At 32.5% G+C, this 55,671-nt stretch carries 65 protein-coding genes, 2 tRNA genes and 2 rRNA genes (1 of these 69 only partly in view); 39 read left to right on the forward strand and 30 right to left on the reverse strand.

Translation table 11 applies throughout. The annotated features are described in order from the left end of the window. Positions 1-112: ribosomal RNA gene (locus ACFSC2_RS01755) — 23S ribosomal RNA — on the forward strand; the annotation flags it as partial. Between the two features lie 130 nt (positions 113-242). Continuing rightward, positions 243-352 (forward strand): 5S ribosomal RNA (gene rrf / locus ACFSC2_RS01760). A gap of 112 nt (positions 353-464) precedes the next feature. Here rrf and ACFSC2_RS01765 read toward each other — a convergent pair. Continuing rightward, positions 465-896 carry a hypothetical protein gene (locus ACFSC2_RS01765; RefSeq protein WP_379815913.1) on the reverse strand — a complete coding sequence of 144 codons (432 nt, stop codon included), beginning with the start codon at positions 894-896 and terminating at the stop codon, positions 465-467. A 225-nt stretch (positions 897-1,121) separates the two neighbouring features. Between ACFSC2_RS01765 and ACFSC2_RS01770 the strand changes: the two genes are divergently transcribed. The 3 genes from ACFSC2_RS01770 to ACFSC2_RS01780 all read left to right on the forward strand — a co-directional run bounded on the left by ACFSC2_RS01770 (position 1,122) and on the right by ACFSC2_RS01780 (position 3,217). Further along, the gene (locus ACFSC2_RS01770) at positions 1,122-1,685 is read left to right on the forward strand and encodes a Crp/Fnr family transcriptional regulator (protein WP_379815914.1); all 564 of its coding nucleotides are present in this window, start codon (positions 1,122-1,124) and stop codon (positions 1,683-1,685) included. 64 nt (positions 1,686-1,749) lie between these two features. Then, positions 1,750-2,532 (forward strand): acyl-ACP--UDP-N-acetylglucosamine O-acyltransferase, encoded by a 783-nt coding sequence (gene lpxA / locus ACFSC2_RS01775; RefSeq protein ID WP_379815915.1) that lies wholly within the window; start codon positions 1,750-1,752, stop codon positions 2,530-2,532. A 91-nt stretch (positions 2,533-2,623) separates the two neighbouring features. Further along, positions 2,624-3,217, forward strand: coding sequence for a YdeI/OmpD-associated family protein (locus ACFSC2_RS01780; protein ID WP_379815916.1), 594 nt, complete (start codon positions 2,624-2,626; stop codon positions 3,215-3,217). A gap of 68 nt (positions 3,218-3,285) precedes the next feature. Here ACFSC2_RS01780 and ACFSC2_RS01785 read toward each other — a convergent pair whose 3' ends face one another. Beyond that, positions 3,286-4,176, reverse strand: a complete 891-nt coding sequence (locus ACFSC2_RS01785) for a DMT family transporter (RefSeq protein ID WP_379815917.1) — start codon at positions 4,174-4,176, stop codon at positions 3,286-3,288. A 344-nt stretch (positions 4,177-4,520) separates the two neighbouring features. Here ACFSC2_RS01785 and ACFSC2_RS01790 point away from each other — a divergent pair, with 344 nt between their 5' ends. The 9 genes from ACFSC2_RS01790 (at position 4,521) to ACFSC2_RS01830 (ending at position 10,795) form a co-directional block, all read left to right on the forward strand. Next, a complete protein-coding gene (locus ACFSC2_RS01790) occupies positions 4,521-5,639 on the forward strand; it encodes an acyltransferase family protein (protein WP_379815918.1) in 1,119 nt (372 codons plus the stop codon). A gap of 36 nt (positions 5,640-5,675) precedes the next feature. Next, positions 5,676-6,188 carry an alpha-ketoglutarate-dependent dioxygenase AlkB gene (locus ACFSC2_RS01795; protein WP_379815919.1) on the forward strand — a complete coding sequence of 171 codons (513 nt, stop codon included), beginning with the start codon at positions 5,676-5,678 and terminating at the stop codon, positions 6,186-6,188. A gap of 27 nt (positions 6,189-6,215) precedes the next feature. Further along, positions 6,216-6,707 carry a hypothetical protein gene (locus ACFSC2_RS01800; RefSeq protein WP_379815920.1) on the forward strand — a complete coding sequence of 164 codons (492 nt, stop codon included), beginning with the start codon at positions 6,216-6,218 and terminating at the stop codon, positions 6,705-6,707. Between the two features lie 41 nt (positions 6,708-6,748). Continuing rightward, positions 6,749-7,246 (forward strand): hypothetical protein, encoded by a 498-nt coding sequence (locus ACFSC2_RS01805; RefSeq protein WP_379815921.1) that lies wholly within the window; start codon positions 6,749-6,751, stop codon positions 7,244-7,246. A 42-nt stretch (positions 7,247-7,288) separates the two neighbouring features. Continuing rightward, positions 7,289-8,005, forward strand: a complete 717-nt coding sequence (locus ACFSC2_RS01810; protein WP_379815922.1) for a DUF6882 domain-containing protein — start codon at positions 7,289-7,291, stop codon at positions 8,003-8,005. A gap of 90 nt (positions 8,006-8,095) precedes the next feature. Continuing rightward, positions 8,096-8,719 carry a hypothetical protein gene (locus ACFSC2_RS01815; protein ID WP_379815923.1) on the forward strand — a complete coding sequence of 208 codons (624 nt, stop codon included), beginning with the start codon at positions 8,096-8,098 and terminating at the stop codon, positions 8,717-8,719. Continuing rightward, positions 8,692-9,249, forward strand: coding sequence for a hypothetical protein (locus tag ACFSC2_RS01820; RefSeq protein ID WP_379815924.1), 558 nt, complete (start codon positions 8,692-8,694; stop codon positions 9,247-9,249). Before ACFSC2_RS01815 ends, ACFSC2_RS01820 begins: the two co-directional genes overlap by 28 nt. A gap of 54 nt (positions 9,250-9,303) precedes the next feature. Next, the gene (locus ACFSC2_RS01825; protein WP_379815925.1) at positions 9,304-10,296 is read left to right on the forward strand and encodes a DUF6438 domain-containing protein; all 993 of its coding nucleotides are present in this window, start codon (positions 9,304-9,306) and stop codon (positions 10,294-10,296) included. 136 nt (positions 10,297-10,432) lie between these two features. Next, a complete protein-coding gene (locus tag ACFSC2_RS01830; protein WP_379815926.1) occupies positions 10,433-10,795 on the forward strand; it encodes a MerR family transcriptional regulator in 363 nt (120 codons plus the stop codon). A 34-nt stretch (positions 10,796-10,829) separates the two neighbouring features. On the opposite strand, the gene ACFSC2_RS01835 is transcribed toward ACFSC2_RS01830, so the two are convergent. The 3 genes from ACFSC2_RS01835 to ACFSC2_RS01845 all read right to left on the reverse strand — a co-directional run bounded on the left by ACFSC2_RS01835 (position 10,830) and on the right by ACFSC2_RS01845 (position 12,872). Continuing rightward, a complete protein-coding gene (locus tag ACFSC2_RS01835) occupies positions 10,830-11,729 on the reverse strand; it encodes an alpha/beta hydrolase family protein (RefSeq protein ID WP_379815927.1) in 900 nt (299 codons plus the stop codon). Positions 11,730-11,765: 36 nt separating this feature from the next. After that, on the reverse strand, positions 11,766-12,326 hold the full coding sequence (locus ACFSC2_RS01840; protein WP_379815928.1) for a leucine-rich repeat domain-containing protein: 561 nt from the start codon (positions 12,324-12,326) through the stop codon (positions 11,766-11,768). Positions 12,327-12,476: 150 nt separating this feature from the next. Then, a complete protein-coding gene (locus ACFSC2_RS01845) occupies positions 12,477-12,872 on the reverse strand; it encodes a helix-turn-helix domain-containing protein (RefSeq protein WP_379815929.1) in 396 nt (131 codons plus the stop codon). A gap of 293 nt (positions 12,873-13,165) precedes the next feature. On the opposite strand from ACFSC2_RS01845, the gene ACFSC2_RS01850 reads away from it, so the two are divergent. Then, entirely contained in the window at positions 13,166-14,071 is a 906-nt protein-coding gene (locus ACFSC2_RS01850) for a hypothetical protein (RefSeq protein WP_379818556.1), read from the forward strand. Positions 14,072-14,131: 60 nt separating this feature from the next. On the opposite strand, the gene ACFSC2_RS01855 is transcribed toward ACFSC2_RS01850, so the two are convergent. The 3 genes from ACFSC2_RS01855 to ACFSC2_RS01865 form a co-directional block, all read right to left on the reverse strand. Then, positions 14,132-14,209: transfer RNA gene (locus ACFSC2_RS01855), tRNA-Val, on the reverse strand. 155 nt (positions 14,210-14,364) lie between these two features. Beyond that, positions 14,365-14,439, reverse strand: a tRNA-Val gene (locus ACFSC2_RS01860). Between the two features lie 179 nt (positions 14,440-14,618). Next, complete coding sequence (locus ACFSC2_RS01865; RefSeq protein ID WP_379815931.1) at positions 14,619-15,845, reverse strand: bifunctional folylpolyglutamate synthase/dihydrofolate synthase; 1,227 nt, start codon at positions 15,843-15,845, stop codon at positions 14,619-14,621. 131 nt (positions 15,846-15,976) lie between these two features. Here ACFSC2_RS01865 and ACFSC2_RS01870 point away from each other — a divergent pair, with 131 nt between their 5' ends. Both ACFSC2_RS01870 and ACFSC2_RS01875 read left to right on the forward strand, forming a co-directional pair. After that, a complete protein-coding gene (locus ACFSC2_RS01870) occupies positions 15,977-16,669 on the forward strand; it encodes a MotA/TolQ/ExbB proton channel family protein (RefSeq protein WP_379815932.1) in 693 nt (230 codons plus the stop codon). Positions 16,670-16,672: 3 nt separating this feature from the next. Then, positions 16,673-17,068, forward strand: coding sequence for an ExbD/TolR family protein (locus tag ACFSC2_RS01875; RefSeq protein WP_347053012.1), 396 nt, complete (start codon positions 16,673-16,675; stop codon positions 17,066-17,068). 364 nt (positions 17,069-17,432) lie between these two features. On the opposite strand, the gene ACFSC2_RS01880 is transcribed toward ACFSC2_RS01875, so the two are convergent. The 3 genes from ACFSC2_RS01880 to ACFSC2_RS01890 all read right to left on the reverse strand — a co-directional run bounded on the left by ACFSC2_RS01880 (position 17,433) and on the right by ACFSC2_RS01890 (position 20,780). Further along, positions 17,433-18,332: an energy transducer TonB gene (locus ACFSC2_RS01880; RefSeq protein WP_379815934.1), complete on the reverse strand. Its 900-nt coding sequence runs from the start codon at positions 18,330-18,332 to the stop codon at positions 17,433-17,435. A 503-nt stretch (positions 18,333-18,835) separates the two neighbouring features. Then, positions 18,836-20,062, reverse strand: coding sequence for a Glu/Leu/Phe/Val dehydrogenase dimerization domain-containing protein (locus ACFSC2_RS01885; protein ID WP_379815936.1), 1,227 nt, complete (start codon positions 20,060-20,062; stop codon positions 18,836-18,838). A gap of 142 nt (positions 20,063-20,204) precedes the next feature. Continuing rightward, positions 20,205-20,780 (reverse strand): chalcone isomerase family protein, encoded by a 576-nt coding sequence (locus tag ACFSC2_RS01890; RefSeq protein ID WP_379815937.1) that lies wholly within the window; start codon positions 20,778-20,780, stop codon positions 20,205-20,207. A 495-nt stretch (positions 20,781-21,275) separates the two neighbouring features. Here ACFSC2_RS01890 and ACFSC2_RS01895 point away from each other — a divergent pair, with 495 nt between their 5' ends. The 5 genes from ACFSC2_RS01895 to ACFSC2_RS01915 all read left to right on the forward strand — a co-directional run bounded on the left by ACFSC2_RS01895 (position 21,276) and on the right by ACFSC2_RS01915 (position 25,589). Next, entirely contained in the window at positions 21,276-22,418 is a 1,143-nt protein-coding gene (locus ACFSC2_RS01895) for an acyl-CoA dehydrogenase (protein WP_379815938.1), read from the forward strand. Positions 22,419-22,561: 143 nt separating this feature from the next. After that, complete coding sequence (locus ACFSC2_RS01900; protein ID WP_379815939.1) at positions 22,562-23,539, forward strand: M28 family peptidase; 978 nt, start codon at positions 22,562-22,564, stop codon at positions 23,537-23,539. A gap of 35 nt (positions 23,540-23,574) precedes the next feature. Then, positions 23,575-24,252 carry an SDR family NAD(P)-dependent oxidoreductase gene (locus ACFSC2_RS01905; RefSeq protein ID WP_379815940.1) on the forward strand — a complete coding sequence of 226 codons (678 nt, stop codon included), beginning with the start codon at positions 23,575-23,577 and terminating at the stop codon, positions 24,250-24,252. Positions 24,253-24,281: 29 nt separating this feature from the next. Then, entirely contained in the window at positions 24,282-24,878 is a 597-nt protein-coding gene (locus ACFSC2_RS01910) for a SprT-like domain-containing protein (protein WP_379815941.1), read from the forward strand. A gap of 105 nt (positions 24,879-24,983) precedes the next feature. After that, positions 24,984-25,589 carry a hypothetical protein gene (locus ACFSC2_RS01915; protein WP_379815942.1) on the forward strand — a complete coding sequence of 202 codons (606 nt, stop codon included), beginning with the start codon at positions 24,984-24,986 and terminating at the stop codon, positions 25,587-25,589. Positions 25,590-25,656: 67 nt separating this feature from the next. Here ACFSC2_RS01915 and ACFSC2_RS01920 read toward each other — a convergent pair whose 3' ends face one another. From ACFSC2_RS01920 to gcvP, 6 genes are all read right to left on the reverse strand, one after another. Then, on the reverse strand, positions 25,657-26,418 hold the full coding sequence (locus ACFSC2_RS01920; protein WP_379815943.1) for an ABC transporter ATP-binding protein: 762 nt from the start codon (positions 26,416-26,418) through the stop codon (positions 25,657-25,659). Then, positions 26,418-27,164, reverse strand: coding sequence for an MlaE family ABC transporter permease (locus ACFSC2_RS01925; RefSeq protein WP_379815944.1), 747 nt, complete (start codon positions 27,162-27,164; stop codon positions 26,418-26,420). Before ACFSC2_RS01925 ends, ACFSC2_RS01920 begins: the two co-directional genes overlap by 1 nt. A 79-nt stretch (positions 27,165-27,243) precedes the next feature. Next, a complete protein-coding gene (locus ACFSC2_RS01930) occupies positions 27,244-28,092 on the reverse strand; it encodes a glycosyltransferase family 2 protein (protein ID WP_379815945.1) in 849 nt (282 codons plus the stop codon). A gap of 86 nt (positions 28,093-28,178) precedes the next feature. Beyond that, the gene (locus ACFSC2_RS01935; RefSeq protein WP_379816362.1) at positions 28,179-28,706 is read right to left on the reverse strand and encodes a methyltransferase; all 528 of its coding nucleotides are present in this window, start codon (positions 28,704-28,706) and stop codon (positions 28,179-28,181) included. 254 nt (positions 28,707-28,960) lie between these two features. Then, complete coding sequence (locus tag ACFSC2_RS01940) at positions 28,961-30,019, reverse strand: 3-oxoacyl-ACP synthase III family protein (protein ID WP_379815946.1); 1,059 nt, start codon at positions 30,017-30,019, stop codon at positions 28,961-28,963. Positions 30,020-30,313: 294 nt separating this feature from the next. After that, the gene (gene gcvP / locus ACFSC2_RS01945; RefSeq protein ID WP_379815947.1) at positions 30,314-33,163 is read right to left on the reverse strand and encodes an aminomethyl-transferring glycine dehydrogenase; all 2,850 of its coding nucleotides are present in this window, start codon (positions 33,161-33,163) and stop codon (positions 30,314-30,316) included. Between the two features lie 198 nt (positions 33,164-33,361). Between gcvP and ACFSC2_RS01950 the strand changes: the two genes are divergently transcribed. The 5 genes from ACFSC2_RS01950 to ACFSC2_RS01970 all read left to right on the forward strand — a co-directional run bounded on the left by ACFSC2_RS01950 (position 33,362) and on the right by ACFSC2_RS01970 (position 37,108). Continuing rightward, entirely contained in the window at positions 33,362-34,177 is an 816-nt protein-coding gene (locus ACFSC2_RS01950; RefSeq protein WP_379815948.1) for a UbiA prenyltransferase family protein, read from the forward strand. 375 nt (positions 34,178-34,552) lie between these two features. Continuing rightward, positions 34,553-35,125 carry a phage tail protein gene (locus ACFSC2_RS01955; protein WP_379815949.1) on the forward strand — a complete coding sequence of 191 codons (573 nt, stop codon included), beginning with the start codon at positions 34,553-34,555 and terminating at the stop codon, positions 35,123-35,125. Positions 35,126-35,150: 25 nt separating this feature from the next. Beyond that, positions 35,151-35,744 (forward strand): phage tail protein, encoded by a 594-nt coding sequence (locus tag ACFSC2_RS01960; protein WP_379815950.1) that lies wholly within the window; start codon positions 35,151-35,153, stop codon positions 35,742-35,744. 27 nt (positions 35,745-35,771) lie between these two features. Continuing rightward, a complete protein-coding gene (locus ACFSC2_RS01965; RefSeq protein ID WP_379815951.1) occupies positions 35,772-36,359 on the forward strand; it encodes a phage tail protein in 588 nt (195 codons plus the stop codon). Between the two features lie 341 nt (positions 36,360-36,700). Then, entirely contained in the window at positions 36,701-37,108 is a 408-nt protein-coding gene (locus tag ACFSC2_RS01970; RefSeq protein ID WP_379815952.1) for a DUF1842 domain-containing protein, read from the forward strand. A 311-nt stretch (positions 37,109-37,419) separates the two neighbouring features. Here ACFSC2_RS01970 and ACFSC2_RS01975 read toward each other — a convergent pair whose 3' ends face one another. The 11 genes from ACFSC2_RS01975 to ACFSC2_RS02025 form a co-directional block, all read right to left on the reverse strand. Next, positions 37,420-37,887, reverse strand: coding sequence for an SRPBCC family protein (locus ACFSC2_RS01975; protein WP_379815953.1), 468 nt, complete (start codon positions 37,885-37,887; stop codon positions 37,420-37,422). Positions 37,888-38,079: 192 nt separating this feature from the next. Continuing rightward, entirely contained in the window at positions 38,080-38,460 is a 381-nt protein-coding gene (locus ACFSC2_RS01980) for a hypothetical protein (protein WP_379815954.1), read from the reverse strand. A 1-nt stretch (position 38,461) separates the two neighbouring features. After that, complete coding sequence (locus ACFSC2_RS01985; protein ID WP_379815955.1) at positions 38,462-39,367, reverse strand: TIGR01777 family oxidoreductase; 906 nt, start codon at positions 39,365-39,367, stop codon at positions 38,462-38,464. A 62-nt stretch (positions 39,368-39,429) separates the two neighbouring features. After that, positions 39,430-40,245 (reverse strand): thiol-disulfide oxidoreductase DCC family protein, encoded by an 816-nt coding sequence (locus ACFSC2_RS01990; protein ID WP_379815956.1) that lies wholly within the window; start codon positions 40,243-40,245, stop codon positions 39,430-39,432. A gap of 11 nt (positions 40,246-40,256) precedes the next feature. Next, positions 40,257-40,643, reverse strand: a complete 387-nt coding sequence (locus ACFSC2_RS01995) for a hypothetical protein (protein WP_379815957.1) — start codon at positions 40,641-40,643, stop codon at positions 40,257-40,259. A 17-nt stretch (positions 40,644-40,660) separates the two neighbouring features. After that, positions 40,661-41,008, reverse strand: a complete 348-nt coding sequence (locus ACFSC2_RS02000) for a hypothetical protein (protein ID WP_379815958.1) — start codon at positions 41,006-41,008, stop codon at positions 40,661-40,663. Further along, the gene (locus ACFSC2_RS02005) at positions 41,005-41,286 is read right to left on the reverse strand and encodes a hypothetical protein (RefSeq protein WP_379815959.1); all 282 of its coding nucleotides are present in this window, start codon (positions 41,284-41,286) and stop codon (positions 41,005-41,007) included. Before ACFSC2_RS02005 ends, ACFSC2_RS02000 begins: the two co-directional genes overlap by 4 nt. Positions 41,287-41,302: 16 nt before the next feature. Next, the gene (locus ACFSC2_RS02010; RefSeq protein WP_379815960.1) at positions 41,303-42,292 is read right to left on the reverse strand and encodes a YqjF family protein; all 990 of its coding nucleotides are present in this window, start codon (positions 42,290-42,292) and stop codon (positions 41,303-41,305) included. A gap of 83 nt (positions 42,293-42,375) precedes the next feature. Continuing rightward, entirely contained in the window at positions 42,376-42,732 is a 357-nt protein-coding gene (locus ACFSC2_RS02015) for a hypothetical protein (protein ID WP_379815961.1), read from the reverse strand. A 32-nt stretch (positions 42,733-42,764) separates the two neighbouring features. Beyond that, on the reverse strand, positions 42,765-43,109 hold the full coding sequence (locus ACFSC2_RS02020) for a hypothetical protein (RefSeq protein WP_379815962.1): 345 nt from the start codon (positions 43,107-43,109) through the stop codon (positions 42,765-42,767). 68 nt (positions 43,110-43,177) lie between these two features. Beyond that, a complete protein-coding gene (locus ACFSC2_RS02025; protein ID WP_379815963.1) occupies positions 43,178-43,681 on the reverse strand; it encodes a GbsR/MarR family transcriptional regulator in 504 nt (167 codons plus the stop codon). A 312-nt stretch (positions 43,682-43,993) separates the two neighbouring features. Between ACFSC2_RS02025 and ACFSC2_RS02030 the strand changes: the two genes are divergently transcribed. The 12 genes from ACFSC2_RS02030 to ACFSC2_RS02085 all read left to right on the forward strand — a co-directional run bounded on the left by ACFSC2_RS02030 (position 43,994) and on the right by ACFSC2_RS02085 (position 53,662). Further along, the gene (locus tag ACFSC2_RS02030; RefSeq protein ID WP_379815964.1) at positions 43,994-44,653 is read left to right on the forward strand and encodes a hypothetical protein; all 660 of its coding nucleotides are present in this window, start codon (positions 43,994-43,996) and stop codon (positions 44,651-44,653) included. 44 nt (positions 44,654-44,697) lie between these two features. Then, positions 44,698-44,874, forward strand: a complete 177-nt coding sequence (locus tag ACFSC2_RS02035; protein WP_379815965.1) for a DUF1843 domain-containing protein — start codon at positions 44,698-44,700, stop codon at positions 44,872-44,874. A gap of 85 nt (positions 44,875-44,959) precedes the next feature. After that, positions 44,960-45,130, forward strand: coding sequence for a DUF1843 domain-containing protein (locus tag ACFSC2_RS02040; RefSeq protein ID WP_379815966.1), 171 nt, complete (start codon positions 44,960-44,962; stop codon positions 45,128-45,130). 81 nt (positions 45,131-45,211) lie between these two features. Continuing rightward, positions 45,212-46,636 (forward strand): radical SAM protein, encoded by a 1,425-nt coding sequence (locus tag ACFSC2_RS02045; RefSeq protein WP_379815967.1) that lies wholly within the window; start codon positions 45,212-45,214, stop codon positions 46,634-46,636. 1 nt (position 46,637) lies between these two features. Next, positions 46,638-47,210, forward strand: coding sequence for a class I SAM-dependent methyltransferase (locus tag ACFSC2_RS02050; RefSeq protein ID WP_379815968.1), 573 nt, complete (start codon positions 46,638-46,640; stop codon positions 47,208-47,210). Between the two features lie 72 nt (positions 47,211-47,282). Continuing rightward, a complete protein-coding gene (locus tag ACFSC2_RS02055) occupies positions 47,283-48,095 on the forward strand; it encodes a hypothetical protein (protein ID WP_379815969.1) in 813 nt (270 codons plus the stop codon). A 14-nt stretch (positions 48,096-48,109) separates the two neighbouring features. Beyond that, positions 48,110-49,372, forward strand: a complete 1,263-nt coding sequence (locus ACFSC2_RS02060) for a hypothetical protein (protein WP_379815970.1) — start codon at positions 48,110-48,112, stop codon at positions 49,370-49,372. Between the two features lie 7 nt (positions 49,373-49,379). Beyond that, the gene (locus tag ACFSC2_RS02065; protein ID WP_379815971.1) at positions 49,380-50,294 is read left to right on the forward strand and encodes a glycosyltransferase family 2 protein; all 915 of its coding nucleotides are present in this window, start codon (positions 49,380-49,382) and stop codon (positions 50,292-50,294) included. 3 nt (positions 50,295-50,297) lie between these two features. After that, on the forward strand, positions 50,298-51,494 hold the full coding sequence (locus ACFSC2_RS02070) for a phenylacetate--CoA ligase family protein (protein WP_379815972.1): 1,197 nt from the start codon (positions 50,298-50,300) through the stop codon (positions 51,492-51,494). Between the two features lie 136 nt (positions 51,495-51,630). Next, complete coding sequence (locus ACFSC2_RS02075) at positions 51,631-52,893, forward strand: cation:proton antiporter (protein WP_379815973.1); 1,263 nt, start codon at positions 51,631-51,633, stop codon at positions 52,891-52,893. A 172-nt stretch (positions 52,894-53,065) separates the two neighbouring features. Beyond that, on the forward strand, positions 53,066-53,308 hold the full coding sequence (locus ACFSC2_RS02080; RefSeq protein WP_379815974.1) for a type II toxin-antitoxin system HicA family toxin: 243 nt from the start codon (positions 53,066-53,068) through the stop codon (positions 53,306-53,308). Positions 53,309-53,311: 3 nt separating this feature from the next. After that, positions 53,312-53,662, forward strand: a complete 351-nt coding sequence (locus tag ACFSC2_RS02085) for a type II toxin-antitoxin system HicB family antitoxin (RefSeq protein ID WP_379815975.1) — start codon at positions 53,312-53,314, stop codon at positions 53,660-53,662. 31 nt (positions 53,663-53,693) lie between these two features. Here the strand turns inward: ACFSC2_RS02085 and ACFSC2_RS02090 are convergent, their stop codons facing one another. Both ACFSC2_RS02090 and ACFSC2_RS02095 read right to left on the reverse strand, forming a co-directional pair. Beyond that, complete coding sequence (locus ACFSC2_RS02090; RefSeq protein WP_379815976.1) at positions 53,694-54,353, reverse strand: SanA/YdcF family protein; 660 nt, start codon at positions 54,351-54,353, stop codon at positions 53,694-53,696. A 154-nt stretch (positions 54,354-54,507) separates the two neighbouring features. Next, positions 54,508-55,671, reverse strand: the 3' portion of a protein-coding gene (locus tag ACFSC2_RS02095) for a M3 family metallopeptidase (protein ID WP_379815977.1). It continues 864 nt past the right edge of the window; the window shows 1,164 of its 2,028 coding nt (coding positions 865-2,028); its start codon lies off the right edge, out of view — the gene reads right to left on this strand; its stop codon occupies positions 54,508-54,510.

Below are 55,671 nucleotides of genomic sequence, written 5' to 3' on the forward strand. Positions count from 1 at the left end.
CAAGATGAGATTTCTTTTAAGGATCGTGGAAGATGACCACGTTGATAGGCTATAGATGTAAAGGCAGTAATGTCATAGTCGAGTAGTACTAATAATCCGTAAGCTTATGTACACCCTTTTCCTCCCGAGCAGTCGGGAGGAGGAAACTTTCTAAAACAAAACTTACTTTTCTTTATCTCAGTATGTTAAGATATTGTGTAATGTCGACAGGTAGAAACCTGTTGCCCATTGCAAAACGACCTTAAGGTGGTTATTGCGGCGGGGCTCACCTCTTCCCATTTCGAACAGAGAAGTTAAGCCCGCCTGCGCAGATGGTACTGCAGTTTTGTGGGAGAGTATGTCGTCGCCTTTCTTTTGAAAACCCTGTTTCTAACGAAACGGGGTTTTTTGTTTTATATCTTTTTTGGGAAAAATGTTAATCTTTAATAAGAGTTGAGTGCTGAAATGCCTAAAGTCTTTGTAATTTAAAATCTGTATTTGTCGTATAATTCTCCTGTATTAAGAATTTGCTCGCTTATTTTTTCACCGCATAAATTATAAATAATCAGCGTTCCATTTTCTTGGTCAATTTCAGCAGTTGCTTGATGTATTTTGTTTCCAATAATTACTAATCTTTTGAATTTTTTATATAGATATTGATCACCAGCTTCTGTGGATTTCATTACAATCTTAATAATTATTTTTCCATTTTGATCAACCGCTTTATCTATTCGTTTTATTTTTTTATGATTGGTTCGTCTAAAAAAGAAATATTTATATCTTGATTTAGATTCTGTCTTTATGGTGACATTTTTTTCTTCGCAGTAATTTTTTGGCGGATTGTAATTCTTTGCATGACTAATTTGAATGGTTAAAAGTGCTATCGCCAATATCGTTTTTCTATTAGTTAAATTCATTTGATGGATTCTAATTTGTCTGAAAATTATAATTACTTCTTTTTATTGCTCTAATTTTATGCCAGAAATTTTATGATGAGCAAATGTTGTCATTAGTCGATTTTAAGCTTTCTTTATGTTGTTAAGTTAAATTATGTCTTTTCTGTAGAAAAGATTTCTTAAACGTGATTTTTTGACCTTTGGCGGGTGCTACTTTTTAAGTTTACTTTCATTAATATAATTATTATGATCGAATTATTTAAGGCGATGGAAAACATTCAAAAGTTAGATTTTGAAACTAAAGAACTTATTAAACTTTCTTTTATTGAAGAGAGATTTAATAAAGAAGCGACTATTGTTGCTCAAGGAAAAGTATGTGAAAAAATCTATTTTATAAAATCTGGTGTAGTAAGAAGATTTTATATTGAAGATGATAAAGAAATTGTCAGTTGGATTTATACAGAAAATCAATTTTTTACTTCTTTAAGTAGTTATTTTGAACAGAAACCATCTTTTGAAATCTTTACTGCTTGTGAAGAAACGATTGTTTATTCACTTTTTTTTAAAGATGAACTAAAATTATTGAACTATCCAGTTTTTGCTCAATTTCATATAAAATTTCTTCGTATTTATCTATCTAAATTAAATGAATTTCATCACGTTTTTCGATTTATGTCTGCCCAAGAAAAATATGGTTTCTTGTTACGATCTTTTCCTGATATCATTAAGAAAGCAAAGTTGAAACATATCGCTTCGCTTATAGGAGTAAGTCAAGAAACTTTAAGCCGAATTCGGGCCGCAATTATTTGATATTAGGTCAAAAAAATAACTTTTCTTTTTCTTCAGTTTTGCATTTGAATTGAATACGTAAAAAATGCAAAATAATATCATTGCTAAAGAAGCAGTCATTGGAAAAAATGTTTTTATCGGTAATTTTTCCACGATAGAGGAAGATGTAAGTATTGGAAATAATACTTGGATCGGCAACAATGTTTCCATTTTAAAAGGGACAAAGATTGGTGCAAATTGCCAAATTCATTCGAATTGTGTTTTAGGAGGAGTTCCGCAAGATCTTAAATTTGAGGGAGAATATTCTGTTTTAGAAATAGGAAATAATAATATCATCAGGGAATTTGTTACTATTAATCGTGGCACAAAATCAAAAGGGATCACTTCTATAGGAAATTCAAATTTAATCATGGCAAGTGTGCACATTGGTCATGATTGCTTTATTGGGAGTAATTGTATAATTGGTTTTAGCGCCGGAATTGCTGGTGAAGTTCAGATCGGAAATTGGGTTAATATTAGTGGTTTAACGGCGATACATCAGTTTTCTAAAATTGGAGATCATGCAATGATATCCGGTTTAAGCAGAATTGTTAAAGATATTCCTCCTTTTATAACTGTTGCGCACGAACCATTGCGTTATGCTGGATTAAATACTATTGGTTTAAGACGAAGAGGTTTTGATTCTGAAAAGATTTCGGAATTAAAATCTATTTATCAAATTATTTTTGAAAAAGGTAAAAATACAAGTGCGGCTTTAGAAACTATTGAGAGGGATTTTGAAGCAACAATAGAAAGAAATCAAATTCTAGATTTTATTAAATGTTCTGAAAGAGGAATTTTGAAAGGAATGAGAGATTTGCAGCAGTAGTGATTTTGATAGATTAATTTTTTAATTTAGTAGAAAGAATATTTTTATAAAAAAATAATGATGATTTATAAAGAAGTCAAATTTTACTATTATGTCTAAAAATAGCAGTAATTCTAAGGTTGATTTTTATTTTGAAAAAGCTGAGAAATGGAAAGGACAACTTGAACAGCTTCGGGAAATTGCTCTCGATTGCCATTTGACAGAAGAATTAAAATGGGGTTCTCCTTGTTATACGTTTGATGGTGCAAATATTGTCTTAATTCATGCCTTCAAAGATTATTGTGCTTTTTTATTTTTTAAAGGTGCTTTGTTGAAAGATGAGAACAAAATTTTAATTCAGCAATCTGAAAATGTACAAGCTGCACGTCAAGTTCGTTTTACAACACTTCAAGAAATATTAGATAAGAAAGATTCTTTGAAAAAATATATTTATGAAGCTGCTGAAATTGAAAAAGCAGGTTTAAAAATTGAATTGAAGAAAGTTTCAGAATTTGAAATTGCATCAGAATTTCAAACTAAATTAGAAGAGTTACCCGATTTGAAGAAAGCATTTTATGGTTTAACTCCCGGAAGACAAAGAGCTTATTTGCTTCATTTTTCACAGCCGAAACAATCTAAAACCAGGGAGTCTCGAGTTGAAAAAAATATTCCCAATATTTTAATTGGTAAAGGTTTGAACGACTAAAAGGTTTTCTCTAAAGTTTATATAAAAGCTTCTTATTTTTTGAATAAAATAAGAAGCTTTATTAATTATTAGTGAGAACTTTTTAATCGAGTTTTATTTTCTTTTAATGAAATTATAGATTGTAATAATACGGAGGTCATTACTAAACCAAGTCCGATGTAAAACGAAAAGTTTACAGAATGACCTTCATCGAAAAATAGAAAGGCTAAAATTATAGAATATATAGGCTCCAAATTAAAAGTTAAGTTTACTGTAAATGCCGGAACTTTTTTAAGGGTTTCTGCAAACATAACATACAATGCAACCGTACAGCAAGAAGCTAAGATCAATAAATATACTGTGTCTTGAAGATTTGGAATAAAATTCTGGTTTGGAAAATTATAAAAATAAAAAGGCAATAGAATCCCCAGCATTATTGTTCCTCCAAGCATTTGATAATAATTAATCAATTTGCTGTCATAATGTAATACGAGTCTTTCGTTGTAAATGGTGTAAAGTGCTGCAAACGCAGATGATATTACTCCTAGTAGAATTCCAATTTGATATGAAGAATCAAAATGGAAAATCAAACTAATTCCCAGCAAAGTCAATAAGCTCAAAAGTATCTGAGTTATATTGAATTTCTTTCGGTTAATTATAGGTTCAAAAATAGCGGTAAAAAAACTAGTCAGACAATAACATACAACTCCGATTGAAATATTGGAATATTTAATACTAGCATAAAAAAAGACCCAATGAATGGTTATAAGAATTCCAGGTTTTGAAACGGTTTTGATTTCTGAAAAAGACTGGAGTTTTTCTAGGCCATATTTTTTTACTACAAAAAATAAAATAATACTGGAGAAAAAAACTCTGAACCAAACTAAAGGGATTTCATTAAGAGATATAAGTTTTCCGAAAATGCCCGTAAAGCCAGCAAGTAATACTGCAGTGTGCAGTACAAGATATGATTTTTTCATAAGAGGTTGTTTATCCTTTTTGAGGATATATTTTGAATATTAATAATGTTGATTGATGTAAAGACACAAGAAATCTGACTGAGATTATTCAGTCATGTGTCAATACTAAAGTCATAGTATTAATTTTCTGGTGGTGATAGACAACCTGCTACGTGCATACTAAAATTTGATTTTAGCAAACTTATAAAAATGGAAGCGAATGAAAAAGTTAAAAAAGTTATTTAAATGTGAAACTTCAAACACTTTAGTCGTAGAATCGAACAAATCTGATTTTGATTTAAATATTTATTTGTAGAACTTGCATCGATACTAAATCAACTAACTTATTAGAATATTGCAATTTAATGAATACTACTCAAGCACCTGTGACAACCTTTGAAGCAAAAAAGCATTTTGAAATTTTAGATGGATTAAGAGGCGTTGCTGCCTTTGCTGTTGTGGTATTTCATTTTATGGAATGGATTTATACAGATCCGAGTAAAAATTTTATTGGACATGGTTTTTTAGCAGTCGATTTCTTTTTCTGTCTCTCGGGATTTGTAATCGGATATGCTTATGATGATCGTATTGCTAAAATGGGAATTAGAAAATTCTTTGTTTCTAGAATTGTAAGATTGCACCCATTGGTGGTAGCGGGATCGGTTTTAGGTTTATTAGCATTTTTATTTGATCCTTTTGGCGGGCATCTTGAGTTGTATAGCAAAGGTAAAATCTTTCTAACATTTTTGTGTTCCTTATTTCTTATTCCGTTGCCGGTTATCGCCGATCGCGGTTTTAATTTATTTAGTTTTAATGCACCGGCTTGGTCATTATTTTGGGAATATATTGCCAATATAGTTTATGCATTTGTCTTATTTAGAATTGGCCGTCGTTTTCTGTTTTTGTTTACTTTGCTTTCTGCAGCAGCAATTTGTTTTGTAGCTTATAATTCGGGAAATTTATTAGGCGGATGGAGCGGTCCGACTTTTTGGGACGGCTGTGCGAGAATCTCCTATTCTTTTTTGGCGGGATTACTTATTTACCGTTCTAATTGGATTATTAAAAACAAACTTGGCTTTTTTGGTTTGACTATTCTGTTGCTTTTGGCTTTTGTAATGCCATTTTCAGAATGGAATTGGCTATCAGAACCTTTAGTAATTTTGTTCTATTTTCCGTTATTAATTTCCTTAGGAGCGGGAGCACAGTTAACATCAGGTTTAAAAAAGATTTGTGTGTTTTCTGGAAACATCTCATATCCGTTGTACATGACCCATTATGCTTTTTTGTGGATGTTTGGAAATTATTATACGAATCAAAAACCAGACAACACACAGCTTATTTATATTGTTATAACTTCGGTTATATTTTTAGTTGTGTTTGCCTATTTGGTAATGGTCTTTTATGATATTCCGCTTAGAAAATATTTATCCAACAAATGGATTAAAAAGAATGTGAGTCAAAACGAAAATATAGTCAATAATTAATTCTAGAATTAGATAAAAAAAAATAATAGAAAATGTATGAATGGTATAATTCACATAGAGCATTTCATAGGAAATCCAGAACAGTTATTTGATCTTTTGGTTTCTAATGTAAAATGGGACGAAAGAATGACCGCACGTAAAACGGCAAGTTTTGGTAAAGCATATAATTATTCGCAAATTGAATATCCGGATCAAGAATTTTTGCCTGAACTTCAAAATATAATTCAAAAGTTAAAACCTATAATCGGATTTGAAGCAAATAATTGTTTGATTAATTATTACTTGGACGGAAAATCGAAAATGGGCTATCATTCTGATCAAACTGATATTTTGGAGAAAAATACTGGAATTGCAATTGTTTCTGTCGGAGAAACCAGAACGCTCAAGTTTAGAAATATTCAAAACCCAGAAGAATTTGTTTCTTATGAACTAACGTCTGGAAGTTTGATTTATATGACACAGGAAATTCAGGATTTTTGGCAGCATGCAATTCCGAAATCGAATACAGAAAAAGGTAGGATAAGTTTGACTTTTAGGCAAATCTTATAGTTTAAATTTTTATAATCGTTTAAAATTTTGAGATACTATATTGCTATTATTTTTTTAAACCTTATTGCTGTTCTGGTTTTTATAACCGCTTTTTTGACGACTTTTAATAATATTAGATTTTACAATCAAAGTGATATTAGAATTGGAAAAGTTTCAAAAGTCAATCTTGAAACGGTTTTTTCGAATGGGAGAAATTTGAACGCTTATGAATTTGAAATCAATAATGATAAAAAGAAACTATTTCTAACGGCTTACGAAACTTTAGATTACAATATCCAAACGGGTGACAGTATTGTTTTTAAAAATTTGTATATCAATGAAACAAATGCAAAAGTGCTGTCTGTTAATGGAAAAAAAGTGGATAGCTATTACGGTGTTTTTGATTTACTAATGTTGATATCTCTGGTCGTAATTATACTTTCTTATTACTATTATTTCAAATTTAAAAAGAGAAATAAGTATAAGAATAAAAAGAAAGAATACGATTTGCTATACAGTCGAAAGAATAAGAAAAAATAAAATTTACGAGTACTTAAATTTAATCAATATAACGTCGCCTAATGAAATATTATATTTTAGTTTTTTATTTTTTTATTTGTTCGTTTTTATCTTTTGGGCAAGAAAATAAAGATGAAGTGCAAAAGAAATTAAATGAAATTGATCTTTACAGAAAAGAGATTGATGCTAACAAGGAAAATTATGTAGAAGTTTATGATACGAAACCTATAAAAAATGTTGAACTCGAGGAGCGGAGATGGGAAGCTTATGTTTTAAAAGAAAACGCTGAAAAAAAGCTTCTTTTGAGAATAAAGTATACAGAATATGCGCCGAAAGAAATTGTTAATCTTAATTTTTATTATAAAAACGGAGAACTTGTTTTTGGAGAATATTATCGAAAGCTAAAGCAAAAGAATAAAAAAGCTACAATTTATAAAGCTGTATTTTATTTTGAAAACGCAATTTTAATTCATCAAAAAAACAACATAAATCTAAAGTTGGATTTGAAAACATTTTTGGATGAAGAAAAAAGCATAAAACGAATGTTTGTGTTAGAGTAGAGCTAATTAAAATTTAACAACATAAAAATTTTGAAATAAAATATGAGATTATTTGATAAAATATTCGGTCAAGGTGAAAAAGCAAAATCACAAGAAAACGGAAATCAATTTAAATCTGAAAAAGAACTTATCGAAAGATATGGCGGAATTGTATTAGATAAACAGCTTCATTTTGGAGATATTATCGGCGATAACAATTGGAATATTAATATTTCTAACGCAGAAATTAGTTTCGGCGATGAGTTTGTTTTTCCTATTCAAGTTTTAGGTACTATTTCGCATTCTTCTCAAACTTGGCTTTGGGCGTGGGCAAATACACAATCGGGACTTCCGGAAAGTATCATTCAGGATGCTTTAGCATTAAAAAAGTACGGAGAAGAAAATCAGATTGATCTTTTAAAAAATGATACTTTCGGTTTTACAGCCGAAGAACTTCATTTAATGGGACTTGTTGCTTCAGGAATTCAAAATTCGAGTGCTTATTATATCTGTGATTACGGACAAGGCGCAATGTTGGTTACCATAAAAAGTGATCAAATCGAAAAAACAAGGACCGATAATCATTTAAGGGTAATGACTGTTTTTCCGCAGCTTATTTCACAGTTTGAAGTAAATCATAAATTAGCTTTAATGCATTATTTGAAAGACAAAGGATATGATGTTTCTGAAAATGGTTCGCAGTTAATTGGAACTAAAAACCAAGATACTGTTACAGCGGAATTTGATGAATTGTCTAGGCTTACAAGACTAAACGGTTAATTAAAATATACGTTTCAATTCTATTGTGAAAAAAAATGATTGGATTGAATGGGATAATTAGAAGAGAAAATAGTTAAGCTAAATATATGAATGCATTTAAAAGATAATCGAAACGTAAAGAAAATAGAACGAAAGAAGTTTAAAAATAAAGAGAAAAAATTACAACGAATACATTACAGTCTTTTAATCATGGCAATGATTAGTTTCGTTGTAAACTATATGTTTTTAAGAAATAGTACGATTGGACACGATATACGATATGTCATTTACATTTTTTGTGTACCTGTAATTATTGGAGTACTATTTTTTGGAATTTATAGAAGAGAATTTCTAATCAAAACATATTTAAGCTTTAATAAGACATTTGAGAAACTCTATGTAATCGGATTTTTTTTATTGCAAGGCGTTTTAATTTCCTATTTGAGTTTTGGACAAATTGCTTGGATAACATGGAGTTATCTAAATAAAAAAGAATCAGAAAAGAATAAAATTGAAATAATAAACTGTAACATAACGGGATTTTATCTGAAAAAAAATCCAGATATTTCTTTTAAATTCAATAACCGAACGGAAGTTTTGAGTGTTACAACTGAAATGAACCGTGAAAATTATAATCGTAATCGGAAAGATTATAAAGTAGAGATTACTGTTCAAAAAGGAATTTGGAATTATTATGTGGTTAAAAAATGGGAGCTGAAAAAGAAGAATTTATGAAAATTGGAAGACTACATGTTTTCATTTTTTTATTGAGTTTAATTTTAATTTCATTTAAAACTTATAAAGAAGTAGATGACAATAACATAAATACGTCTGGAATTTATATTTCTAGAGACACACTTTTTAGTCTTGATAAAAACTATAAAAATGAAATTACAGTAGAATTGCTGAAACTAAATGAGAATAAAACAGTGCAGCTTTCATTTATGAAGTATAGTTACAAAGAAGGCGAGGATAAAATGACTAACGAAAACATAACTATCTGGCTTGGTAACGAAAGTTTATATAATTATAAAGTATTAAATGATAAAACAATCGAAATAAGCTGTTATCATAAAATGCCGAAAAGAAAGTGGAATGATTTTGCGACGCCAAGCAGTGTAAAAATTAAAGCAAAATTTGAAGTTGTTGGAGATAAACTAATTCTGTTAAAAAGCTCAGGCGGCAATTTTAAGAAATTGTATACATTGAACAAAAACATCATCAATAATCATAAAAATATCAAAATAGGGAGTGCCTGTAACTAAATTAAAAAAATAAAGAGGTGAAAGTACTCTGATTCTTTAATAAAATCCAAAATAATGAAAGTCGTAAAATTATTTTTAATTGTATTAATTTTTACATCGTGTAAAAAAGAAATTGAATTTGTTCAAGCTCCCATTGTTCAATCGGAGGTAGATAAATTAAAAACAAAATCAGAAATAGAAAAATTCATTCAAAAAAGCGATACGAATTACAAAAAATATGAATTAAAAATTTTGCAAGATTTTGATAGACATTATGGATATGACAGTATAAATAAGATTTTGGCAAATAAACTTAATGTTAAAACATACTTTACAAAAACTGATTTTGATAATAATGGTTATTCTGATTTTCTAGCTATTGGAGATAATCATACATGTTATGGAGAAGCAGAAAAGTCTTGTAGTTTTTCACCGATTGTGTTAATGAATTTCGGAAAAAATAAAACTAAAATTTTTGATATCGCTTTGGAGTGGGGAAAATTAATAGTGCCAAAAGTGGAGTATATAGATTCTCAGCCTTTTTTGGTTATTTATAATCAAAATTTAGTTGATTGGAAGACAAAAAAATATTCAGTATCAAAATCAATTTTGACTTTCAAATTTGGCAATTTTATAGAATATAATAAAATGCCTAAGGCAAATAAAATAACCAAAATTGAGTTTAGTACTTCTTTTTGTTTTGGACCTTGTCCAGTTTATAAACTAACAATAAATAGAGATTCGTTGTCAATATTTGATGCTCAAAATTATAATTTTAGTGATAAAGAAGCTGATAATGGTAAAGAAGAAGGTGTTTTCTCGACAAAGATCAATAAAGTTGAATTTGACAAATTAGAAGAATTTATAAATTACTGTGATTTTGAAAACTTGAAAGAAGAATATCATGTGATGCATACTGATGATCAAACAGGCAATTTAAAAATAACATTTAATAACGGTCAGGTAAAAACTATAAGTGACTATGGTATGGTTGGAACTTATGGTTTAAAAAATCTTTATGAAAAACTAGCAGCATTAAGATTCAGTCAAAAATGGAAAAGAACATAAGATTTTCGATTAACTTTTCTGTGCCTCATTTCTAGTCTTTTAAAAAAATTAATGCAAAAATAATTTCTATATTTGCAACAACCAAGTATAGACTATGCTCTATGCTTTATTGTTTTTGTGTAAAAAAAGTAAAATCATGCTGATAAACGAATTATCAAAGAAAACAGGACTGTCAATTCATACTATCAGATACTATGAAAATTTAGGAATGATCGAAGGATTGTCTAATGAAAAGGTAAAATCGAACAACTATAAAGATTACAATGATAATGTTGTTGAACGTCTGGAAATTATTATAGAAGCAAAAGAAGTAGGTTTTACTTTAGCCGAAATAAAAAAAATATTGACAGCCTGGTTCGAAAGCGTCGATTCGAAACCGGAAACATTAGAACTTTTTCAATCCAAAATAAAAGAGATTGATGATAAAATGAAGTATTTCAAACAGACAAAGAAGCTTCTTGAAAAAGTTTGTGAAAAACTGCAGAATGATGAGAGTTAGTTATTTTTAGAAATAAGAAAGTGCTTTCTTCTAATTATCTGGATGCTTTAAGTTTCTTGTTTTTATAAACCTGCTGTTTTATCCATTGAACTGAAATATCGAAAGGCATTGCGTCATTAGAAGAAGAAGTATTGTGTCCTAATTTAGGAAACAAAGTGTATTCAAAAGGTTTGCCTTGAGCTTTTAACGTATTTAATTGTTCAATGCATAATTTTACCGGTATCTGTATGTCTTTTTCTCCAAAAAGCCAAAGTCCAGGAATGGAGAGCGTATTCAGGGAAGTTTTAGGATCGGTTGCGGTAAATTGATACCTATCTGGATCATTTTTAGTATGTTCACGGGCATCCGAATCGGTATGATTTTCCCAAAAATTATTGTTTCCGTTGGTGTAAAACTGAAAACGAAGCTGCTCTAAAGTTGTAATAGTTGGACAGCTAAATAAAACCATGAAATCTATTTGCGGGTTTTTGTTTGCTGCGATCGGCATTATCCATCCTGCTTGGCTAAAGCCAACTAATCCGATTGGTAGTTTTTTATTTTTCAAATGGCTTTGAAATGTCTTTACCGCTGCATTTGCATCTTCAGATAATAAATTAAGATTATCAGTGTCAATATTATTTGTTCCAACAGTTGGGCCTACATACACACCTCCAGATTCTCCGACTCCTCGTTTATCATAAGTCAATACAGCAATGCCTTCTTTGGCAAGACGTTTTGCGAACTCCATTTCTCTTTTTACAGGATCAGATCCATGAACAATTACAACCGCTGCAAATGTCTTTTTAGGTATTAAAATTGAACCTGCAAGAGTAATTCCTTGACTTTCAAATTTTACGTCCTGAATAGTAAAGTCAAGAGATTGAGAAAATACCATTTCTGGTACAACAATTAATAATAAACAAATAAATAAGTTGGAGAAAAAGTTATTGTTCATTTCAGCTATTTTCGATTCTTTGCATGATGCTCAAATTTAAGGATATATTTTGGTCTTTGGCATCTTCATTTTTAGATATTCTAAATCTTCCTTATTGTATATTCCAGTACCGCTAAAATTAATTTCTTTCAAATGGTTGGGAAATAAATTAGGACTTAAGTCTGTGAGTTTTGTATCAGAAAATCCCAAAATTTGTAAATTTTGCATTTGATTGAGTGTTTTTGGAATTTTAGATAAAGGACAATTTTCAATTCGAAGCGTTTTTAATTTTTCTAATTGAGAGATTGAATCAGGGATTGTCTCAATATCATTTCCTCTAACCATTAGGTGTTGCAAAGATTTTAATTGAGAAATCCATTCAGGAAAAGTCTTTAAGGGAAAGTTTAGAAACGAAACTTTCTTAAGTTTTTTTAGATTTCCAATTTCGGCCGGAAATTCAAAATCATCTAAACGATAAATCGATGGATCAGATTGCATTTCTAATACTTCGAGATTTACAAAACTTGAAAATACTTCGCCTTGATTTTTTAAGTTCTGATCATAAGATATAAGTATCAGCTTCTTGCAATTTTGAGGATTTTTAGAAGCTTCAGTCAAAGATGAAAATTTAGTTTTTCGAAATGGATTCATCGTTATGTTTGATTAGTGATGAGAAATAAAGATTTCTTATAAGTTCAAAAGTATGACTTTCACAAGTAAGATAAAAAAACTCCATTATTTCTAATGGAGTTTTTTGTGATTAAAAGGTTATTTTCCTTTTATTATATTTTCAAGATATTCAACTTTTTCTTTTTCAGCCTGAATCAAACGTTCGTAAAGTTCTATAACTTTATCAAGAGGATTAAAAGTACAGTTGTGGTTAGTGCTAGCAAAATGACTGTTGTTTACAGTGTCATTAAAAGTATTAAAAAAGTTAATCATATTTTCTTCTGAGAAACTTTTGATGGCTTCTGTAGTTACGCCAAGTGCTTTTGCAACTTCGACCAGTTTGGTTTCATCAATGTTTTCACTGTTTTCAATGTTCGAAACCATTTGCTGACTTATTCCTAAAGCTTGTGCCAATGCTTCTTGTTTCATGTCGCGAAGTTCACGAATACGGCTAATGTTTCTTCCAATATGTTTTGGTCTTGATAGTGTGCTCATAATTCAAAGATAATAATTAAGTGTAATAAACAGGAACTGTAAAAAAACATAATTTAAAATGTAAGCTGTTCTTTGGGAGCGGGAAACAAAAATACAATTTTTATGGTAAGAATTTTGAGATTGTAGATTTTGTGTTGGATAAAGTTTGTCATTTCGAGGGACGAGAAATCACACTCGTGAATCTACAAAGATTGGTAAAATGCTTTACGGAATTTCTATTGTGATTTCTCCTTTGTCGAAATGACAATACTTTGTAGATTTAATTGATTAAAAAAAGCTTCGAAGGAAAAGAAATGCATAAAAAATACATAAATTCTCTAGAGGCTTCTACAAAATGTTTTTTATTGGAGAAAAAAGATAAAATGTTTGATCTTGAAAAATCTCTATATATTCGTTTTAATAAAAAAATGATAATGCAAAATATAGCCAAAGAATTTATTGATGCTAAAGCTGAGTTTTTAAAATCAAATGGTTTTGAAAAAAGCGTTGAAAAACTATACGATATCGTTTATGTTTTAAAGGATTTGAAGGAACCAACTTTTGAAGAAGAATATATTCTAGCAGAAATTTGTAATATGCTAGGGAAGAATATTTATGCGTCTAAAATTATTGATAAATATTTTAAAATAGCTAATTTAATTCAAATGTCAAAATTGAAAGAGCTACAGTCAAAAATAGAAAGCCGAGACATTTGGAATACTAAAATTTATAGAGATTTGCGTGATTCCAAAATAAAAAAAGATCCTACCAGGTTGACTGTTGAAGATTTTATCATTTCTCAAAATACTAATGGGAGCTATGATATTAAAATTTCTGAAAAAATTAAAAATATAGTCATTTTAAATAAGAATATGCCAAATGAGCCTATATGGAATGATGATACATGTTTTGTTTTTTCAGAGAAAAAGCCAGACCTCTACTCTTTATTATTGTTAATTGAATATGTAATATGGGTGGGACAAATAAAAGAGGAATTGCTTAATTTTTATAATAGGACTGACTTTAGAAATAAGCTTCCATATGTTTCAGCAGTTTGGTTTGACGGCTTAAGGGTTTCTGATTTTTATATTGATATTGATAGAAATGATAATTACAGTACTGAAATTATTTTGCATGATTATCTCCAAAATGATTATGCTTTTCGTTTAAAAATTGAAAATTTTATCTTGAAACAAATTGAGTACGATCCTATCTTGTGAAAAAATATAATGAAATATAAAAACCATAAAAAAAACTCCTTAATTTCTTAAGGAGTTTCTTGGTGGGCGATGAGGGGTTCGAACCCCCGACCCCCTCGGTGTAAACGAGGTGCTCTGAACCAGCTGAGCTAATCGCCCTATTTTACTAGGTTGCCATCATTTCTGATTGCGAACGCAAATATACGTTTGTTTTTGATTTCTGCAAAGAATTTTTAACTTTTATGAGTTTTTAAAATTCTGTTTAGTCTTCATATTTAAAAGAAAACTCCTTAATTTCTTAAGGAGTTTTTTTGTGGGCGATGAGGGGTTCGAACCCCCGACCCCCTCGGTGTAAACGAGGTGCTCTGAACCAGCTGAGCTAATCGCCCTATTTTACTAGGTTGCTATCATTTGTGATTGCGAGTGCAAATATACGCTTGTTTTTGAGTTCTGCAAAGAAAAATGAATAAAAAATAAAACTTCTTTAAAAATAACTTATATCTATTTGTTTATGAATTTGTTATTAAAATGATTTTTTTAAACTTTTTTTCTAAATCCAAGATACATTTTAGTCCAAAGGCAATTCGGCAACAACAAAAGTGCTTCCGCCAACATAGATAAAATCATTTTCTGAGGCATTTTTCTTGGCTTCTGCAAAAGCGATTTCAACAGAATGGTATTTTTCTCCAATCAAATCGTGCTTTTTGGATTCACTTTGTAAAATTTCGGTGCTTAATCCGCGGAAAGAATCCGGTCTGCAGAAATAATATTTAGCTTCTTTTGGAAATAAAGGCAGAATAGAATCCAAATCTTTATCATTTACAACGCCCAAAACAATATGAAGCTTTTCGAATTTTTCATTTTGTATCTGATTCATCACAACCGTTAATCCGTGTTTGTTATGCGCTGTGTCGCAGATAATTTTTGGGTTTTCGCCCAATTGCTGCCATCTTCCTTGTAAGCCCGTATTTTTTACAACATGCAATAAACCTTCTTTTAATTGCTCTTCAGAAATTGTAAAGGCATTTTGATTATTGAGAACAGCAATCGTCTGCTGCACCGTTTTTTTATTATGAAACTGATAATCTCCAATCAAATCAGACAAATAAATTTGATCGATTAAATCGGATGCAAGATAAATCGGTGCGTTGTTCTCTTCCGCTTTAGCCAGAAAAACAGGTTTCGTTTCATTCGTATATTCACCAATAACAACAGGAACATTTGGTTTAATGATTCCGGCTTTTTCACCAGCAATAGCTTCCAGTGTATTTCCTAAAAACTGAGTATGATCTAAACCGATATTGGTAATTACCGAAACCAAAGGCGTAATAATATTAGTTGCGTCCAATCTTCCGCCAAGGCCAACTTCAATAATAGCGATATCCACTTTTTCGGCCGCAAAATAATCGAACGCCAAGCCAACCGACATTTCGAAGAAACTCATGTCATTCGCTTCAAAAAATGATTTGTGTTTTGCTATAAATTCGATTACAAACTCTTCAGAGATTTCTTTTCCGTTTATTTTAATTCGTTCTCTAAAATCTTTTAAATGTGGAGAAGTATACAAACCTACTTTATAACCCGCTTCCTGCAAAACAGAAGAAAGCATGTGCGAAGTAGAGCCTTTACCGTTTGTTCCTGCAACATGAATGCATTTTAAAAGGTTTTGCGGATTGTCAAGATGAGCTGCCAATAGTCTAATATTGGTCAAATCTTCTTTATAAGCCGAAGCGCCCTGAAGCTGGTACATTGGAAGCTGATTAAACATCCAGTTGGTTGTCTCTTGATAGTTCATTTATTTGTGATAAAATGGTTGTCGATTGAAATAAATTTCGATTTTTGTAGTTTAATATAACAGCGAAAATTATCTTTATTGCAAATTTCAAATATTTTTTAGAATTAATTATTAAAAACCAGAATTAATATATGTTTAGTTTTATTCAATTACAAACAGATACAATCGCACAAGCTTCAAACGTAGTGATCGAAAAGATCGCGCCTGAACAAGAAATTTCAATGTTTGGGTTTATCATGAAGGGGGGAGTTTTCTTGATTCCGATTGCGATTCTATTGTTTTACACTATTTATATAATCTTTGAACGTTATATGTATATCAGCCGAGCATCTAAAATTGACAGTCGTTTGATGCAGGATGTAGGAGATAAATTAAATTCTGGAAATATCGAATTAGCGAGAACAATTGTAGAAAGAAATGATACCGCTGCTGCGAATATTTTAAAAGAAGGCGTTTTGGTAATCGGAAGACCAATTGCAGAAATCGAATCGAATATGGACCGCGCTGCTGATATCGAAATTGGCGAAATGGAAAGACGTTTAGGCCACCTTGGTCTTATCGCTGGTATCGCGCCAACTCTAGGTTTCATCGGAACAATTTCTGGGGTTATCAAAATTTTCTACAGTATTTCGGTTACAGAAAACATTAGTATCGGAAATATTTCTGGAGGTTTATACGAGAAAATGATCAGTTCAGGATCTGGACTTATTGTGGGTATTATCGCTTATAGTGCGTACCACTTATTAAACGGAAAAATTGATGATTTTGCGTTAAAAATCCAAAAGCAGATTTTAGAATTTGTCAACATCATTCAAAGAGCATAAAGTATGTCTATTAAAAGAAAAAGAAGATTTCACGCAGAGGTTGCAACTTCGTCCTTAAGTGACATTATGTTTTTCCTGTTGTTGTTTTTCTTAATTATTTCAACACTGGCAAATCCGAATGTGATTAAGATGACGCTTCCAAAAGCCAAATCAAATGAAAAAACCAATAAGCAATTAATAAGTTTATCGGTTACAGAAGATAAAAAGTTCTACATTGACAAAGAACCAGTAGATTTCGAAAACCTGGAAACTTCGCTAATGTCAAAAATAGGAACCGATAAAGAACAAACCGTTGTAGTTCGAATTCCGTTTAATCTCCAAGTACAAGATCTAGTAGATGTTTTGCAGATAGGAGTGAAGAACAATTTGAAGTTTGTAATTGCTACAAGTCCGAAATAGATTTATAATTAGGGCGTGACCACAATAAATAAAATGGGCTAATCAGCATAACGTTGATTCGCCCATTTTTTTATTGCGGTCGGGCTATCCACGCTACTTCGGTAGCCAGCTCCTATCCCTCACGCGAGCAAAATTAAAACACAATCTTCGTTATTACGAGGAACTAAGCAATCACAATAGAAAATATACCACAATCTTGTCATTTCGACGAAGGAGAAATAACACTAGAAACTCCGCAAAGTAACTCTCCAATCTTTGCCGAATCCCGCGTGTGATTTCTCCTTCGTCGAAATGACAAACTTCATGAGGAATAAAAAAAGGCTTTCAGTAAATCTGAAAGCCTTTTCTATTGTGTTTTATAATTTTAATTCAAATTGAAATTATAAATAATCTTCCCAATTTGTTTAGCTGCTGCGTTATCATCAGCTGACCATTTTGTATTTAATGCAGCTATTTTTGCTTGTTCTAATAAACAGCTAGCCTTGTTTGTGGTTCCTTTAATTCCGGCCGTTGCACTTATCGTTTTTCCAGTTTGGTCTACTGTAACTTCAACGACAACTGTTCCTTCTTCATTGCAAGTATATTTTGGAGCAGGTTTAGACAAAGCTTTTCTTCCGTTTAGCGAATATCCAGTTCCGCCACCAGAACCGCCGCCACTACCAGCACCGTAACCGCTTCCAGTACCAATACCATTTCCGGTTCCGTTACCGCCTCCAGTTCCTCCGCCAGAACCACCGCTTCCGTAATATCCGTTAGAGTTTAAACTTCCGTTAGCTTTTCCTTTATTTCCTGCTGTTTTGTCATCTCCGTCACCGCCTTTGTTCGAACCCTTCATTATACTCGATAACGCATCATTTGTAGAGTTAGAAACTTTTGGTTTCTCTGGAACAGGTTTAGGATCTACTTTTACGGGAACAGGTTTTTTAGGTTTTTCTTTTGTCGGAATAACAACGTCATTATCTGCTGTTGTATTTTCCTGAGATATAATTGCTTCTTCTTCTACAGCTTTTGCAGGCGTTTGTTTTGCATTATTCTTTACTTCCAAAACTTCGTTTTTGTAATTGGCTCCAGAACCCAAATCACTATCTCCAAAATTTACGGTTACGCCACCTCCGCCACCTCCGCCTTCGGCAAGGGCAACATTATTTTCTGGATTATAAGGAGGCCAAAAGCGAATAAAAAACAGCAATAGAATTATTGCCGCATATATTGCAGTAGTAAATAGTAACGATTTCTTTTTATCTGAAGAAACAGTAGCACTCATTTTGATTCTGAATTTTGAAATGTATTATTTTAAAAACGTTTAAAAGTAGTAAAAATTGTTTAGAATAAAGGATGCCGTTGTAATTTAACCGCAAAGCACGCAAAGGCTTTTACGCAAAGCGCACAAAGTTTTTTTTGAGAAAATCTTTAGATTAAAAGTTCGCAAAGCTTGATCTACACAAAGCTTTGCGAACTTAATATTTAGATCTTGCTTACGTTCTAAGTAAAAAAACTCAGCGTGCTTTGCGTTAAAAAAAGTGCTGGTGTAATTTAACCGCAAAGTTCGCTAAGGGTTTTACGCAAAGTTCGCAAAGTTTTTTTTGAGTAAATCTTTAGATTAAAAGTTTGCAAAGCTTGATCTACACAAAGCTTTGCGAACTTAATATTTAGATCTTGCCTGCGCTCCCAATAAAAATACCTTAGCGTGCTTTGCGTTAAAAAAATTAATCGTAAAAAAAAGCGAGCCAAATAATTCAGCTCGCTTATAATAAAGTATAGTAAAAATTACACTAACTGTTTCAATGCAATCTCAAAAGCAGTTGCACTGATATGTGTTTTTGACGAATTCAAAGCGTGCGCTTTTACAATTGCATTTTTAATAGTTTTAGACGTATCATTAAAAATCGCATCATCCGTCATTTGAACTTTTTTCTCCATGAAATAAGCAAAAACCCTCGCCATTCCGCAGTTAGAAATAAAGTCTGGAATCAAACTTACTTTGCTGTCTACTTCTTCCATAATAGAACCAAAGAAAATTTCTTTATCAGCAAAAGGAACGTTTGCACCGCACGAAATAACTTCCAATCCATTTGCGATTAGATTCTCAATTTGATCTTGCGTAACCAATCTTGAAGCCGCACAAGGCGTGAAAATCTCAGCACCAATTGTCCAGATTTTAGAATTAATTTCTTCAAACGGAATCATATTGTCGGCTACTAATTTATTTCCGTCTTTATTTAAAAACAACGTTTTGATTTCTTCAAAAGAAAAACCCTCTTCTTTGATTACTCCACCGTCGCGATCGATAATTCCGATTACTTTTGCACCCATTTCTGCTAAATAAAAAGCAGCGGCAGAACCAACATTTCCAAAACCTTGTACAATTGCTTTTTTGCCTTTAATGTCGCCGCCATAAATTCCGTAGAAATGACGAACAGCTTCCGCAACTCCAAAACCGGTAATCATATCAGCTACAGTATATTTTCTAGTTACATCTGGAGAGAATTTTGGGTTTTCGATTACTTTAATAACTCCTTGACGTAATTGTCCAATTCTGTTGATTTTATCTGCGTCAGTTGGTTTAAAATGCCCGTTAAAAACACCCTCTTGCGGATGCCAAACACCACATTCTTCTGTCATTGGGATTACTTCGTGGATTTCGTCAACATTTAAATCTCCTCCAGTTCCATAATAACTTTTTAATAATGGCGAAACTGCTTTGTACCAACGCTGTAAAACGCCTTTTTTGCGAGGATCGTTCGGATCAAAGTTAATTCCAGATTTTGCACCGCCGATAGCAGGTCCAGAAACTGAGAATTTTACCTCCATTGTTTTTGCCAAAGACAAAACTTCATTCATATCCAAGCCTTTTCTCATTCTTGTTCCACCGCCGGCAGCTCCTCCGCGAAGCGAATTAATTACAGTCCATCCTTCTGCCTCAGTTTCAGAGTCTTTCCAGTTAAAAACAATTTCAGGTTCTTTATTTTCAAATTGTTGTAATAAATCTTTCATTTTCTTGAGATATGTTTAGTTTGCGTAAATGTATAAAATAGAATAATGCGAATAATGTATTTTATGCAAATTTTAGCACCTAAAAAAAGAAAGCCGAAAACGTTGTAGTTTTCGGCTTTCAAATCGTATTAAAAACTAGAAATTACATTCCTAACAAATTCTTTTTTAAAGTTTCGTCAACTGGTTTATCAGAAAGCCAGATACCAAATAATGCTTGTTTGAAATCAAATCCGGTGATTTTTCCTTTCGATACTTCATTTTTAATTACACTCACACTTTGATCAAGCGGATTGTAAAATAAAACAAACACATCTTTTTCTGTAATTGCATCACTTAAGTAAGTTTTGAACTGTTCAATTCTTGGACGCAAAGACTCAAGATTACTTCCTGCAGATTTTTCAAAACCAGCGTTCATCGCTTTTGTTAATTTATTTGAAGAAACCATAGATGAAGTAATTTCAATTCGAACAGCCATTTCGGTATCGCTATCAATAATATATTTTGGGTCTTGACTTAACTGCGATAAATATAGCGCTTGAACATAAACTTCTAACCACATTTTAGATCTGCCGCCTGCACCGTTAAGCTGTAAAGTTTTGCCTTGAAAATCTATTTTTCTAGGAACAGTAACACCATTAACATCAATTTGAGTCTGCGCAGAAACGGTTGAAAATTGTAAGCTTAAAAGGAGTGTAAGTAATAGTAAAATCTTTTTCATGTTCTATCAATTATTTATTTTTTGGTCAAAAATAATGTTAATTTCTTAATATTTCATTCATTTTTTAAATGTTTTTTTCTTGTAGATTTTACATTTAAAATTCGTATTGCATTAATAATCAAATTAGTAAGACTTGTTTTACGTACTTTTACGTATTTTAAGAATTGTTTAATATTGGATAGTGAAAAATTAGTCAAAAAATGCCTTTATTTTAGGTTTTTTATAGCCTATTCTGATTTATCATTTTTATAAAATTCGCTGCAAAATTCTTGTTCATTACGTCGAAAACCTACATAATTACGAAAACGTTATCGTGATTGTTGCTGATCGTGTAATTTTATATGCATGCATTGTAAATTAAACTTTTAAAAAGTATCTTTGGAAGCCTTTGAATTAAACTTAAAGGTCTTTCTTAAACACAAAAAACAAACAAATAAACCAACGGCTGAGAACTTCAATAGAACTTAGCCGAACAAAAAAATAAAATAAACGATTATGGATTTTAATCTTACAGAAGAACATTTAATGATTCAACAAGCAGCAAGAGATTTTGCTCAAAACGAATTATTACCTGGTGTTATTGAACGCGACGAAAAACAAATTTTTCCAACCGAACAGGTTAAAAAAATGGGTGAATTAGGATTTATGGGAATGATGGTGGATCCTAAATATGGAGGAAGCGGTCTAGACGCTATTTCGTACGTTATTGCAATGGAAGAAATTTCTAAAGTTGATGCTTCGGCTTCTGTTGTAATGTCTGTTAATAACTCATTAGTTTGCTGGGGATTACAAGAATTTGGTACAGAAGAACAAAAACAAAAATATTTACCTGGTCTGGCTTCAGGACAAATTCACGGGGCATTTTGTCTGAGCGAACCAGAAGCAGGAAGTGATGCAACTTCTCAAAAAACAACTGCCATTGATATGGGAGATCACTATTTGGTAAACGGTACAAAAAACTGGATTACAAACGGAAATACAGCTTCGGTATATTTAGTGATTGCACAAACGCATCCGGAATTGAAACATAAAGGAATCAATGCTTTGATTATGACCAAAGATATGCCAGGTTTTTCTGTTGGTCCAAAAGAACAGAAAATGGGAATTCGTGGTTCGGATACACATTCTTTAATGTTTTCGGATGTAAAAGTTCCAAAAGAAAATAGAATCGGAGAAGATGGTTTCGGATTTAAATTTGCAATGAAAACGCTGGCGGGAGGTAGAATCGGAATTGCTTCTCAAGCACTAGGAATTGCTTCTGGAGCTTACGAGTTGGCTTTGAAATATTCTAAAGAGCGTAAAGCTTTTGGAACAGAGATTTGCAATCACCAAGCAATTGCATTTAAATTGGCAGATATGGCTGTAAATATCGAAGCTGCACGTCATTTGTGTATGAAAGCGGCTTGGGATAAAGATCAGCATAAAAATTATGATGTTTCTGGTGCAATGGCAAAATTATTTGCTTCGCAGGTGGCAATGGATACAGCGGTTGAAGCGGTTCAAATTCACGGAGGAAATGGTTACGTAAAAGAATATCATGTTGAACGTATGATGCGTGATGCAAAAATTACTCAGATTTACGAAGGAACTTCGGAAATTCAGAAAATTGTAATTTCAAGATCGGTTATCGCAGGATAATCAGCTGTTCTAAATATTTTAAACCCTTTCGATTTTATAGTTTGAAAGGGTTTTTTTATGATTATTCTTTAAGTTTTCATAAGTTTATAGATTGAAATATTATTTATTTTCCTTTTTTAAAAACTAACTAAAACTTAAATACAATGAAAAAACTCTACTATTTACTTCCTTTTATCTTTTTGGCTTGTAAATCGAACACTACAACCACAGCAGAAAAAGAATCAAAATCTGCTTCAAAACCAATTGAAGTAACTTATAAAGTCAATGAAACTGAAATTTCGGATTTCTTAAAATATCTTTCTTCTGATGAATTGGAAGGTCGTGAAACGGGAACTAAGGGAATCGAGAAAGCAGCAGTTTTTTTAGAAGATTATCTAAAGAAAAATAATGTAAAACCGTATTTCAAAACGTATCGCGATACGCTTACTAATTTTAAAAGTCCCGCGTATAATATTGTCGGTGTTATTGAAGGAACCGATCCTGAACTTAAAAAAGAATTTGTTGTTTTAAGTGCACATTACGATCATATTGGTTTAGAAAAAAAACAGCAGGCTGATATGATTAACAATGGAGCTAATGATGACGCTTCGGGAGTGACTTCTGTTGGAGCAATGGCAAAATATTTCAGCGAAACAAAATCAAATAAACGCAGTATATTAATTGTATTTTTTGCTGGGGAAGAAAAAGGATTGTTGGGTTCTAAAAGTTTAGTTCAGAAACTGAAAAAACAAGATTTTAATCTCTATGCCCAATTAAACATCGAAATGATTGGTGTGCCAATGAAAAGAGATTATCTAGCGTATATTACTGGTTTTGATAAATCGAATATGGCTCAGAAAATCAATGAATATACAGGAAAAAATACGATTGGGTTTTTACCAAAAGAAGCAGAATATCAATTGTTTTATAGATCAGATAATTATTCGTTTTTTCAAGCTTTCGGAAAACCGTGCCAGTCGATAAGTACTTTTGATTTCGAAAACTTCGATTTTTACCACCATGTTTCGGATGAATTTAAAGTGATGGATGTTCCGCATATTACTGCTTTCACTCAAGAATTATTACCAGCTGTAACCAAAATCACCGATTCGCCAAAACAGGAAATTACTATGAATAAATAGCAGTCCGTTTTGTCGCATTTGATTATTTTTGCTTCATGAAAAATATTATTGTTACAGGAACCAGCAGAGGAATCGGATATGAGTTAGCATTACAATTTGCTAATGCTGGTCATCAGGTTTTGGCTATTTCAAGAAATACTCCAAAAATATTAATGGAAAATCCTAATGTGAGCTGTCTTTCGGTTGATTTATCAGTTGAAGATTCGCTTCAGGAAGTAGAGCATTTTCTTTCTTCAACTTGGAAAAAAGTAGATGCAGTGGTTCATAATGCTGGAGCTTTGCTTTTAAAACCTTTTGCAGAAACCACTCAAGCCGATTTTGAAAGTATTTATAAAGTAAATGTTTTTGCCGTTGCAAACCTAACACGTATTTGTCTTCCGTATTTAGAAAAAGGAAGTCATGTTGTAACAATAAGTTCAATTGGCGGTGTTCGCGGCAGTTTAAAATTTGCAGGATTAGCGGCGTATAGTTCGAGCAAAGGAGCAGTAATTACTTTGACAGAGTTATTGGCTGAAGAATACAAAGAAAAAGGTATTTCGTTTAATGTTCTGGCTTTAGGTTCAGTTCAAACTGAAATGCTTAACGAAGCTTTTCCAGGTTATCAAGCGCCAATTTCGGCAGAAGGAATGGCGACTTACATTTATGATTTTACACTAAACGGAAATAAATATTTTAATGGAAAAGTTTTAGAAGTTTCTTCGACTAATCCATAACTCATAACAAATAACATTTAACCCAAATTTTGAGCGAAACTTTAGCTAAATATATACCGGAACATGCAGTCAAACCCGTTTTTGATTTGATTGTTGCCAATCAGGTTCATCTGAAAATCGTAAATGAGCGTCAGACACGTCATGGAGATTACAGACGCGGACCGAGCGGGAAGCATGAAATTACGGTAAATGCCAGTTTAAATAAATATCGTTTTTTAATTACCTTGATTCATGAAATTGCTCATTTGGTTGCGTTTGAAAAATTTGGACGAAATATAAAACCACACGGCAATGAATGGAAATTTACTTTCCAGCGATTAATGGTTCCGTTCATAAGGCCGGAGATTTTTCCGGGTCAAATTCTGCCTCTGTTAGCACGTCATTTTAAAAACCCTTCGGCGAGCAGTGATACAGATACCACTTTGTCTTTGGCATTAAAACAATATGACACAGACAGCGATAAGAATTATGTTTTTGAAATTCCGTTTGGAAGTGTTTTTAAAATAAAAAATGGAAAGGTATTTAAGAAACTTGCCGTGAGGACAAAACGTTTTGAATGTATTGAAATAAGCTCAGGAAAAACGTATCTCTTTAATCCAAATGCGGAAGTAGAAGTAATACATTAAATCCCAAAAATATAAAATCCAAAATCCAATTTTAAAAGTTGGATTTTGGATTTTTTTATTGGCTGTTGAGAAATATATTATCTTAGAAATAGAATAAAAAGGATCATGATAAAAAAACTACTTAAAATTACTTTTGTTCTTCTACTTTCAAATTTAGCTTCTTCACAAGAAATTAAAGAGGTTAAATTAAAAGAAAAAACCAACCCAATTATTTATGCCGAGGCTTTCGGAGGTTTTTCATGTATGGATTATTTTGGTTTTGCTGGCGGCGGAGAAGTGAATTATCAATACAAGAAAAGTTTGTTTACTTTACGATATTCGCATTTAACGGGATATGTGCAAAGAGATAGTGTTTTTTCTTTTCACAATGCGCAAGATAATGACGAATATGCTGTCATGTACGGAAGAAGATGGATAAAAAACAGTCATTCTTTTAGTATCTCTACAGGAATAAGTTCGAATAATTTAAAAACAACTATTAGAGATTTTGATAACAATCGCAATTTCAGATATGAAAGATATTATGCTGTTCCTTTTGAAGTTAATTTTAAATGGTTTAAGCCAAAAAGGAAAAGAAAATCTAATTTAGTATTGAATGCCATAACTCCTAGTGTTGGTCTCAAAATATATGGAGCAATATCTAAAAATACTTTTGCTGGTGTTGGACTTACAATAGGTTTGGGGCTTAATAAAGAATACGATAGTCAATAAGAAAATCCCAAATTCCGGTTTTACAATTGGAATTTGGGATTTTAAATATCGAAATTTAAAAAGGTTTTTAACCTTTCAAATAGGCTTCTCTTACTTTCTTGAATAGGTTAGAAGAATAAACAAACTTCACGATATCTTTATTGTCAGTTCTAAAGATTTCTTCTTTAGTTCCCTGCCAAGCTTTTAGACCTTTTTTAAGGAAAACAATATTCTCACCGATTTCCATAACCGAGTTCATATCGTGTGTGTTAATTACGGTTGTAATATTGTATTCTTTTGTAATTTCCTGAATCAAATTATCGATCAAAGTTGAGGTGTTTGGATCAAGACCAGAGTTTGGCTCATCACAAAACAAATATTTCGGATTATTTACAATTGCGCGGGCAATTGCAACACGCTTCTGCATTCCTCCAGAAATCTCCGAAGGCAGTTTCTTATGTGCATCAACCAGATTTACTCTTTCTAAAACAAAATCAACACGTTCTTTGATTTGTGCTTTAGTATTATTAGTAAACATTCTCAATGGAAAAGCTACATTTTCTTCAACCGTCATAGAATCAAACAATGCACTTCCCTGAAATACCATTCCGATTTCAGTTCTTAATTCACGTTTTTCGTCTTTATCTAAATCAGAATAAACTCTTCCGTCAAATTCAATTGTTCCCGAATCCGGAGTGTGAATTCCTAATAATGTTTTTAATAAAACTGTTTTTCCAGATCCACTCTGTCCGATGATCAAGTTGGTTTTTCCAGTTTCAAAAACGGTCGAAACGCCTTTTAAAACTTTACTGTCGCCAAATGATTTCTCTATGTTTTTTACTTCGATCATTATCCTAATAATAATTGTGTTAATATATAATTTAGAAGAATGATAGTAACCGATGTCCATACAAATGATATGGTACTTGCCTTTCCAACTTCTAGTGCTCCACCTTTCATGTAATATCCGTGAAAAGATGGAATGGTTGCCAATAGCATTGCAAAAATCAAGGTTTTGATAAAAGCGTAAGTAATATGAAAAGGTATGAATTCCATTTGAGCTCCTGAAATAAAATCTGCTCCTGTAGAAAATCCTCCATAAGCACAAGCAATCCATCCGCCAAAAATTCCTAAAAACATACTAATACCTATTACAAAAGGGTACATTAGTAAAGCGATGATTTTTGGAAAAACCAAATAGTTCAATGAATTAACCCCCATTACTTCCAGCGCATCGATCTGTTCGGTAACTCGCATAGTTCCGATACTTGACGTAATGTAAGATCCCATTTTTCCGGCCATAATTACCGAAATAAAAGTAGGAGCAAACTCCAAAATTACGGATTGACGTGTAGCAAAACCAATTAAATATTTTGGGATTAAAGGATTTGTTAAGTTTAAAGCCGTTTGAATGGCAACAACTCCTCCGATAAAGAAGGAAATAAAGCAAACAATTCCCAAGGAATCAATTATAAGATCGTCAATTTCTTTTAAGATTAGATTTTTCATAACAGACCATTTTGTCTGTTTATTGAAAATTTCTTTAAGCATTAAAAAATATCTTCCTATTTGGGATAAATAACGAATTAGCATCATAAGTTTTAAATATTGGCTAAGGTAAAAAGAAGTTATGAGTTTTGGGTTATGAGTTAAGGTTTTTCGGCATTTTGTCGAATCAAATTAACTTTTGTTTCATTTTTTCCAAACGATAATTTCTAATAAATTTAGCTTGTTCGGGGGTAACTAATAAAGGCGTTTTGGCTTTTTTGGCTTTCAAAAATCCTCTAATATAATCAAAAAATAGAAAAGGCTTTTTCTTCATCATGGCTAGTTTTGCAGATGCAATTGAAGTGATCCAAAAACCGTAACCTAAAGTATAAAAAGCTTCGCCTTGTTTGTAACGTGCTGTTTTGTTGTAATTTGCGCCGGTTGGTTTTAAATGTTTTACGTGTAAAGATTGGTCGGTAACAATTTTCCAATCATAATATTTACATAGTAATTCATCAACAGTGTCCCAGCCCATTGCAGGTCGTAAACCTCCAATTTGTTGAAATGTTTCTTTTCTGTACGCTTTTAAAGCACCGCGAATATGATCTTTATCGGTAAGATTTTCTAAAACCCATTCACCATTTTTATCAATGTAACAGAATCCGCCCGCCATTCCGATTTTTGGATCTGATTCGAAATGTTTGATTATAGTTTCGAAATAGTTTAGAGGAAAAATTAAATCGCCGTCGATTTTTACAATAATATCATATTCAGAATCCAAAGTTTCAAAGCCTTTCTGAAATGCTTGAATTACTTTGCTTCCCGGCATATGAATCGCATCTGAAGTTTTGTTGACTACAGAAATGTACGGATTCTCTTTTGCAAAACCCAACACAACTTCTTCTGTTTTATCGGTAGAATTGTCGTTTACAACCACAATTTTTGAAGGCAAAACAGTTTGTGTAACTAGAGATTGAAGCGTCAAGCCAATTAAATCCTGTTCGTTGTGCGCGGGAATGACGATGTAGTATTTCATTTAGAAAATTTTAGATTTTAGATTTTAGACTTTAGATTTTTTTACTTTATCTAAAATCGGAAATCCAAAATCGTTAATCTGTAATCTTAGTTCTTTACTTTTTCAGCAACAACAATATAATATCTCGGAGTGAAATATCGTAATAAAGGTCTGAAACCGAACTTTTTTACTGGATGTGTAAATTGCAGACGATCTGTTATTTTCCATCCTGTTTTTTCTAAAAGCCAGTCTAACTGCCAGTCTTCAAATTCATGATAATGTCTGTCCCACATATCTGTTTTAGAGCGATATGCTGGTGAGAACCATAAACGTAATGGAATTGAAATTAACAATTTATCGCATTTTACGTTTTGTAAAATCGTATATGGATTTAGTAAGTGTTCGAAAATTTCAAATGCAGTAAAAACAGTATATTCTTCTGTTTGCAAAGCAGTTTGATCGTTGTCTAAATCTTCACCTTTTGTGTTTTTTACCGTATAACCATTTTCTTCCATTATTTTAGAAAATGGATTAGGAACACCAAAATCAAATATGGTTTCTGATGTGCTGACATGCTTTTTTAAAAACTCTAAGGTAAGTTTGAATCTTTTGTTCGGAAACGTTTTTTCGTACATAGTCATTGCGAACGAATCAATTCTCGTTCTTGATTTTAATTAGGTCGCAAATATACTAAAAAAGAAATCAGTGTTTAGTTTTTAGTATTCAGTTGAGGTGCTATGTTAAAATGAATTTCTCGCAAAGATTCAAAAAATTGAAAAAAATAAACCATATAAGGGATATAAGATGTTTTAAGTTTTCACTTAATTGAACTTATATCACTTATATGGTTTAAAAAGCTTTGCGACTTCGCGTCTTTGCGAGATTATTTTTAATATCGATATACAAATGCATTAATATTCATTCCCGCTCCAACCGAAGCAAAAATGATTACGTCTCCTTTATTGATTTCGTGGTTTTCTATTTTTCCTTGAAGGATCAAGTCGAAAAGTGTAGGTACGGTTGCAACACTGCTGTTTCCTAAATCATGAATACTCATTGGCATAATGTCTTTCGGAGGTGTTTTATCGTAAAGTTTGTAGAAACGTTCGATAATCGCTTCGTCCATTTTTTCGTTTGCTTGGTGAATAAGGATTTTTTTAACCTCTTCAATTCCTATTCCGCTTTTATCTAAACAGCTTTTCATGGCGCATGGTACATTGCTTAAAGCAAACTCGTAAATTTTGCGACCATACATTTTGATGTATTTAATGTCTGGATCTAAATCTGGATTGTATGATTTTCCGAAGAAAAGGAAATTGGCTTCGTCACTAGCGAAAGTAGCACTTTCGTAAGCAAGTAAACCAGATTCATCTGTAGAAAGTTCTAAAACAGAAGCTCCTGCACCGTCAGAATAAATCATTGAGTCACGATCGTGATCGTCTACAACTCTAGACAACGTTTCGGCTCCAATTACTAAAACTCTTTTTGCCATTCCTGATTTCAAAAATGCATTGGCTTGTAAGACGCCTTCAATCCACCCTGGACATCCGAAAAGAATATCGTACGCCACACATTTAGGGTTTTTTATCGCCAGTTTATTTTTAACTCTCGTTGCTAAACTCGGAAGAATGTCCGTTTGATTGGTTCCTATTTTTACATCGCCAAAATTGTGTGCGAAAATAATATAGTCTAAAGTTTCTTTATCAATGTTCGCGTTTTCGATTGCTTTTTCGGCAGCGAAAAATGCTAAATCAGATGCATTATAATTGTCATCGGCATAACGGCGGTTTTCAATTCCGGTGATGCCCTTAAATTTTTTAATTACAACTTCATTCGGATAACCAAAAGGTGTTCCGTCTTCATTTAAAAAAACATGATCTCCAAAATCAGTATTACTAACTGATTTAGTAGGAATATAACTTCCTGTACCTATAATTTTTATGTTCATTTTTGCCCTATTATCCGATAAATTTATTGCTAAAGTATAAATAAAATTATGATAACTATCATAAAAAATACTATGCGTGCATATAATTACGGAATCACAGATTTTTCAATGATATACTGATTATTTTTTAATGATTTTTTAATTTTTCCGAGATTTCAAACGTTTGAAGAGAAGCTATGATTTAAAAAAATTTCAAGTTATCGCTGACAAAGTGAAAGCTGAAACAAATAAAAAAACAAAACCCGACAAATTTTTAAAATCTGTCGGGTTTGAAATAGTTAGAGAAACTAATTTTTAGCTCTCCATATATGCTTCAATAGGAGCACAGCTGCAAACTAAATTTCTGTCTCCGTAAGCATCGTCTACACGACGAACAGATGGCCAGAATTTGTTTTCAGCAATATAATCTAATGGATATGCTGCTTTTTCTCTAGTATAAGGGAAATCCCAGTTATCAGTAGTTAACATTGCCAATGTGTGAGGTGCATTTTTCAATACGTTGTTTTTATCATCAGCTTTTGCTTCTTCAATCTCTTTTCTGATTGAGATTAACGCATCACAAAAACGATCTAATTCTGCTAAATCCTCAGATTCAGTAGGCTCGATCATTAAAGTTCCAGCTACAGGGAAAGAAACCGTTGGAGCGTGGAAACCGTAATCCATTAAACGTTTTGCGATATCACCAACTTCGATTCCGTTTTCTTTAAATGCACGGCAATCTAAAATCATTTCGTGAGCCGCTCTTCCGCATTCTCCTGTATAAAGAATTGGATAGTGACCTTCGAAACGCGCTTTCATATAGTTTGCATTCAAGATTGCGTGTTCTGTAGCACTTTTTAATCCTTCAGCTCCCATCATGGTGATGTAACCGTAAGAAATTAAACAAACTAGCGCCGATCCGTAAGGTGCAGAAGAAATAGCTGTAATTGCCTGCTCGCCACCAACGTTTAAAATTGGGTTTGTTGGCAAGAACGGAACTAATTTTTCGTTCACACAGATTGGTCCAACACCAGGTCCTCCGCCTCCGTGAGGAATAGCAAAAGTTTTGTGTAAGTTTAAGTGACAAACGTCAGCGCCAATTGTAGCGGGATTTGTTAATCCAACTTGTGCGTTCATGTTTGCACCATCCATATATACTAACCCACCGTTATCGTGGATTAATTTTGTGATTTCAATAATTGAAGATTCGAAAACTCCGTGAGTAGAAGGATATGTTACCATTAAACAAGATAAATCATCTTTGTGCTCAATTGCTTTTTCTCTTAAATCTTCTACGTCAATATTTCCTTCTGGAGTCGTTTTCGTAACAATGATTTTCATTCCAGCCATCGCTGCAGAAGCAGGATTTGTTCCGTGAGCCGATGAAGGAATCAAACATACATTACGGTGACCTTCGTTTCTTGACATGTGGTAAGCACGAATTGCCATTAAACCTGCATATTCTCCCTGAGCTCCAGAGTTTGGCTGTAAAGTTGTTCCAGCAAAACCAGTAATTACATTCAATTGCTGCTCTAATCTTTTAAGCATTGTAAGGTAACCTTCTACTTGGTCAACCGGTGCAAATGGGTGAATGCTGTTCCAGTTTGGCATAGATAAAGGCAGCATTTCAGAGGCTGCGTTTAATTTCATTGTACAAGAACCTAGTGAAATCATTGAGTGATTCAATGATAAATCTTTGCGCTCTAATTTTTTGATGTAACGCATCAACTGACTTTCTGAATGATGGTTGTTGAAAACATCATGTGTTAAGAAAGAAGATGTTCTTTCTAAAGAAGAAGGTAGTTGAGTTGCGGCAGTTAATTCGGAAAGAGTGAAAGTTTCTTTTCCTAAAGCTTCAGCAAAAATCGCAATAATTTGGTTGATGTCTGCAACAGAAGTCGTTTCGTTAAATGAAATCGAAATACTTTCAGCATCAGGATAGAAGAAGTTTACTTTGTTTTTCTCAGCAACAGCTTTAACTTTTTGAGCATCTGCTTTTACTAAAATAGTATCAAAGTAAGCGCTATTAGTCTGGAAAACTCCTAATTTATTTAAAGCTTCAGCAGCAGTAACTGCAGATGCATGAACTTTATTTGCAATGTATTTTAAACCTTTTGGTCCGTGGTAAACCGCGTACATTCCGGCCATAACGGCTAATAAAACCTGAGCAGTACAGATATTTGAAGTCGCTTTTTCACGTTTAATGTGCTGTTCACGAGTTCCTAATGCCATACGTAAAGCGCGGTTTCCGTTTGTATCAACAGAAACTCCAATGATACGACCTGGCATAGAACGTTTGTATTCGTCTTTAGTAGCAAAATAAGCAGCGTGAGGACCACCGTAACCCATTGGTACACCAAAACGTTGAGTCGTTCCAACCACAACTGCAGCTCCCATTTCTCCCGGAGAAGTCAAGGTAGCCAATGATAAAATATCAGCAGCAAAGGCAACTTTAATTTCATTTTCTTTTGCTTTAGCAACAAAAGTGCTGTAATCGTTTACCTGACCGTATTTTCCTGGATATTGTAAAATCGCTCCGAAGAACTCTGTAGAAAAATCAAAGTTTTCGTGGTTTCCAACAACCAACTCAATTCCGATTGGAGTTGAACGTGTTTGAAGTACTGATAAAGTTTGTGGTAAAATTTCTTCAGAAACGAAGAATTTGTGTGTATTGTTTTTCTTTTGGTCGCGAGTTCTAACGTCAAATAATAACGCCATAGCTTCTGCAGCTGCAGTTCCTTCATCAAGTAAAGAAGCGTTTGCGATTTCCATTCCAGTTAATTCAATAACCGTAGTTTGGAAATTTAAAATAGCTTCTAAACGACCTTGAGCAATTTCTGCCTGATAAGGAGTATAAGCTGTATACCATCCTGGATTTTCAAAAATATTTCTTTGAATTGGAGCCGGAACGATAGTTGGGTGATAACCCAAACCAATGTATGATTTAAATGTTTTGTTTTTCTTCCCTAATTCGCGAATATGATTTGCAAATTCAAATTCGGTCATTGCAGGATCTAAATTCAACGGCGCTTTTAGACGAATATCATCTGGAAGTGTTTCGTAAACCAGTTGTTCAATAGAGTCAACTCCAATAGTCTTCAACATAAATGGAAGATCGGTTTCTCTTGGGCCAATGTGTCTTAAAGCAAAAGCATCTGTTCTCATTTGTAGCTATCTAATTTTTTAAGGTCAATGCAATCAGCCTCAGTTTTATGGGGCAAATCACATTTGAAAGTAAATGTGTTGTTTTTTTGTGGCGCAAAATTAAGTATTATTAATAATTTAATAGGTATTTTTAACTTCAATTTTTATCAATTTTATAACTAAAGAGTTGATTTGTTACTAATTGATTAGATTTGAGGTATGAAACTTCTAAAACAAATAGTAGATTTTTATTTAAACAGCAGTATTCACGTGGCTTTGTCATGTTACGCTTTGGTTCGAATTACGTTCCATGTGTTTCATATTCAATACGATGAACCAATGGCGCTTTTTGTTTTTTTCGGAACTATTGTAGGATATAATTTCGTAAAATATGATGCACTTGTTCGTGTGAAGAAAAATCCAATCTCAGCACAATTAAAAATTATTGCTGTTTTGAGTTTGATTTCGGTTGTTTTGGTTGGTTACTATTTTTTTCAATTAAAAAGAATTACTCAAATCGTCTCGTTCGGAATTTTTGCCATAACGGCACTGTATACTTTGCCTTTTTTTCCGAACCGGAGAAATGCCAGAAACTGGGCAGGCGTAAAAATCTATATTGTTGCTATTTGCTGGGTCGGCGCCACTTTGGTTTTGCCTTTAATCAATGCTGAGATTCCGTTTTCAGTTGATTTTTTTATCAAATGCATTCAGCGATTTGTGTTGGTTTTTGTGCTGATTTTAGTTTTCGAAATTTTAGATTTAGCTAATGACGATCCGCATTTGCAAACCGTTCCTCAGACGATTGGTGTGAAGAAAACCAAACTTTTAGGATTTTTACTTTTAATTCCATTTTGGTTTTTGGAGATTTTTATTTCGTCGTTTAATTATCATGATGCCATTATAAATCTGATTATGGTTGTCATGTTGATGCTTTTTATCTTTTTTGCCAATACAAACCGATCCAAATATTATACTTCTTTTTGGGTAGAAGCCGTTCCTGTTTTTTGGTGGCTGATGATTTTTTATTTTAAGTAAAATCAAAAATATTACTTCTAGTGATCTGATTCTTTTTATGTAATTCGGGTTGCATTTTCTGTTTTTAATCGTAAATACTTGATTGTTAGTGTTTTTTGTGTGGTGTTTTGCTTTTCTTATAACAATATTTCCCCCTTCTTATATCATTTTTTGATTTGTTCCCTCAAATCGTGAATAGATTTGTTGTTGAAAATCAATGACTTCGCGAATCATTTGGTCAATCTAATTAAAATCATGAAAATTTTTTGTTTTATATGATTCAGATAGAGTTTGCATGACTTTTTTAGAAATCAATGGAGTCTAGAAACCATTTTAAAAACAGGGCGTTTCTGAAAAGCCTAACGAGTAAGAGCAACCATACAAACTATTGAAATTATGTCACAAATTATTCCAACAGGAACAATTGTTCCTTATGCAGGAAATTTTACTGAGGATAGTATTGCTGCATTAAATGCATTAGGATGGCTTCCGTGTGACGGTGCATCTTATCCTAAAAAAACGTATATCTATCTTGCCTTGTCTATTTCTAACAATTTTGGAGGTACAGGAGGATTCGAAGGAAATTTTAATGTCCCAGATCTAAGAGGGAGATTTTTACGCGGTGTTTCTAACAGCAGTCAAAGGGATCCTGATACTGCTACAAGAACAGCAATTTCAGCTGGTGGTAATACAGGAAACAATGTTGGATCATTACAAAATTTTGCAACAAGTAAACCTAATATCCCATTTACAACAGATTCTGCAGGTCAACACTTGCACAATGTTCCGCATTTACCTGTAAATAATAACGCATATGCTATTGCAGGAAGTCATTATGGTCTTTGGAATGAAGGAAGTGTAACTACATCAACTTCAGGAAATCATATTCATACTTTAAGTGGATTTGATACGGAAAACAGACCTATAAATTCTTATGTGAATTTTATAATTAAATTCTCAGATCAATAATAATCTTAACTAAAAAACTAATATTATGAGTGTTTTAATAGGAACAATTGTGCCAGTAGGTTATAATGCAGACGGCAGTATAACAGATGGTTACCTTTCTTGTAATGGTGAAGCAGTTGAAAGAGAAAAATATGCAAATCTTTTTGCATCTATAAGTACTTTTTGGGGTGCTGGAGACGGAAAATCTACCTTTAATGTGCCAGACTTAAGAGGCTTATTGTTAAGAGGTGTCAGTGATGGCACTGGAAAAGACCCAGATGCTGGTCAGCGTACCAGTATTAATAATGGAGGCTCTAATGGAGATGCAGTTGGCAGTCTGCAAAGTACAGCGACGGCATTACCATCAAGTGTAAAATGCATAACTTCTATACCACAACAAGCTCCAGGTTCATTACAAACTATTGATGTAAACGGAAATCATACCCATAATGTTCCAGGATTGCCAGTCGACAGTTCGTGGTACAAAATTGCAGGGTCTCATTATGCACAGTGGAATTCTGGCGGGGGAAATACTTCATTAGATGGAGCGCATGTACATTCTGTTTCTTCTGGAGGTGACTCTGAAAGTAGACCAGTAAATGTATATGTAGGCTATATGATTTATTATGGAACATTGTAAAAAATATCAATTTAAGATTTTAATCACATGAACAATTCAGCCACACCAGTTGCTGTTGGAGATTTTCCAATAGGAACAATTGTACCATTTGCGGGTGCTATAAATTCAGATTTTTTGAGAACGCAAGGGTGGTTTTACTGCAATGGAAATACAGTAAGCCGTACAGATTATTCAGAACTTTTTTCAGTTATAGGAACTAATTTTGGAGCAGGAGATAATTCTACAACTTTCAATTTGCCTGATTTTAGAGGAACTTTTCTAAGAGGCGTTAACGGAGCGTCTAATAATGATCCTGATGCCATAAGCCGTACTGCACCTGCTAAAGGCGGGAGTACAGGTAATAACGTAGGCTCTTCGCAAGGTTTTGCAACAGGAAATCCACAAACGCCATTGATTACAAATCAAACGGGAGAGCATACACACACTGTACCTCACGTGCCTAATGATAACTCCTCTTATGCTGTAGCGGGTAGTTATCAGGCAATTTGGAATTCTAATGGGGCTTCAACAGATGCAGCGGGTAGTCATACACACAATGTAACGGGAGGAGGAGATAAAGAATCTCGACCTATAAATGTTAATACTTATTTTATAATAAAAGGTATGAATGTGTAAAATGCTAATTGTAGTTATGCAGTTAAAGTTCCTGAATAGATTGATATTCAGGAACTTTTTTTTGTTTTATTCTATGTTTACGATTTGCAAATTTACTAAAAAAACCTTATGACAATTTTTTCGTCTCTTATAACATATAAAAAGCCTTTCATGACATTTTTTTCATTATGTATATTAATCTATTATAGTTTTGATATGAAATAAACCAGATTGTTATTTAAAATATTGATTAAGAACGATTAAATAATAATAAACAAATCAAAACGTGGAGCAGATCCCACTGAAAAAAACGAGGCGGTTCCGAAAAGCCATACGAGTAGGAAACCTAAAAACAAAAAGTTATGTCAGATTTATTAGCAGGTGCTTATTTAGCAAGTGGAACAATTGGAAATGTAGGAACTCCAGGAGCTCCAATCGCAAGATTTCAATTAGTTGTTGTGCCATCACAACATAGTGTATCAGGTACGGTTGTTATCACACAGGCTGTACAAGGTCCTTCGAGCCATATCGTAGTTCAAGTAAAAGGTAAAATTTATTCTACAGGATTTGGAAAAGTTACGCAAGTAGTGAGTCTTCATGGACAATATGTTCAGTCTTTCCCACCGCCGGCAATTGGAGCTTTCTTAGCAGATTTTGATGCTCATTTAGCTATTGATAACGAATGGAACGGAGTTGGAGGTTTCTCTTACTACCAACACCAAATCGAAAATGTACCAGTTGCTTCTGCTAAAAAAGGAGAATTGGTATAATAAAACTTTAGAAAAGGAATTCTGTGGATCAGCACAGCGATTCCTGACTCGATAAGAGTTAAGATATAAAAACCGCCTGATTTGGGCGGTTTTTTGGTTAAATCAAAATTGTTTTAAATTCTCAAAAATTGAATTCTTCATCACTCAAAAATAAAAAAATGATAAGAAAAGCTATTGTTTTTGGTCTGTTATGTATTGTTGTCATAACAAGTGTATTGTTTACTATTTATCACAATAGAGCAACAATACTAAGGAAATTAATTCCTTCTGCATATACTAGCGTTGCTGCCGATTCATTGCAGAGAGTCAAATTAGTAAAAAATAATTGATTCTTTTTCGGCTGTTTCTGTCAAGATTTTATTTCTTTCTAAAAGGAATTTAGTAAGGTGTTTTTTCAAAAGTAGAACATCAAATAATTTTCCAAAAATTCCAAACGGAGTCTCATATTGTAACAGATCTTTCATGATTGTAACTCCGTTTATTTCTTTAAAATAATGTTTGTGCCTAAACGATTTGAAATTTCCTTCTTCCATTTCATCCAAAAAATAATCATAGAAATCCATTTTAGTGATTCGGGTTTTATGAGTTAAATAAAAACCGAAATGTTTACCGCGCCAAGTTACTGTTTCACCTTCATTAATAACGCCAGTTGTAACGCCGGCAATTGCTTTTTCATTAGATGTTGCCGTAGATTTTTGATGTAAATCGATATCTCTTGCCGTATCAAATACAATTTGTATGGGCGCGTTTATTTTGGTTGTTAATTGAATTGTTGTCATAATTGCAAAGAATTAAAAGATGTTTTTCTTTTCGATTTCAGGAAACGTTTTATCAATTCTTCTCGCTAGTTCAGGTAATTTTATAGTCGGAACTGCCGGAAATAAATGATTTTCTAATGATAAAACATACTGAAAGTAATTTTGTTTTGGTTTAGGTTGTTTTTAGGTTTAGTTACAGGTGTATTTTTAGTATTAGTTTTTTATTGACTTTAGCCTAAATGATATTCCTACAATAAGTGCTGCTATGGAGTAAGACAAAGCAATGTCCATCGCAACACTACCGTTTATAATTCTTAGAGTTGCAAAAATGCCAGCTATAAAGGTTAAAGTCAAAGCTGCTTTTATAAAATTACGTTTTAGATTATGGTTTTCTAAAAAAATAAAAAAGACAGCAGCGAAAACAAAAGTTGGAATAGAAAACAAACCGCCTAGTACAAAAGCTAAGACATAAAATTGCATATTAGAAAACAAGTTTGATCCATTGGATGTTTCTAAAAAGATTTTGATTAGAAAAATTATTGGTCCGTAGATAATAGTAAAAAGCCATAATCTTATTAAATATATCCAATCCATGCTAGAGTAAATTTTTTATTGCAATATCTATATTTTCAAACTTAAATGTAAATCCGTTTTCTAAAAGACGTTTCGGAACTACATTTCTACTTTTCAAAACCAATTCTGTTTCTGTTCGAATGAAAAAAGATCCGATTTCTAAAAGTGTTTTGTTTAATGGAATTCCAAAAGGAGCGCGGACTGCTTTTCTCAATTTAGACATAAAATCTATATTTCGAATCGGTTTTGGAGAAACGACATTTACCTTTCCGATCATTTCTTTTTCAATAATAAAATCGATGGCGCGAGCAAAATCTTCTTCGTGAATCCAGCTTACAAACTGGTTGCCTTTTCCTTGTTTGCCCCCAAAACCAAATTTTGCCAAAGTCTTTAGCGGAATTAACGCACCACCATTTTTTCCTAAAACTATAGAAGTTCGTAAAGCAGTTTTTAAAGTTCTCGGAGTTTCAGTTTTAAAAAATGCTTTTTCCCAAGAAAGTGCCACATTTATAGAAAAGTCATTTCCAATTTCACCTTCAACTTCATCCATTTCTTTGTCTAAAGAAAACCTGTAAATCGTTGCCGTAGACGAATTCAACCAATGTTTCGGCGGATTTTGACATTGTAAAATCGCTTCATTTAAAACTTTGGTGCTTTTAATTCTTGACCATAAAATTTCCTGTTTGTTCTTTTTAGTATATCGACAATCAACAGATTTTCCGACAAGATTAATTAAAACCGTTGCGTTTTCTAGTTCGTTTTCCCAACCAGAAAAAGTTCTGGCATTCCATTTTACATATTTAATATTGTCTACAGTTTTAGATTCTCCTCTGGTCAGGATTACGATTTCTTCAAATCTATTTTTGAAATGATTGACTAAAACCTGTCCTAGAAAACCTGTTCCTGCAGCTATAATAAGTTTGCTCATTTTTTTAGTTTTTGGAGTTAAACCTGACGGGTTTTAAAAATCCGTCAGGTTTCCGATATTGATTAATTTAAAATTAAAAATAAAGCAATAATTCTATAAATAATCCAAGTGAAAGATAGATAAAAAGGAAGTTTTAAAATTTTAATTCTTCTAAAATGTTCCAAAAACATTATCAAAACTGTTCCTGCAAACCAGCCTAAAATTATCATCTGCGGAAGCTGCATAAACTGACTTAAGATTAAAATCGGCATTAAAATTAAACTTCCCATTAAAGAAACGGTCATTAAATTTCCAGCATAATTTAGTATCGTCTGTTTATCAAATTTGAAAAGAAATAAACTCTGAAAAACAATTTGTCCAAAAGCTACAATAAGTTCTCTTGTAATTGTGCTTTTCGGAATATTCAAGATCAAATTAGAATATCCAAATAACACGAAAGTTGTTATAGTCAAAGCAAAACCGATAAATAGAGACCTGTATTTGTAATTGAAATCAGGAACGCATTCGAGTTTGTTTTCTTTTGCTTGTGCGGGAATAATGACTTTTCTATTATAAGATACAAAAGAATAGAATTTTCTTAATAGGAAATAAACTGGTTTTGCGGCGATAATTTTTTCGATCCATGGAAAAGAAAAACCTATTACTTTTATCAAACTATCAATGCCATAAGTCGTAGTTTTTGTAGTATAATCAATTAGAGCAATCTCATTTGCAGCACGTTTTACATCTACAAAATCTTGTTCTTCATTGCTTAAATTGCAATAAGGTTTTCTGCCATTTTGGTCAAGCATGCCAGCTTTTATAAATCCGGTAGTATACAAACTGCAAAGCGGACAATCTTCATCATAAAGCAAAGTTTGGTTTTCGAGCGTTTTCATGATTATAAATATTAAGCTTTAAAAACCATTCTTTCTTCGATTTGTGCTTCTTTGGCTTTTCTTTTTCCTCTAAAAAAGAAATATAGATTGAAGAATAACATTACTCCTAAGTAAATCGCAAAACCGCCAATTTTATAACTTAATCTTTCTACTAATTCTTGATAAGTATTGGTGTCTAAATCTAATCGTAAAATCATTAATGCAAAACCAATATTTAAAAGATAGAATCCCGTTTCAAAAATTCTGTTGGTTGCTTCGGCAATTTCTTCACGGCCTTTAAAAATGTCCAGCATAAAGATTTTACCATTTTGAAACAAAGTTTTAGAAACATAATAGGTTAAAAATAACGCAACAGGTAAATAAATGGTGTATCCGAATAAAATTTTTGTAGTTTCCATAGCTATTTGATTTTAAGTTATTTGATTAGTTTTTGAATGTATTTTGTGATAATAAAAATATTGAAGTAATGCAGGATTGAAATAATAAAAATTATAACAGCGGTTTTTGTACTGATTATTTCGATTAACTGAATCCAGGAAATAATTTTCTCCCACGAAATCAAAGTCATTGCACAATAACCGATATTTAAGAGATAGTAACCCATGAGCAAAACCTGATTTAATTTGTGGCAGAGATCCATATGATCCGGAATCAATTCTGCTACATAAACATTTCCGTTTTTGTAACAGATTTTTCCAACTTTCACAATAATGAGAATCGTGATGCTGAGGTAAATGAAATAAGCTGTTATATTGAGGTTCATAATTTCTTTTTTTGATTATAAATAATAAACGTCAGAAAAAAGGCCAGCGAAATTGGCAGCAACATTAACCAGCTGAAAACGCCGTCCCAGATTAAAAAGAAAAGAATGACAAGGCCAAAATAAATGTAAATCAGTTTGTTTTTTGGAAAGATGATCAAAAATAAAATCGCTGCTATTACTTGTAAAAAACCTGTAACAGGCAATCCGTACCCTCCGATAAGCATAAACATCAAAGCGCAAACGTTGATAATTTCGAGTATTTTAAAAGTGGTTTTCATTAGTTTTGGTTTGTGGTTAAACAGCCATTTCGTATGCTTCTTCTTTAATTTCTAGTTTTCTCTTATTCTTTACTCCAATTTCAGAACCTTTAGCCAAAAGAACAGAAGTTGGTTTTATATTTTGAAGAAATGCAAAATCGTTTCCGTATGTTTCTCTAAAATCGATAGTAACGTTATGATTAACAACTTCCAGCTGTTCCCAACGCGGATGTGTTACTTCATATTCAAAAGTCGTTTCGCTGCTGATTTTTGTATATCCAAAATAATGTTCTGTAATAAATTCAGCTTCAGAATCAACTTCAATTTCGTTTAAAACTTTTTTAGTTTCTATCTCAATTGAATTCCAATTTTTACCGTTTTTCCATTGATAAGTAAAAGTGTTTGTGTTCTCATTTTGAATAATTTGATGTCTCATTTTTTGAGTTTCATAATGTTCCTGATACAAAGTATTCGCAATAAAAGTGATTGCTTTTTTCGGAACAATTTCCTTAATGAAAACTACGCCTCTTTTCCATTCGCCGTTTTCAAAACGTTTTACATAAAATCTCAAATTGACTTCTTCAAAATTGATGTGAAAAGGAATTTTTACTCCAAGTACTTTTGTGTTTTTAAATATAAAACCAACAAGACTTACATAACATTTGTTATTCCAGATATCAATCTCAGTTCCCGCAGGAAGATATTTTTCTAATACTTTCTGATCAACCTCGTAATTAAATAAGGCTAAATTTTTCCATTCTGCTTTTAAGAAAGAATCAGAATTAATATTTGCAGTTAGAAAATAGAAATAAGTTGAGATCACCATTGGAAATAAAAAAAGAGTAACAAAATTTCCAAAATCATTTCCGAATTCATAATTGAGATAAATGAGTAGAAATGCTATTACGACTAAAAGAAAGTAAATTCGAATTTTGTTCTTTTTTGTTTGATCCAATTCTTCCATTTCTACGAGTAAAATAGTTCCTATCGTAATTTGTACCATTCCGAGAAGTATTTGAAATAGCATTCCAGGATATATTAATAATACATATAATGCAAGAGTAGTAAAATAAAAGATCTTGTTTAGCTTATGAAGTTTTGCAAATAGTTTCATGATATTTTTTCAATTAGACTTAATGTTCGGATAAAATAAACAGCTGTAATACTTGGAATAATGTTTACGAAAACCACTTGCAATAAGTCATTCCACATAATGGTTTTAAAAAATGAAAACAATAAAAGAGCATTGAGAATCGTAACCAGCCAATAAATTTTAATTCGTTTTTTGATTTCGCTTTGATCTTTTACCATTAAAAACGGTATGGTAATTCCTATTGCCGAAAAAATTTGCACAAAGCTTAGAAATATTTGCCCAGTAAATCTGGCATAACAAGTCAGGTAAAACAGTATACAGATTACAAAAGCGATAATGTTAATTTGTCTTAGTGTGCTTATTTTGTTTTTCATTTTGAACTTTCAGAAAATAATGAAACATTGTTTTAAATTTTTTTATTACGCAGGATTTTGCTTATAGAGTATACCAATATAGAAAGGTAGATAGCTAATAGTGGTGGGAGCGAAAATATAATAAAAGTATAGTTGGTGTTTGGAAAGCTGTGCCACAAGATGAAAAAAAGTGTCACTCCTGCAAAATAGATGTAAATTTTATTATCACATTTTCCATAATAAAGCATTTTAAATGCGATACAAACTTGAAGAAATCCCGTAACCATCGTTGACAATAAACCATAAATTAAAGCACCTTCTTTGGTTATAGGATAAGTAGCCAAAATTGCAAACGGTAATCCAACGGCAAATGTGTTTATGTATCTTAAAGTTTTCATGGTTCCTGATTGTTTTAAACTTTCAGAAAAAAATGAAAGTTTTGATTAAATTTTTTTAGTTTGGGTTTTTATTTCATCATTTTTATAACCAGTTTTCCTAACCAGTTATCATTAAATTCGGTCATTTTGTCCAGCATATTATCTGCTTTTAAAACAAAATCATACAATTTAGTAGTCTGATCTACAAAGTGTTTTTCTTCTTCAGAATCTTTAGCTTCAATAGTCGAAACTTCTTTTAAGATTTTAAGTGCTGGTTTGATTTCTCTTTTGCTTCTTTCTCTCGAAATTTTAGAAGCTAATTCGTCTAAATCTTTTTCGGCTGTAAAAAACTCTTTACGCTCTCCGGCTTTAAATTCTTTGTAAACAATTCCCCAATCCATTAAAGCACGAAGGTTCATACTTGCGTTGCCGCGGGAAATTTGTAATTCTTCCATAATGTCTTCCATAGAAACAGCTTCGTTAGAGACCATTAATAAAGCATGAATTTGCGCCATGGTTTTATTAATTCCCCATTGAGAACCTAAAGCTCCCCAAGTCTGAACGAATTTATTTTTTGCTTCTTTGAATTCCATGAAACAAATGTATGTAAAAGTTTTCAAACTTTCAAAAATAATTGAAAGTTTATTTTGCGAACAAGTTTTGTTTTAAGAATAATCTTATAACTTATTTTTTCCCTTCTGTGACATACAATCTTCTGTTTTATGACATTTTTGATGTAAGTATCTATATATCAGATGTAATTTTAAATAAAAATAATCACAGCTGTCTTGTTTTTTAATGGAGTGGAGCAGAACCCACTAAAAAAAACGAACTGATTCGCACAGTATAAAAAGCGAAGGCGGAACCTGAAAAGCCATACGAGTAAGACCCAAAAACTTAATATTATGCAACCTATACCTAGAAAAGTTAAAAATGTAAACGTCTATCCTTATATAGATTGGAAAGGCGGCGGAGTGGGACCGGTTATTCTTCCTGTAATCGAGGGAGGAAGTGGTACCTATGCTGTCGGTACATTGCTTACCTCTGTATTTTACAATTTAAATCTTGCCTCAGGAGCACAGAAAACAAAACTTGGAATACACCAAAGATACTTTGCAACTGGAGAAACAGAAGACGGAAGCTCTTTTACTACTCCGTGGCTGTATTGCATAAACGCAGGCGACAAACCTGAATTTGGACGAACAATCACATTTCATAAACCAGAAACTGATACCCTTCATGAAGAGGTTTTACCAGAGTATATCACACTTGGACCTCTTACGGATATTACCGTTACACAATCATTTCCGCCGCCAGCAATTGGTGAATTATTACTAATTGAAAACGGAGCAGGAAATGTTATTGCCACTAGAACTGGTACGCCTCACGAAATGGGAGTAGAAGTTAAAAGCGGTGATCGTGTGGGACACTTAAGACCAGGTTTGAAAAACATCATGATTTCTGGAAAAAATAAAGATGGTCAAACATTCACTACAGGAAATCTGACTTGCATTAACCCAAATGAGCCGGCTATTTTCCTTCATCAATTTGGACCTTTTGAATAAAAGGCTATTTCATAATTAGTTTAATAAATCTAAAAAACAGCATTATGGGAGTAATAATGGCATACGGAGCAGCAATCAGAGAAGCATTAGCTTCTAATGATTTAGCACAAATGCAGGCTATTGCAGAACAGGCAAAACAGACCGTAAAAGAACAGGGCGACTTGGCTGCTGCTCTTCTTGAATTGCTTGAAGCGATAGAAGCTTTAGAAAACAAAAAATAAAGAGCAAAACAACTGTCTTGTCCAGTAAAAACAAGGGTGGAACCGAAAAACCTTAAGAGTAGGAATAACTAAAAAACAAAAGATTATGGGAGTAACAGTGCTTTACGCCGCAGGAATCAGAGAGGCAATTGCTTCAAATGATTTAGAAAAAATGAAAGCAGTTGCAGAACAAGCGAAACAAACTGTCAGAGAACAGGGAGACTTAAGCGCTGCGTTGGTAGAATTGCTGGAAGCAATTGAAGGCTTGAAAAAGTAGTCTTAGTAAGAACGGTTTATGAAGTAAAACTTGATAAACCGTTTTTTAAAAGTAAATAAAGAAAACCCTAAATGAATTAAGATGAATAAGACTTCTATACGTTACAGAGTAAGAGATGATTATGAAACTGCAACACCTGTTCATGTCGTCTGGGAGATTACACTCGCTTGTAATTTGAAATGCTCGCACTGCGGTTCTAGAGCTGGAAAAGTGAGACCTGGAGAATTAACTACCGAACAATGCTTTGAGGTTATTGACAGTCTTAAGCGTCTTGGTACAAGAGAAATAACCATTATTGGAGGGGAAGCTTTTTTACGAAAAGACTGGCTTGAAATAATCGAAAGAATCAGTGAAAGCGGTATTGAATGTTCGATGCAGTCTGGAGCTTATAATCTCAACGAAGAAAGAATCAGCAGCGCTAAAAATGCCGGAATAAGAAATATCGGGGTTTCTATTGATGGAATGCCGGATACACACAATAAAATCAGAGGAAGAAGAGATTCTTTTGAACATGTTGTTCACTGTCTTCAATTACTTAAAGCATATAATATTCCGTCGAGTGTAAATACAGTTATTACAAAATTAAATGTAAATGAACTGAATGATCTACTAGATGTTTTAATCGAAAACGGGGTGAGAAACTGGCAGATTCAATTAGCAGTTGCTATGGGAAATGCCGTAGATCATGCCGACGAATTATTATTGCAGCCGTATGAATTGATAGATTTTTATGAAAAGCTTATCGTAATATATCGAAGAGCCTTGGCAAACAATGTTTTGATACAAGCAGGAAATAACATTGGCTATTTCGGACCGTATGAGCATATCTGGAGACAAGGTAATGAAAAATATTTTACAGGATGTTCTGCAGGACATACCGGAATCGGGATTGAAGCCGACGGAAAAATAAAAGGCTGCCCTTCTTTACCCACAAACGGATATACAGGCGGTAATGTAAAAGATATGAGAATCGAAGATATCTGGAAGTACAGCGAAGAGATGGTTTTTTCCAGATACAGAAATAAAGAAGAATTGTGGGGCGGCTGTAAAGGCTGTTATTATCAATCTTCTTGTCTGGCTGGCTGTACTTGGACAAGTCATGTACTTTTTGGCAAAAGAGGAAACAATCCTTTCTGTCATCATCGTGCTTTGGAATTAAAAAAGAAAGGACTTCGAGAACGTATCAGAAAAATTCAGGAAGCGCCGGGCTTATCTTTTGATATCGGATTGTTTGAAATAATCGTAGAGAACGAAAAAGGAGAAATTGTAGAAATACAATCACCGCATAACAGTCCGTCTATTCCACTAGAAAACGTTACAGACCTGTCGCCAAGAATGCCGAAAGCCCTTAAACTATGCAATGGCTGTGACAATTATGTGTATGAGGAAGAAACAACTTGCAGTTTTTGCAATGCCGATATTCAGAAAGTAAATGATGAATATGCTGTGAAAATGGAAAAAGCAAAACGTTCACTAGAAAAATTAGAATTATTAATGATGAGATAATATGGAACTGCTAAAAAAAATTCAATCGGAAATTGATCGGCAATCAGATACCATCGAAGAAAATTTAAGTCTTTCAGACATCACGATTAAATATGGTTTAAATTCTTATCGATACGGATCTTCAAGCTTTTTATCGGATCTTTTTGATCCTCTTGAAATCACAAATCAAACTGTTTTTTACGATTTGGGTTCGGGATATGGAAACATCATTTTGTATGGAGCTGTAAAATATCCTGAAACTAAATTTAAAGGAATTGAAATTCTTAAAGAGCGACACGAAGTCTGCAGTTCTTTAATCCAAGAAGAAAAATTAAAAAATGTGGAGGCAATCTGCGCCGATATTTTTAAAACAGACATTTCAGACGGAACTGTTTTTTATATCTACAATCCACTTTTTGATTTTCAGTACGCCGAATTACTAGACAAACTCTACCAGGTTTCTTTAAGCAGACCGATTGTAGTAATTGCCGAGTCTCGCTGTATCTTCTTTGATCAGGCTGAATGGCTGGAACAATATTATTTTAAGGATATTGATATTATCAGAAAAATAAAATATTACCGCTCAAAAAATTAGGCTGAAGTACATTAATGAAGCTTTCAATAAAACAAACCCAAAAACAAATAATAACTAATTAAATTAAAAATCATGTCAAATTTAAGTTCAATTATTCTTCCTGTTATCAACGATATGGAAGAATCACATTTAAAAACACAATTATTAAAACATCTTCCAAAACATGAAAATGAATTTTCAAAAATTGAAAAAAGTTTTAAAGAGCTGACTTCAAAAGCTCAGGATAATGAGCGTCTGAAAAGATTTTTTCACAGCTGGAGCCAGACCAATAATAGCGCTATGACCGTTGCGGGAATTAGTAACCGTATTACAATGCTGGTTCATAAAAACAAACCAATTGCTGATGAAAAAGAACTTCTTCAAGCTATTACCAGTCTAAATCGAATTGTAGATGAAGATCTTGCTGTAGTAGGCAGAGTATTGCATTCTCAATTGTTTTATACAATGGCAACCGATATTATCAAAAATGATGATTGGCTTTCGCGCCGTTATTTAAATGAAAGTGCTTATGATTTTAAAACATGGAAAGACGGCAATTCACTTCGTAATAAAGATATCATGATTGCTTTATTAACTACTCTAATCCATGAAATCTATACGCACGGAGAAGTAGAATATATTCTTCCAAAATTTGAATTCTGGCTGGAAAAAGATTATTGTTTCTCAGAAGAAGAACGTGACAGAACTCTTGCCTGGATTAGTGTGCACTGCGGACCTACAGAAAAAAATCATTTCTTTTTTGCGGTAAGCGCCATTTTTCATTATGCAAAAGCTATGGATGTAAATCTTGAATCGTATGATCTTGGCGAAATTATTAATGACTATTTAAAAAAGAAAGCTGCCGTAATGGAAGATGTAATGGAAGCTGCAGAAATGAGTTTGTAACAACGATTAAAAAGATGATTATTAAAAGTAAAGAAACAGCATCACAAATTGATGCGACAGAAATTATACTCGAGCAAAATCAGCCAGAAAAACAGGAAAAATGGGATCAGTTTTTTTCTGAATATTTTCAAAACGCTGAAGGATTAGACCGGAGTTTTTTTGCGGGCTCTTCTGTGAAAATTTCTGAAGCATACAATAAAGAAATGCGTCGCTTATCTTTTGTTTTAAATCAGGCTTGTAAGGCAGTTGTTTTAAATTATTTTGAAGATAAAAGAATTCGAGATTATTATCAGCTGGATAAAGCACTCGAATCTTTATTAAAAAAATGCACCCATCAAGAATATAATCAGGGCTTTTACCGCCCTGATTTTTTATACGATACTCAAAATCAGGCAAAAATCTGCGAAATAGGTGCACGATATCCTTTAAATGGCTGGATGATAAGTTATTATCTGCAATTGATAAACGACCAAATAAACATTCATGAAAATGAAAAAACAAAAAATCCAAATCTTGAAAATCTTATTAAGGATTTGTACAATCAATTAATTCCAGATAAAAAGATTGGACTTATTCACGATAATGAAAAAGGAACTGAGATTTTTTATCTCCAGCAGGAATTAGCCAGACTGGGAATTGAATTGATTTCTGCAAAACCACAGGAATTAACTGTCGAAAATGATTCCATTTTAATTAAAGGAGAAGCTGTTTCTAAATTTATACTCGAAATGGATCGGGAAGAATTGAAAAAAATGAATCCCAATGTTATCAATAAATTAATCGAACAAAATTCTTATTTCAATGATATCCGAACCTTGATTTTGATTCATGATAAAAGGGTTTTAGCCGTAATGTTCGATGAACAGATTATGACAGATTATCTTGAAAATGAGGATTATGAATTTTTAAAAAAATACCTTATTCCGAGTTACGTAATCTTAAATTCGGATGACTGTGATCGCTTTATTTATTGTGAGGAGAATTTAATCTTAAAATTAAATAGCGGCGGAAGAGGAATTGGCGCTTATGTAAAAAATGATTGTACTCCTCAGGAATGGGAAAAAATTATAAGAGAGAATTGGAATAAATATGTCATTCAGCACTTTGTGGATCAGAAAGAATTTCATGATCTGGAAAATAACCGCAAAATCCACCTCGTCGGAATGTTACTGTGTCGAGATGACCACACTTATGGCTCTGGTTTATTTCGAGGATCAGACGAATCGGTTGTCAATGTTCATCAAGGACGGGCATTAATTTATCCAATGTCAGAATAATACATCTATGAAACACACCATTGTAATTCCGCTTTACAATAAAGAATCTTATATCTCCGAAGCGATCCGCTCATTGGCTTTTCAGGAAAAAAAGGCATTCGAAATTATTATTATTGATGACTGCAGTACAGATCAAAGTTTGGCTTGTTTAAACGAAGCACTGTCTTTTTTCGCTCCTCAGTTTTTGCAGACGATTATTAAAATTGTTGTTTTGAAGGAAAACAAAGGTCCGGGAAATGCACGAAATATTGGAATTGAACTTGCAGAAGGAGATCTGATCAGTTTTTTGGATGCCGATGATTACTATGCGCCGTCTTGTTTAAAAGATGCCGATTTACTAATGAAACAGGAAAATATAGATGTTTTGGTACTCGGAATCTTATTGGTTCCTTCACAGTATTATCTGCCAGAAATAGAATCTTTTAAAAAAGAATTGATGCCGCTTTCAGATCATTTATTCTTAATACCCAATATTCTGCATACCATCAGCGCACCCGATTTTATTATGGGTGTCGGCAGTAATGTTATTATCAGAAGAAAGCTTTTGAAAAATATCCGTTACGAAACCAATGTTTCGCTCAACGAAGGAATCGATTTTTGGTATCGTGTCCTTAAAAATACAAAGAAAAATTCTCGTGTCGCACTGCTGCACCTTCCTTGTATAGAAGTTCGGGAAGTAAAAGGAAGTTTATCACGAATAAATTATAAAAACTGGAAAGAACTTAAAATTCCCGTTACTATAAAAAGATATCGCGAAAGTTCCGATAGATATGATCGTCAGTTAATGGGAATGCTTTCACAGCGATGGCTTGACCACGCTATGGAACGTCTTCCGAATTGGCGGCAAAAATTTCTGTTTGTTTTTTGTCATGCTGCAATCCTTACTAAAAATCACTTTTATTTTATAAAAAGAAACCGTTGAACTATGTATAATGTAAATACTTTTCCCGAAAAAGAACTTGTAGAATTGCAGGATTATTTTGAATTGGCAAAAGAAAATCCGTTGTATTTGGAGTTTTATAAAGGTTACGAAGTTGTTGATGAAGCTCCAGTCTTGCGAAAACAAGAACTGATTCCTATTTTGAAAAACAATTTCAAACTTCAGCATGAAAAAACTGGGGTATATCTTGTACGTTCGGGAGGCAGTACACAGAATCCTTTGGTTTTTCCAGTAGATATTCAGGAAAACCAAAACCAGCGTATGGCACTCGCAGCCGAACTTACAAAGAATAATTTTTTTACACCCAAAACAATCGCACTAAATATTTTTGGGTATTCTGATATGTACCGCACAGCGGCCATTATGGACGATATATTAGAAAAATGCAGCGCCACTACATTGGCACTAAGTTCACATGCCTCTTATCATGATATGGAACAAACGGCTAATTATTTTAAACCTGATTTTATACTCGGAACGCCTTCAAAATTATTATGTTTCGCACAGTTTTTAGAAGAGAAAAATGAAAAACTAAACATAAAAAATCTATTGTACGGAGGAGAATTTTTAAGACCAAACATACAAAAGCTGCTGCAAAAAACTTTTGGCGTACAGCAAATTTATTCCCTATATGGTTCTGCCGAAACTGGAATCTGGGCTTGGTGTAATGTTACTAAGAATCCGTCGTTATTTTCTGTTATTAAAGGTATTATCATCGAAATCATCCATCCAGACCAAGAAGGCTATGGTACTATTGCGGTTACGAATACTTTTAGAAAAAGATTTCCTGTATTTCGTTATGCCATAGGTGATTTAGGAAGATGGACTGTTGCTGACGGAAAGCCTTTTCTAGAATTAAAATCAAGAGAAAGCAAATCTTTTATTGTCTGCGAACAGCATTATGATTTAGATGAATTTACTTTTTTAACAGACCAAGCAACAGTGTTTCAAATTCAATTATCAACAAATAAAAAATTAAAAGAAGTAATACGTTTGCTGTTGGTTCAAGATATTCCTCAAAAACAGCAATTGGCTTTTCTTGAAGAAAAATGTGCAGCTTTGAAAAAGATATTAAATTTTGAGGAACGTTTTATGGAAGTAGAAGTTTTACTTATCAAAGTTTCCGATTTATATATAGATTCCAATACATCCAAAATACCTTTACTCATAGATTTGCGATGATGATTATGTTGTAAAAAGGCTTTGTTTTTAAGAATAATTCAAAAACTATCTTGTACGAATTATAAAATTATGTTAATTGCACAGTTGAAATTTTGATATAGGAAATGGAAAGATATTTTTGTAAAAATCACATTTTATGGAATTATACTACACTTTTTCAGTACTCATTGTACTGGCTTCTTTCTTCGCCTATTTAAATTTAAGATTTTTAAAACTTCCAGGAACCATCGGAATCATGATTATTGCGATGTTGGTTTCAGTTGGAATTCGTCTTTTGGGAGATTCTTACTTTCCCTCAACAACAAAACATTTTTTTGATTTGATAAAAGAATTCGACTTCAACGAAATCTTAATGGGAGCCATGTTGAACTTTCTTTTATTTGCTGGAGCACTGCACGTAAATATGGCTGATCTTAAAGAACAAAAAGTGCCTATTATGATTTATTCTACGGTTAGTGTAGTTTTATCAGCCTTAATTATTTCGATGCTATTGTATTACATCGCACCAATTTTAGGAATAAAAATACCCTATATATTTTGTTTGGTTTTCGGAACCTTAATCTCTCCAACAGATCCAATCGTAGTTTTGGGAGTTTTAAAAGAAGCAAAAGTTCCTAAAAGAATAGAAACCAAAATTGTTGGTGAATCTTTATTTAATGATGGAGTGGCGGTAGTAATGTTTGCTGTTGTTTTAAAAATGGCAACCGATCCAGCATTTGATATGAGTTTTAGTTCAATCGCTTGGTTGTTTGCAAAAGAAGGTATTGGCGGACTTTTATTAGGAGCCGTTTTAGGATTTTCAGCTTCAAAAGTGATGAAGAAAATTGACGATTATAAAGTTTCTGTTTTAATAACACTTTCGATTGTTATGGGAGGATTTTTGATCGCTCAAAGTTTGCATGTTTCTAGCCCGCTGGCAATGGTCGTTGCAGGATTGATTATTGGTAATTATGGTAAAAAAGTTGCCATGAGTGAAGTAACTCAAGATTATTTAGGAAAGTTCTGGGAACTTATTGATGAAATTTTAAATGCTATTTTATTCTTATTTATTGGTTTCGAATTGTTATTACTTCCAGATCTAAACAAACAATTACTGACAGGTCTTGTTGCTATTTTTATTGTACTGTTTTCAAGACTAACTTCTATTGTTTTGCCTTGGAAATTCTTTGATATCTTCAAGTTCTTCGGAATTAGATCAGCATACAACAAAGGTTCCTTGATGGTTTTAGTTTGGGGAGGAATTCGCGGTGGAGTTTCTATTGCATTGGTACTTTCTATGCCAGAAGGAGAATATAAAAACTTACTTTTGGAGATAACCTATATTGTTGTTTTGTTTTCAATTGTCGTTCAAGGATTGACTGTGGGGAAATTAGCAAAACGAGTTTTGGAGAAAGAATAATTAAAACGATAAACCTTTATGTAAATAATTTCAAAAGACCTGCAAAATTTATCTTGCAGGTCTTTTTTTACTTGGCTGTATTAATTTTTGAATGATTTTTCTTATTTTTACACCTTGTTTTGTTTTGTAACTATTATTTAGTTGCATAATGAGAAATTAATCATAAATTTGTATGAGTAAAATTGATAAACTTATTGAAAAGTTAAAATCAAAACCAAAAGATTTTTCTTGGGATGAAATGCTAAAAGTTCTACACCATTTGGGTTATAAACAGATTTCACAAGGAAAAACAGGTGGTTCCAGAAGAAAGTTTGTAAATGAAAATAATCGAATTATAAGTCTGCATGAACCACACCCGCAGAAAATTTTGAAAGGATATCAGCTTGATATAATTATTGAACATTTAGAATTGTAGAAGATGAAAAACTATTTAGAATATAACGGATACATTGGTACATTAGAATTTTCTGCTGATGACAAAGTATTCTTCGGAAAAATTCAAGGTATAAATGATTTAGTAACCTTTGAAGGTACTTCAGTTTCAGAATTAGAAGAATCTTTTAAGGAAGCTGTTGATGATTATTTAGAGACATGTAAATTATTGAATAAAAGCCCAGAGAAAATTTATAAAGGATCTTTCAATGTGAGAGTTTCAAAAGAATTGCATAAAAAAACGGCACTTTTGGCAATTAAAAAGGGATTGAATTTAAATGAAGTTGTAAAAGAAGCTTTAACATATGTAATAAAGCATGAAGAAGTTTTAAATTAAAAAACCGAAGCAGAAACGCTTCGGTTTTTTTTTATCTTTTATCTTCTTTAGAATAATTAGATGGGCCATTAATATTAATCGAATTTCCTAAAAATTTCGGTTCTCTATTTCTAATGACATCCAGAAAAGATTTGAATCTGGAAAGATATTCTCTACACGTTACATATTTATAACCTAAATATTCTCCTTTGTTGGCAGAATATCCAGCAGATTTTATTCCTAAACTTTGCCCGATATAAATTGCTCGATTTAAATGATATTCCTGCGAAATCAAAGTGGCTTTTTTGATTTTGAAAATATGTTTGGCACGATACATTGTAGAATAAGTATCAAATCCCGCATAATCAATGAAAATTTTTGTCGTGTCAACGCCATGCTGATAGCAATAGTTTTTCATAACCGTTAATTCGTCATATTCTTCGCGACCATTATCTCCAGAAAGTAAAATTTTATTGATACGGTTTGCTTTGTATAATGAAATACCAGCATCGAGTCTGTCTTTTAAATATTTACTTGGCTGATTTCCATTAATTCCGGCACCAAAAATAATTCCGACATCATTCTTTGGAAACTTTTTTAAAGAATAATAAATGTGTTTTTTGGTTGATGAGGTAATGTAATAATTCACAGAAAGTATTGCGATTATTCCAACAATTGATAGATAAAGAATTATTTTGAAAAATTTCTTCACGATTAATTTTTGTAAGATTAAGATTTAAAAGCGAAGATAACTAAATTTAAATTTATATAAATCAAATAAAAAAACCGAAGTAGAAATACTTCGGTTTAATCTAAAATTATAGCAATCAGAATTTAATCTAAAGTCTAAAATCAGAAATCTAAAATTACAAAAGTCCCGCTCTCTTCAACAAAGCTTCAGGTTTTGGTTCCTGACCTCTGAAACGTTTGTATAAAGTCATTGGGTGTTCTGTTCCTCCTTTTGAAAGTACATTGTCTTTGAATTTTTTCGCTACTTCTTCATTGAAGATTCCGTTTTCTTGAAAATATTCAAAAGCATCGGCGTCTAAAACTTCTGCCCATTTGTAGCTGTAATATCCAGAAGAATAACCTCCTTGGAAAATATGCGAAAAAGCAGTACTCATTGCATTTTCTTTTACATCTGGATACAATTGCGTGTTCGCGAATTGTTCCGTTTCGAAAGTTTTCAAATCAGTAATATTCGTTGGATCTTGTCCATGCCAAGCCATATCTAACAATCCGAAACTTAATTGACGCAATGTTGCCAAACCTTCTTGGAAACTCGCACTTTCTTTAATTTTCTGAACATATTCAATCGGAATAATTTCTCCCGTTTCATAATGATTCGCGAATAAAGCCAAAGCTTCCGGCTCGTAACACCAGTTTTCCATAATCTGACTTGGCAATTCTACGAAATCCCAATAAACAGAAGTTCCAGACAAACTTGGATAAACCGTGTCAGCCAACATTCCATGTAATCCGTGACCGAATTCGTGGAATAAAGTTGTTACTTCATTAAAAGTCAATAATGAAGGTTTTGTTTCGGTTGGTTTTGTAAAGTTGCAAACGTTCGAAATATGTGGTCTTTCGTTTACGCCGTCTTTTACATATTGCGATTTGAATGAAGTCATCCAAGCACCGTTTCTTTTTCCTTTTCTTGGGAAGAAATCAGCATAGAAAATCGAAACTAAATTATTTTCTGTATCACGAACTTCATAAGTGGTAACTTCTTCATGATATTTGTCAATATCAAAAACTTCTGTAAAAGTTAAACCGTATAATTTTTTGGCAACTGTAAAAGCGCCGTCTAAAACTTTTTCTAACTGAAAATAGGGTTTCAGTTTTTCATCATCTAAATTAAAAAGCTGTTGTTTTAATTTTTCAGAATAATAGGCACCGTCCCATTTTTCTAATTGTTCGATTCCGTCCAGCTCTTTCGCGAAAGCGGTTAATTCGGCAAATTCTTTTTGAGCAGCAGGTTTTGCTTTTGCTAATAAATCATTCAAAAAAGAAAAAACTTTTTCTGGACT

It is taken from the genome of Flavobacterium artemisiae (assembly GCF_042678225.1).
Lineage (GTDB): Bacteria > Bacteroidota > Bacteroidia > Flavobacteriales > Flavobacteriaceae > Flavobacterium > Flavobacterium artemisiae.

Excerpts from the sequence above, each read along its gene's own strand:
- ACFSC2_RS01790 (WP_379815918.1), top strand. The coding sequence starts at position 4,521 with ATGAATACTACTCAAGCACCTGTGACAACCTTTGAAGCAAAAAAGCAT.
- ACFSC2_RS01970 (WP_379815952.1), top strand. The coding sequence starts at position 36,701 with ATGTCAGATTTATTAGCAGGTGCTTATTTAGCAAGTGGAACAATTGGA.
- ACFSC2_RS02035 (WP_379815965.1), top strand. The coding sequence starts at position 44,698 with ATGGGAGTAATAATGGCATACGGAGCAGCAATCAGAGAAGCATTAGCT.
- ACFSC2_RS01785 (WP_379815917.1), bottom strand. The coding sequence starts at position 4,176 with ATGAAAAAATCATATCTTGTACTGCACACTGCAGTATTACTTGCTGGC.
- ACFSC2_RS01850 (WP_379818556.1), top strand. The coding sequence starts at position 13,166 with ATGCATAAAAAATACATAAATTCTCTAGAGGCTTCTACAAAATGTTTT.
- ACFSC2_RS02025 (WP_379815963.1), bottom strand. The coding sequence starts at position 43,681 with ATGGAATTCAAAGAAGCAAAAAATAAATTCGTTCAGACTTGGGGAGCT.
- ACFSC2_RS01890 (WP_379815937.1), bottom strand. The coding sequence starts at position 20,780 with ATGAAAAAGATTTTACTATTACTTACACTCCTTTTAAGCTTACAATTT.
- ACFSC2_RS01805 (WP_379815921.1), top strand. The coding sequence starts at position 6,749 with ATGAAATATTATATTTTAGTTTTTTATTTTTTTATTTGTTCGTTTTTA.
- ACFSC2_RS01765 (WP_379815913.1), bottom strand. The coding sequence starts at position 896 with ATGAATTTAACTAATAGAAAAACGATATTGGCGATAGCACTTTTAACC.
- ACFSC2_RS02030 (WP_379815964.1), top strand. The coding sequence starts at position 43,994 with ATGCAACCTATACCTAGAAAAGTTAAAAATGTAAACGTCTATCCTTAT.
- ACFSC2_RS02070 (WP_379815972.1), top strand. The coding sequence starts at position 50,298 with ATGTATAATGTAAATACTTTTCCCGAAAAAGAACTTGTAGAATTGCAG.
- ACFSC2_RS01920 (WP_379815943.1), bottom strand. The coding sequence starts at position 26,418 with ATGATCGAAGTAAAAAACATAGAGAAATCATTTGGCGACAGTAAAGTT.
- ACFSC2_RS01940 (WP_379815946.1), bottom strand. The coding sequence starts at position 30,019 with ATGAACATAAAAATTATAGGTACAGGAAGTTATATTCCTACTAAATCA.
- ACFSC2_RS02000 (WP_379815958.1), bottom strand. The coding sequence starts at position 41,008 with ATGAACCTCAATATAACAGCTTATTTCATTTACCTCAGCATCACGATT.
- ACFSC2_RS01905 (WP_379815940.1), top strand. The coding sequence starts at position 23,575 with ATGAAAAATATTATTGTTACAGGAACCAGCAGAGGAATCGGATATGAG.
- ACFSC2_RS01820 (WP_379815924.1), top strand. The coding sequence starts at position 8,692 with ATGGGAGCTGAAAAAGAAGAATTTATGAAAATTGGAAGACTACATGTT.
- ACFSC2_RS01885 (WP_379815936.1), bottom strand. The coding sequence starts at position 20,062 with ATGAAAGATTTATTACAACAATTTGAAAATAAAGAACCTGAAATTGTT.
- ACFSC2_RS02020 (WP_379815962.1), bottom strand. The coding sequence starts at position 43,109 with ATGAAAACTTTAAGATACATAAACACATTTGCCGTTGGATTACCGTTT.
- ACFSC2_RS01835 (WP_379815927.1), bottom strand. The coding sequence starts at position 11,729 with ATGAACAATAACTTTTTCTCCAACTTATTTATTTGTTTATTATTAATT.
- ACFSC2_RS01955 (WP_379815949.1), top strand. The coding sequence starts at position 34,553 with ATGTCACAAATTATTCCAACAGGAACAATTGTTCCTTATGCAGGAAAT.
- ACFSC2_RS02085 (WP_379815975.1), top strand. The coding sequence starts at position 53,312 with ATGAAAAACTATTTAGAATATAACGGATACATTGGTACATTAGAATTT.
- ACFSC2_RS01845 (WP_379815929.1), bottom strand. The coding sequence starts at position 12,872 with ATGAGCACACTATCAAGACCAAAACATATTGGAAGAAACATTAGCCGT.
- ACFSC2_RS02045 (WP_379815967.1), top strand. The coding sequence starts at position 45,212 with ATGAATAAGACTTCTATACGTTACAGAGTAAGAGATGATTATGAAACT.
- ACFSC2_RS01810 (WP_379815922.1), top strand. The coding sequence starts at position 7,289 with ATGAGATTATTTGATAAAATATTCGGTCAAGGTGAAAAAGCAAAATCA.
- ACFSC2_RS02055 (WP_379815969.1), top strand. The coding sequence starts at position 47,283 with ATGTCAAATTTAAGTTCAATTATTCTTCCTGTTATCAACGATATGGAA.
- ACFSC2_RS01815 (WP_379815923.1), top strand. The coding sequence starts at position 8,096 with ATGCATTTAAAAGATAATCGAAACGTAAAGAAAATAGAACGAAAGAAG.
- ACFSC2_RS01975 (WP_379815953.1), bottom strand. The coding sequence starts at position 37,887 with ATGACAACAATTCAATTAACAACCAAAATAAACGCGCCCATACAAATT.
- ACFSC2_RS01795 (WP_379815919.1), top strand. The coding sequence starts at position 5,676 with ATGAATGGTATAATTCACATAGAGCATTTCATAGGAAATCCAGAACAG.
- gcvP (WP_379815947.1), bottom strand. The coding sequence starts at position 33,163 with ATGAGAACAGATGCTTTTGCTTTAAGACACATTGGCCCAAGAGAAACC.
- ACFSC2_RS01880 (WP_379815934.1), bottom strand. The coding sequence starts at position 18,332 with ATGAGTGCTACTGTTTCTTCAGATAAAAAGAAATCGTTACTATTTACT.
- ACFSC2_RS02040 (WP_379815966.1), top strand. The coding sequence starts at position 44,960 with ATGGGAGTAACAGTGCTTTACGCCGCAGGAATCAGAGAGGCAATTGCT.
- ACFSC2_RS01965 (WP_379815951.1), top strand. The coding sequence starts at position 35,772 with ATGAACAATTCAGCCACACCAGTTGCTGTTGGAGATTTTCCAATAGGA.
- ACFSC2_RS01770 (WP_379815914.1), top strand. The coding sequence starts at position 1,122 with ATGATCGAATTATTTAAGGCGATGGAAAACATTCAAAAGTTAGATTTT.
- lpxA (WP_379815915.1), top strand. The coding sequence starts at position 1,750 with ATGCAAAATAATATCATTGCTAAAGAAGCAGTCATTGGAAAAAATGTT.
- ACFSC2_RS01930 (WP_379815945.1), bottom strand. The coding sequence starts at position 28,092 with ATGAAATACTACATCGTCATTCCCGCGCACAACGAACAGGATTTAATT.
- ACFSC2_RS02065 (WP_379815971.1), top strand. The coding sequence starts at position 49,380 with ATGAAACACACCATTGTAATTCCGCTTTACAATAAAGAATCTTATATC.
- ACFSC2_RS02015 (WP_379815961.1), bottom strand. The coding sequence starts at position 42,732 with ATGAAAAACAAAATAAGCACACTAAGACAAATTAACATTATCGCTTTT.
- ACFSC2_RS01825 (WP_379815925.1), top strand. The coding sequence starts at position 9,304 with ATGAAAGTCGTAAAATTATTTTTAATTGTATTAATTTTTACATCGTGT.
- ACFSC2_RS01865 (WP_379815931.1), bottom strand. The coding sequence starts at position 15,845 with ATGAACTATCAAGAGACAACCAACTGGATGTTTAATCAGCTTCCAATG.
- ACFSC2_RS01935 (WP_379816362.1), bottom strand. The coding sequence starts at position 28,706 with ATGTACGAAAAAACGTTTCCGAACAAAAGATTCAAACTTACCTTAGAG.
- ACFSC2_RS01925 (WP_379815944.1), bottom strand. The coding sequence starts at position 27,164 with ATGATGCTAATTCGTTATTTATCCCAAATAGGAAGATATTTTTTAATG.
- ACFSC2_RS01985 (WP_379815955.1), bottom strand. The coding sequence starts at position 39,367 with ATGAGCAAACTTATTATAGCTGCAGGAACAGGTTTTCTAGGACAGGTT.
- ACFSC2_RS01960 (WP_379815950.1), top strand. The coding sequence starts at position 35,151 with ATGAGTGTTTTAATAGGAACAATTGTGCCAGTAGGTTATAATGCAGAC.
- ACFSC2_RS02060 (WP_379815970.1), top strand. The coding sequence starts at position 48,110 with ATGATTATTAAAAGTAAAGAAACAGCATCACAAATTGATGCGACAGAA.
- ACFSC2_RS01780 (WP_379815916.1), top strand. The coding sequence starts at position 2,624 with ATGTCTAAAAATAGCAGTAATTCTAAGGTTGATTTTTATTTTGAAAAA.
- ACFSC2_RS01875 (WP_347053012.1), top strand. The coding sequence starts at position 16,673 with ATGTCTATTAAAAGAAAAAGAAGATTTCACGCAGAGGTTGCAACTTCG.
- ACFSC2_RS02005 (WP_379815959.1), bottom strand. The coding sequence starts at position 41,286 with ATGAAAACCACTTTTAAAATACTCGAAATTATCAACGTTTGCGCTTTG.
- ACFSC2_RS01870 (WP_379815932.1), top strand. The coding sequence starts at position 15,977 with ATGTTTAGTTTTATTCAATTACAAACAGATACAATCGCACAAGCTTCA.
- ACFSC2_RS02010 (WP_379815960.1), bottom strand. The coding sequence starts at position 42,292 with ATGCTATTTCAAATACTTCTCGGAATGGTACAAATTACGATAGGAACT.
- ACFSC2_RS01980 (WP_379815954.1), bottom strand. The coding sequence starts at position 38,460 with ATGGATTGGATATATTTAATAAGATTATGGCTTTTTACTATTATCTAC.
- ACFSC2_RS01915 (WP_379815942.1), top strand. The coding sequence starts at position 24,984 with ATGATAAAAAAACTACTTAAAATTACTTTTGTTCTTCTACTTTCAAAT.
- ACFSC2_RS01990 (WP_379815956.1), bottom strand. The coding sequence starts at position 40,245 with ATGAAAACGCTCGAAAACCAAACTTTGCTTTATGATGAAGATTGTCCG.
- ACFSC2_RS01895 (WP_379815938.1), top strand. The coding sequence starts at position 21,276 with ATGGATTTTAATCTTACAGAAGAACATTTAATGATTCAACAAGCAGCA.
- ACFSC2_RS01995 (WP_379815957.1), bottom strand. The coding sequence starts at position 40,643 with ATGGAAACTACAAAAATTTTATTCGGATACACCATTTATTTACCTGTT.
- ACFSC2_RS02080 (WP_379815974.1), top strand. The coding sequence starts at position 53,066 with ATGAGTAAAATTGATAAACTTATTGAAAAGTTAAAATCAAAACCAAAA.
- ACFSC2_RS02050 (WP_379815968.1), top strand. The coding sequence starts at position 46,638 with ATGGAACTGCTAAAAAAAATTCAATCGGAAATTGATCGGCAATCAGAT.
- ACFSC2_RS02075 (WP_379815973.1), top strand. The coding sequence starts at position 51,631 with ATGGAATTATACTACACTTTTTCAGTACTCATTGTACTGGCTTCTTTC.
- ACFSC2_RS01950 (WP_379815948.1), top strand. The coding sequence starts at position 33,362 with ATGAAACTTCTAAAACAAATAGTAGATTTTTATTTAAACAGCAGTATT.
- ACFSC2_RS01900 (WP_379815939.1), top strand. The coding sequence starts at position 22,562 with ATGAAAAAACTCTACTATTTACTTCCTTTTATCTTTTTGGCTTGTAAA.
- ACFSC2_RS01830 (WP_379815926.1), top strand. The coding sequence starts at position 10,433 with ATGCTGATAAACGAATTATCAAAGAAAACAGGACTGTCAATTCATACT.